This is a genomic window from Methanohalobium sp. (assembly GCF_018609725.1).
Taxonomy (GTDB): Archaea; Halobacteriota; Methanosarcinia; order Methanosarcinales; family Methanosarcinaceae; genus Methanohalobium.
On the sequence record NZ_JAHENT010000161.1, the window covers coordinates 57672 to 101193 of the forward strand.

Annotated in this window: 52 protein-coding genes and 2 tRNA genes (1 of these 54 running past the window's edge); 27 read left to right on the forward strand and 27 right to left on the reverse strand. The window is 37.6% G+C overall.

The window, feature by feature from the left end; all coding sequences use genetic code 11:
- The 4 genes from QZ276_RS11180 to QZ276_RS11195 all read left to right on the forward strand — a co-directional run.
- Positions 1 to 600: the 3' portion of a ribonuclease H-like domain-containing protein gene (locus QZ276_RS11180; protein ID WP_292488006.1), read on the forward strand. 165 nt of this gene lie to the left of the window's left edge; the window shows 600 of its 765 coding nt (coding positions 166–765); its start codon lies off the left edge, out of view; it ends in the stop codon at positions 598 to 600.
- A gap of 24 nt (positions 601 to 624) precedes the next feature.
- Positions 625 to 2439 carry an excinuclease ABC subunit UvrC gene (gene uvrC / locus QZ276_RS11185; protein WP_292488008.1) on the forward strand — a complete coding sequence of 605 codons (1815 nt, stop codon included), beginning with the start codon at positions 625 to 627 and terminating at the stop codon, positions 2437 to 2439.
- 193 nt (positions 2440 to 2632) lie between these two features.
- Positions 2633 to 3364, forward strand: coding sequence for a glucose-6-phosphate isomerase family protein (locus QZ276_RS11190; RefSeq protein WP_292488010.1), 732 nt, complete (start codon positions 2633 to 2635; stop codon positions 3362 to 3364).
- Positions 3365 to 3433: 69 nt separating this feature from the next.
- Positions 3434 to 4207, forward strand: coding sequence for a DUF128 domain-containing protein (locus tag QZ276_RS11195; RefSeq protein ID WP_292488013.1), 774 nt, complete (start codon positions 3434 to 3436; stop codon positions 4205 to 4207).
- Between the two features lie 18 nt (positions 4208 to 4225).
- Here QZ276_RS11195 and QZ276_RS11200 read toward each other — a convergent pair whose 3' ends face one another.
- Entirely contained in the window at positions 4226 to 5407 is a 1182-nt protein-coding gene (locus tag QZ276_RS11200) for a cysteine desulfurase (RefSeq protein WP_292488015.1), read from the reverse strand.
- A 44-nt stretch (positions 5408 to 5451) separates the two neighbouring features.
- Complete coding sequence (locus QZ276_RS11205; RefSeq protein WP_292488017.1) at positions 5452 to 5610, reverse strand: hypothetical protein; 159 nt, start codon at positions 5608 to 5610, stop codon at positions 5452 to 5454.
- Between the two features lie 182 nt (positions 5611 to 5792).
- Between QZ276_RS11205 and QZ276_RS11210 the strand changes: the two genes are divergently transcribed.
- Both QZ276_RS11210 and QZ276_RS11215 read left to right on the forward strand, forming a co-directional pair.
- A complete protein-coding gene (locus QZ276_RS11210; RefSeq protein ID WP_292488019.1) occupies positions 5793 to 7055 on the forward strand; it encodes a YcaO-related McrA-glycine thioamidation protein in 1263 nt (420 codons plus the stop codon).
- Entirely contained in the window at positions 7052 to 7744 is a 693-nt protein-coding gene (locus QZ276_RS11215) for a TfuA-related McrA-glycine thioamidation protein (RefSeq protein WP_292488021.1), read from the forward strand. The genes QZ276_RS11210 and QZ276_RS11215 overlap by 4 nt, the downstream gene beginning before the upstream one ends.
- Before the next feature lie 22 nt (positions 7745 to 7766).
- On the opposite strand, the gene QZ276_RS11220 is transcribed toward QZ276_RS11215, so the two are convergent.
- Entirely contained in the window at positions 7767 to 8966 is a 1200-nt protein-coding gene (locus QZ276_RS11220) for a cytochrome c3 family protein (protein ID WP_292488023.1), read from the reverse strand.
- A 163-nt stretch (positions 8967 to 9129) separates the two neighbouring features.
- On the opposite strand from QZ276_RS11220, the gene QZ276_RS11225 reads away from it, so the two are divergent.
- Positions 9130 to 9816, forward strand: coding sequence for a DUF169 domain-containing protein (locus QZ276_RS11225; protein WP_292488025.1), 687 nt, complete (start codon positions 9130 to 9132; stop codon positions 9814 to 9816).
- 45 nt (positions 9817 to 9861) lie between these two features.
- Here QZ276_RS11225 and QZ276_RS11230 read toward each other — a convergent pair whose 3' ends face one another.
- The 6 genes from QZ276_RS11230 to QZ276_RS11255 form a co-directional block, all read right to left on the reverse strand.
- On the reverse strand, positions 9862 to 10146 hold the full coding sequence (locus tag QZ276_RS11230) for a GYD domain-containing protein (protein ID WP_292488026.1): 285 nt from the start codon (positions 10144 to 10146) through the stop codon (positions 9862 to 9864).
- 417 nt (positions 10147 to 10563) lie between these two features.
- Positions 10564 to 11217 carry an N-glycosylase/DNA lyase gene (locus QZ276_RS11235; RefSeq protein ID WP_292488028.1) on the reverse strand — a complete coding sequence of 218 codons (654 nt, stop codon included), beginning with the start codon at positions 11215 to 11217 and terminating at the stop codon, positions 10564 to 10566.
- Between the two features lie 21 nt (positions 11218 to 11238).
- A complete protein-coding gene (locus QZ276_RS11240; RefSeq protein ID WP_292488030.1) occupies positions 11239 to 12060 on the reverse strand; it encodes a metal ABC transporter permease in 822 nt (273 codons plus the stop codon).
- A 12-nt stretch (positions 12061 to 12072) separates the two neighbouring features.
- A complete protein-coding gene (locus QZ276_RS11245) occupies positions 12073 to 12834 on the reverse strand; it encodes a metal ABC transporter ATP-binding protein (RefSeq protein WP_292488032.1) in 762 nt (253 codons plus the stop codon).
- Between the two features lie 17 nt (positions 12835 to 12851).
- On the reverse strand, positions 12852 to 13709 hold the full coding sequence (locus tag QZ276_RS11250; RefSeq protein WP_292488034.1) for a metal ABC transporter solute-binding protein, Zn/Mn family: 858 nt from the start codon (positions 13707 to 13709) through the stop codon (positions 12852 to 12854).
- Positions 13710 to 13776: 67 nt separating this feature from the next.
- Positions 13777 to 14202, reverse strand: a complete 426-nt coding sequence (locus tag QZ276_RS11255; RefSeq protein ID WP_292488036.1) for a metal-dependent transcriptional regulator — start codon at positions 14200 to 14202, stop codon at positions 13777 to 13779.
- A gap of 167 nt (positions 14203 to 14369) precedes the next feature.
- On the opposite strand from QZ276_RS11255, the gene QZ276_RS11260 reads away from it, so the two are divergent.
- The 6 genes from QZ276_RS11260 (at position 14370) to QZ276_RS11285 (ending at position 17509) form a co-directional block, all read left to right on the forward strand.
- Positions 14370 to 14663, forward strand: a complete 294-nt coding sequence (locus QZ276_RS11260; protein WP_292488038.1) for an Hsp20/alpha crystallin family protein — start codon at positions 14370 to 14372, stop codon at positions 14661 to 14663.
- 64 nt (positions 14664 to 14727) lie between these two features.
- Positions 14728 to 15030, forward strand: coding sequence for an Hsp20/alpha crystallin family protein (locus tag QZ276_RS11265; protein WP_292488040.1), 303 nt, complete (start codon positions 14728 to 14730; stop codon positions 15028 to 15030).
- A gap of 17 nt (positions 15031 to 15047) precedes the next feature.
- Positions 15048 to 15344, forward strand: a complete 297-nt coding sequence (locus tag QZ276_RS11270; protein WP_292488042.1) for an Hsp20/alpha crystallin family protein — start codon at positions 15048 to 15050, stop codon at positions 15342 to 15344.
- A gap of 15 nt (positions 15345 to 15359) precedes the next feature.
- Positions 15360 to 15659, forward strand: a complete 300-nt coding sequence (locus tag QZ276_RS11275; RefSeq protein ID WP_292488043.1) for an Hsp20/alpha crystallin family protein — start codon at positions 15360 to 15362, stop codon at positions 15657 to 15659.
- 24 nt (positions 15660 to 15683) lie between these two features.
- A complete protein-coding gene (locus QZ276_RS11280; RefSeq protein ID WP_292488059.1) occupies positions 15684 to 15887 on the forward strand; it encodes a ferredoxin family protein in 204 nt (67 codons plus the stop codon).
- A gap of 131 nt (positions 15888 to 16018) precedes the next feature.
- Positions 16019 to 17509 carry an IS1182 family transposase gene (locus QZ276_RS11285; protein WP_292488062.1) on the forward strand — a complete coding sequence of 497 codons (1491 nt, stop codon included), beginning with the start codon at positions 16019 to 16021 and terminating at the stop codon, positions 17507 to 17509.
- 142 nt (positions 17510 to 17651) lie between these two features.
- On the opposite strand, the gene QZ276_RS11290 is transcribed toward QZ276_RS11285, so the two are convergent.
- The 8 genes from QZ276_RS11290 to QZ276_RS11320 all read right to left on the reverse strand — a co-directional run bounded on the left by QZ276_RS11290 (position 17652) and on the right by QZ276_RS11320 (position 23414).
- On the reverse strand, positions 17652 to 18014 hold the full coding sequence (locus QZ276_RS11290; RefSeq protein ID WP_292488064.1) for a transposase: 363 nt from the start codon (positions 18012 to 18014) through the stop codon (positions 17652 to 17654).
- A gap of 190 nt (positions 18015 to 18204) precedes the next feature.
- On the reverse strand, positions 18205 to 18951 hold the full coding sequence (locus QZ276_RS11295; RefSeq protein ID WP_342765726.1) for an MBL fold metallo-hydrolase: 747 nt from the start codon (positions 18949 to 18951) through the stop codon (positions 18205 to 18207).
- Positions 18952 to 19206: 255 nt separating this feature from the next.
- On the reverse strand, positions 19207 to 20523 hold the full coding sequence (gene iscB, locus QZ276_RS11300; RefSeq protein WP_292488065.1) for an RNA-guided endonuclease IscB: 1317 nt from the start codon (positions 20521 to 20523) through the stop codon (positions 19207 to 19209).
- 397 nt (positions 20524 to 20920) lie between these two features.
- A complete protein-coding gene (locus tag QZ276_RS11305; protein ID WP_292488067.1) occupies positions 20921 to 21778 on the reverse strand; it encodes an ATP-binding protein in 858 nt (285 codons plus the stop codon).
- A 15-nt stretch (positions 21779 to 21793) separates the two neighbouring features.
- Positions 21794 to 22210, reverse strand: coding sequence for a P-loop NTPase (locus QZ276_RS11500; RefSeq protein WP_342765727.1), 417 nt, complete (start codon positions 22208 to 22210; stop codon positions 21794 to 21796).
- 45 nt (positions 22211 to 22255) lie between these two features.
- Positions 22256 to 22636, reverse strand: a complete 381-nt coding sequence (locus QZ276_RS11505) for a 4Fe-4S binding protein (RefSeq protein WP_342765728.1) — start codon at positions 22634 to 22636, stop codon at positions 22256 to 22258.
- 36 nt (positions 22637 to 22672) lie between these two features.
- Positions 22673 to 23062: a NifB/NifX family molybdenum-iron cluster-binding protein gene (locus tag QZ276_RS11315; RefSeq protein WP_292488069.1), complete on the reverse strand. Its 390-nt coding sequence runs from the start codon at positions 23060 to 23062 to the stop codon at positions 22673 to 22675.
- The gene (locus tag QZ276_RS11320; protein WP_292488071.1) at positions 23037 to 23414 is read right to left on the reverse strand and encodes a NifB/NifX family molybdenum-iron cluster-binding protein; all 378 of its coding nucleotides are present in this window, start codon (positions 23412 to 23414) and stop codon (positions 23037 to 23039) included. Before QZ276_RS11320 ends, QZ276_RS11315 begins: the two co-directional genes overlap by 26 nt.
- A gap of 123 nt (positions 23415 to 23537) precedes the next feature.
- On the opposite strand from QZ276_RS11320, the gene QZ276_RS11325 reads away from it, so the two are divergent.
- The 3 genes from QZ276_RS11325 to QZ276_RS11335 are packed head-to-tail and all read left to right on the forward strand — an operon-like array spanning position 23538 to position 25488.
- A complete protein-coding gene (locus QZ276_RS11325; protein WP_292488120.1) occupies positions 23538 to 23846 on the forward strand; it encodes a DUF134 domain-containing protein in 309 nt (102 codons plus the stop codon).
- A gap of 30 nt (positions 23847 to 23876) precedes the next feature.
- Positions 23877 to 24764, forward strand: a complete 888-nt coding sequence (locus QZ276_RS11330) for an Mrp/NBP35 family ATP-binding protein (protein ID WP_292488073.1) — start codon at positions 23877 to 23879, stop codon at positions 24762 to 24764.
- Between the two features lie 22 nt (positions 24765 to 24786).
- Positions 24787 to 25488 (forward strand): DUF169 domain-containing protein, encoded by a 702-nt coding sequence (locus QZ276_RS11335; protein WP_292488075.1) that lies wholly within the window; start codon positions 24787 to 24789, stop codon positions 25486 to 25488.
- 28 nt (positions 25489 to 25516) lie between these two features.
- Here the strand turns inward: QZ276_RS11335 and map are convergent, their stop codons facing one another.
- Positions 25517 to 26428 carry a type II methionyl aminopeptidase gene (map, locus tag QZ276_RS11340; RefSeq protein ID WP_292488077.1) on the reverse strand — a complete coding sequence of 304 codons (912 nt, stop codon included), beginning with the start codon at positions 26426 to 26428 and terminating at the stop codon, positions 25517 to 25519.
- Between the two features lie 12 nt (positions 26429 to 26440).
- Positions 26441 to 27601, reverse strand: coding sequence for a Xaa-Pro peptidase family protein (locus QZ276_RS11345; RefSeq protein WP_292488078.1), 1161 nt, complete (start codon positions 27599 to 27601; stop codon positions 26441 to 26443).
- 176 nt (positions 27602 to 27777) lie between these two features.
- Here QZ276_RS11345 and QZ276_RS11350 point away from each other — a divergent pair, with 176 nt between their 5' ends.
- From QZ276_RS11350 to QZ276_RS11370, 5 genes are read left to right on the forward strand one after another with little or no spacing between them, the layout of a single operon-like run.
- On the forward strand, positions 27778 to 28737 hold the full coding sequence (locus tag QZ276_RS11350) for a DUF4198 domain-containing protein (RefSeq protein WP_292488080.1): 960 nt from the start codon (positions 27778 to 27780) through the stop codon (positions 28735 to 28737).
- 48 nt (positions 28738 to 28785) lie between these two features.
- The gene (cbiM, locus tag QZ276_RS11355; protein WP_292484183.1) at positions 28786 to 29430 is read left to right on the forward strand and encodes a cobalt transporter CbiM; all 645 of its coding nucleotides are present in this window, start codon (positions 28786 to 28788) and stop codon (positions 29428 to 29430) included.
- Positions 29423 to 29893, forward strand: coding sequence for a hypothetical protein (locus tag QZ276_RS11360; protein ID WP_292484181.1), 471 nt, complete (start codon positions 29423 to 29425; stop codon positions 29891 to 29893). The genes cbiM and QZ276_RS11360 overlap by 8 nt, the downstream gene beginning before the upstream one ends.
- The gene (gene cbiQ, locus QZ276_RS11365) at positions 29893 to 30660 is read left to right on the forward strand and encodes a cobalt ECF transporter T component CbiQ (RefSeq protein WP_292488082.1); all 768 of its coding nucleotides are present in this window, start codon (positions 29893 to 29895) and stop codon (positions 30658 to 30660) included. The genes QZ276_RS11360 and cbiQ overlap by 1 nt, the downstream gene beginning before the upstream one ends.
- A complete protein-coding gene (locus tag QZ276_RS11370) occupies positions 30657 to 31571 on the forward strand; it encodes an energy-coupling factor ABC transporter ATP-binding protein (protein ID WP_292488085.1) in 915 nt (304 codons plus the stop codon). The genes cbiQ and QZ276_RS11370 overlap by 4 nt, the downstream gene beginning before the upstream one ends.
- A 23-nt stretch (positions 31572 to 31594) precedes the next feature.
- Here QZ276_RS11370 and QZ276_RS11375 read toward each other — a convergent pair.
- Positions 31595 to 31667: transfer RNA gene (locus QZ276_RS11375), tRNA-Asp, on the reverse strand.
- A gap of 78 nt (positions 31668 to 31745) precedes the next feature.
- Positions 31746 to 31856 (reverse strand) — tRNA-Tyr (locus tag QZ276_RS11380).
- A 126-nt stretch (positions 31857 to 31982) separates the two neighbouring features.
- Between QZ276_RS11380 and QZ276_RS11385 the strand changes: the two genes are divergently transcribed.
- The 4 genes from QZ276_RS11385 (at position 31983) to hisB (ending at position 34706) form a co-directional block, all read left to right on the forward strand.
- Positions 31983 to 32366: a response regulator gene (locus QZ276_RS11385; RefSeq protein ID WP_292488087.1), complete on the forward strand. Its 384-nt coding sequence runs from the start codon at positions 31983 to 31985 to the stop codon at positions 32364 to 32366.
- Positions 32367 to 32497: 131 nt separating this feature from the next.
- On the forward strand, positions 32498 to 33352 hold the full coding sequence (hisG, locus tag QZ276_RS11390) for an ATP phosphoribosyltransferase (RefSeq protein WP_292488089.1): 855 nt from the start codon (positions 32498 to 32500) through the stop codon (positions 33350 to 33352).
- Positions 33353 to 33361: 9 nt separating this feature from the next.
- A complete protein-coding gene (gene hisA / locus QZ276_RS11395; RefSeq protein ID WP_292488091.1) occupies positions 33362 to 34108 on the forward strand; it encodes a 1-(5-phosphoribosyl)-5-[(5-phosphoribosylamino)methylideneamino]imidazole-4-carboxamide isomerase in 747 nt (248 codons plus the stop codon).
- 22 nt (positions 34109 to 34130) lie between these two features.
- Entirely contained in the window at positions 34131 to 34706 is a 576-nt protein-coding gene (hisB, locus tag QZ276_RS11400) for an imidazoleglycerol-phosphate dehydratase HisB (protein ID WP_292488093.1), read from the forward strand.
- Positions 34707 to 34709: 3 nt separating this feature from the next.
- Here the strand turns inward: hisB and QZ276_RS11405 are convergent, their stop codons facing one another.
- The 3 genes from QZ276_RS11405 to QZ276_RS11415 all read right to left on the reverse strand — a co-directional run bounded on the left by QZ276_RS11405 (position 34710) and on the right by QZ276_RS11415 (position 38243).
- Positions 34710 to 36800, reverse strand: a complete 2091-nt coding sequence (locus QZ276_RS11405) for a helix-hairpin-helix domain-containing protein (protein ID WP_292488094.1) — start codon at positions 36798 to 36800, stop codon at positions 34710 to 34712.
- A gap of 71 nt (positions 36801 to 36871) precedes the next feature.
- Positions 36872 to 37390, reverse strand: coding sequence for an ArsR family transcriptional regulator (locus tag QZ276_RS11410; RefSeq protein WP_292488097.1), 519 nt, complete (start codon positions 37388 to 37390; stop codon positions 36872 to 36874).
- A gap of 37 nt (positions 37391 to 37427) precedes the next feature.
- On the reverse strand, positions 37428 to 38243 hold the full coding sequence (locus QZ276_RS11415) for a sugar phosphate isomerase/epimerase (protein ID WP_292488099.1): 816 nt from the start codon (positions 38241 to 38243) through the stop codon (positions 37428 to 37430).
- On the opposite strand from QZ276_RS11415, the gene QZ276_RS11420 reads away from it, so the two are divergent.
- Positions 38230 to 38841: an adenosylcobinamide amidohydrolase gene (locus QZ276_RS11420; protein ID WP_292488100.1), complete on the forward strand. Its 612-nt coding sequence runs from the start codon at positions 38230 to 38232 to the stop codon at positions 38839 to 38841. The two genes, QZ276_RS11415 and QZ276_RS11420, sit on opposite strands and share 14 nt — an antisense overlap.
- On the opposite strand, the gene pyrH is transcribed toward QZ276_RS11420, so the two are convergent.
- The 3 genes from pyrH to QZ276_RS11435 form a co-directional block, all read right to left on the reverse strand.
- Positions 38842 to 39549, reverse strand: a complete 708-nt coding sequence (gene pyrH / locus QZ276_RS11425; RefSeq protein WP_292488103.1) for a UMP kinase — start codon at positions 39547 to 39549, stop codon at positions 38842 to 38844. It lies immediately after the preceding gene.
- 103 nt (positions 39550 to 39652) lie between these two features.
- A complete protein-coding gene (gene asd, locus QZ276_RS11430) occupies positions 39653 to 40684 on the reverse strand; it encodes an aspartate-semialdehyde dehydrogenase (RefSeq protein WP_292488105.1) in 1032 nt (343 codons plus the stop codon).
- 53 nt (positions 40685 to 40737) lie between these two features.
- The gene (locus tag QZ276_RS11435; protein ID WP_013195601.1) at positions 40738 to 40914 is read right to left on the reverse strand and encodes a 4Fe-4S binding protein; all 177 of its coding nucleotides are present in this window, start codon (positions 40912 to 40914) and stop codon (positions 40738 to 40740) included.
- 182 nt (positions 40915 to 41096) lie between these two features.
- Between QZ276_RS11435 and QZ276_RS11440 the strand changes: the two genes are divergently transcribed.
- A complete protein-coding gene (locus QZ276_RS11440) occupies positions 41097 to 43277 on the forward strand; it encodes an ATP-dependent DNA helicase (protein ID WP_292488108.1) in 2181 nt (726 codons plus the stop codon).
- Positions 43278 to 43522: the final 245 nt, after the last annotated feature.

Below are 43522 nucleotides of genomic sequence, written 5' to 3' on the forward strand. Positions count from 1 at the left end.
ATGGAACGGCTGGATAAAAGAGACACCGAATTTTTTGCAAACTATCTGCCAAATTCAGAGCATTGGAGAGGTTTTCGATACTTTTCGGATTCTGTTGCCTATGTAGATATCGAAACCACTGGACTGTCAAAGATACATGATTATATAACAGTAATAGGTGTTTATAACGGCAGCCAAACTAAAACTTTCGTACATGGAATTAATCTTGATGACGTTGTGGACGAATTGAACAAATACGAATTTATTGTAACATACAACGGAGCATGTTTCGACCTTCCATTTATTAGAAAAGAATATCCCGAACTTGAGTTTAACCGGCTCCATGTCGACCTGATATATCCCCTAAAAAAACTCGGATACAAAGGGGGTCTTAAGCAGGCTGAAGAAAAGCTTGGAATATCGAGAAGTGATAACACTACACAAATGTCGGGACTTGATGCAGTGAGGTTGTGGAACAGATATCAAAAAGGCGATAATGATGCAATTGACCTGTTGCTTGAATACAATCGCGAAGATATAGTAAACCTTGAGACAATATTAAACACTATATATTCAAGATTAATTGACAAAACGTTTTCTGACGCTAAAAAAGAATTCTAAAAACATTAAAGTTATCCAGCAAATATGTCTTCTGATTTTGATATATCAAAGTTTCCAGACCTTCCCGGTGTATATTTGATGAAAGATAAATCAGATACAGTGATATATATCGGGAAAGCACGTTCACTTAAAAAGAGAGTCAGTCAATATTTCCAGTCCCAGAAATATCATTCTCCAAAAACGAGAACACTTGTAAAACATATAGCAGACATTGAATACATAGTTACCCAATCCGAAGTAGAAGCACTGATTACCGAAGCAAGCCTTATAAAAAAGCACAAACCCAGATACAATGTCCGTCTAAAAGATGATAAACGCTACCCCTACATTAAAATAACCAATTCAAAATATCCGCGAATTTATCTTACACGGCGACGTTTGATGGATAACGCCCTCTATTTTGGACCCTATACAAACGCTGGTGCAGTACGCAAGACCCTTGATATAATATCAAGAATTTTTAAAATACGGAAGTGTAAGACAAAAATTGATGGTGATAAAACTCATTCAAGACCCTGCCTTAATTATCATATCAAACGTTGCCTCGGTCCCTGTACAGGTGCAGTCAGCGAAACTGAGTATCAAAAAGAACTAAATTCTACTATCAAATTCCTGAAAGGCGAAAGTGATGAACTTATAAAAGAGCTTGAAGACAGGATGTACCAATTATCTCTAAACCAAGAATATGAAGCTGCAAGCGTGGTCCGCGACCAGATTGAGGCTCTTAAAAATCTAACACATCAACAGGTGGCAATATCAGGAACAGATGAAAGAGATGTAATAGCTACAGCTGTTGATGAAAATGCAGTATATATCCAGCTTTTCTATATAAGAAACGGGAACCTTGTAGGTAGATCACAATTCACAATGGACAGAGGTGATGATGAAGTATCCGTTCCTGAAGTTTTATCAGGTTTTATCAAGCAATATTACCAGGATTCACCTGTACCACCCGAAATACTGGTTCAGTATGACATCCATGAAAAAGATTTGATAAAAAAATGGCTTTATGAAAAATCAGGTTTGCATGTTAATATTCATGTACCCTTAAAAGGCGAAAAAAAACGAATCCTTGACCTTGCCACCAAAAACGCTGAAATGTCCATGAAACAGGAAAGGTTAAAAAAAGACCACCAACAGCCCAACGAAGTGCTTGAAAGCCTAAAAACTGACCTATCGCTTGAAACACTTCCCTATCACATAGAAGGATTTGATATTTCTAATATATCAGGTACAGATGCAGTAGGTTCAGTGGTGGTATTTGAAAATGGTGTTCCTGCAAACAGCAAATACCGACAATTCAACATCAAAAATGTTGAAGGCATAGATGATTTTGCAATGATGGCTGAAGTGGTGCATCGAAGATTCAGCCGGATTTTAGATGAAAATAAAACCCTTCCAGACCTTATACTCATCGATGGTGGTCCCGGTCAGGTCAGTGCTGCGAAGGATTCTCTTGACAACTTAAACCTTGACAATATACCTTTGATAGGTCTTGCTAAACAGTATGAACATATAATAACCCCAGATAATGAAGTAATAATTCTTTCCCAAAAATCAGATTCAATGAAACTTCTTATGAGGATACGTGACGAAGCCCATCGGTTTGCAGTTTCGTCCCACCGAAGAAAACGTACTGCAAAACTTACTCATTCAGCTCTTGATGGTATCCCGGGAATAGGTGAATCAAAAAAACGCGCCTTGTTGGAACATTTTGGATCAGTTGATAATATTATAAACGCAACAATTAAAGACCTGAAACAAGTTGAAGGTATCAATAAGAACCTGGCACAAAAAATTGTGGATTATTTTGAAAACGAAGATAGTAAAAAATGGTGATTTCTAGAATATATATTTTAAAAAATGTATTTTTTTATGAAATTGATTTTGAACAAGTTTTTAACAAATGAATCTATTAAATAGCAAAACTTAAAACATAACGCATCCAAATTAAATTTATTACAGTTTCCAAGTAAATAGTGCTGTTTATAAAGATTGATTAATAAAGGCCAAGTTTAAGGGAGTGTAATTAATGGTCAAAGAAATTAAATTCGGCAGAATCTCCAGAACTGCTAATGTCAGAATGTTAAATGATATGCATGATGTTCTTTACGATAAAAAACAGATGAGTATTAAAAAAAACCCTGAATTGTATTACATGTATCGCGACCTTTATAAAGATGATTACGATTTTGAAACTATTAAAAAACATAACCTAAGATATGACATTACTGTCATCCCTCCAAAAATGGTAGGTAGAGAATATGTAAAAACAGCAGGCCACTGCCATCCAAAAGTTCCAGATACAGATGTATCTTATCCTGAAGTATATCAGGTTCTGGAAGGATATGCCACCTACCTTTTACAAAAAATGGAGGGAGGCAAAGTAGAAGATGTAGTGGTTATCAATGCACAGGCAGGTGATTATGTTGTTATACCTCCTGATTACTGCCATATAACAATCAATACATCAGATGAGACTCTTAAAATGGCCAACTGGGTATGCCGTGAATTTTCCTCCCTCTATGACTCCATAAAACAGCGTAGTGGCGGAGCCTATTATCTCATTGATACAGGTTTTATCAAAAACCCGGAATATTATGAAGTACCACAGATACGATACCTGTCTCCACTAGAATACCCGAAATTTGGTCTGAATAAAGGTCAGGATATGTATAACCTGATAACAGGCATAGGAAAATTAAAATTCCTAACATCACCCCAAGAATATATGGATGACTTTGATTATATAATCGGAAAATGATACACAACAGCAGTTCTGGTCAATTGACCATAAAAAAATGAGAGTTGTAGGATATAACAGAGGAATAAGATGCAAAAACAGGGAAATAAAAAGGATTACCGAGTACAGTTTACCTTATCCAAAATTGTAAACCTGATGTCCAGTACGACCTATGACCCAAAAATAGGCAAAGGTGATGTGATTGCCAATGTTTCAATTATAAACAAGCATGACCTAAACAGAGTACTTGAAATATTTAAAACCGCCATGATGAGTGGTTTGACTGTTAGCCCTTTTATAAAAATTCTACATGAGGGAGAAAGCATTGGAGATTTGACTATCGAGGAAGGTAAAATCGGTCTTGCAACAATGTGCAGTATAACAATTGATGGCATATTGTTAAAAAGAGGCATCCTTGTCAACCCAAAATTTGGGGGGCTGGTTCAGATTGAAGAAGGGTCACCTGTACGTTTTACCGATGTTTTAACCTATGCAAGTACCTCTATAGACCCACTGGAAGCCCTGATGTCACAGGAGATTACCTCAGTAACACAGATGATAAGTACAGGGTCTGGCAAGATTCTGGCAAACCTTAGAGAAGTACCTATAGCTGCACGATATGATATAGACCATGTACTTTCTGATATAATGGATGCAGGACTTAGCGGAATACTGGAAGTTGGAGAACCGAATCGAAAGATACTGGATGTTCCAATTGAAAGAGACCATCTTGGTATTGTTGTTATAGGCGGTACTAATCCCATGGCTATTGTGAGAGAACACGGCATTCCCATCGAAACAAATGCAATGTCCACTGTTATTGATATTACAGAAATGAGTGATATTAAAGATATTAACCTATAACTTAAATATATTCATCGATTAACCAACAAGTGATGTTATCTGGGATACAGCATCAATAAATGTATCAATTTCTTCCTGTGTATTATACAAACCTACTGATGCTCTTACCGCCCCATCAACATTAAGAGCCTGAAGGGTTGGCATAGCACAATGGTGACCGCTTCGTACACATATACCTTTTGTTTCATCCAGTATCATGGCTACATCATGAGAATTTAGCCCGGCTATGTTAAAAGGAACTACTCCACTGCGATTCTCAGGTCCATATACTTCTACATATGGCATTTTTGAAAGTTTGGAAGCCATATCCTTAACAAGAGATTTTTCATGTTTTTCAATATTATTTATCCCTAAATCATGGACATATTCAACACCCTTTCCAAGACCTATAACACCTGGTATATTGGGTGTTCCGGATTCAAATTTTGTGGGACACGGTTCTATGTCAAAACCAGAAGTAGTTACCGAATGCACCATTCCCCCTCCAAAATAGGATGGGTCTAAATTTTCGGGTTCTTTAACATATAAAATACCTGTGCCCTGCGGACCCAGCAAACCTTTATGACCGGATGCTGCAAAAAAGTCACAGCCAATAGAACCCACATCAACAGGGAAATGGCCGACAGATTGAGCCCCATCTATCAAAACCATTGCTCCGTTTTTATGCGAAATCCGGGTTATCTCATTAATATCCTGCACTGAACCGAAAACATTTGATACATGGGTTACTGCGACAAGTCTTGTTCTGTCAGTTATAGAATCATATATGTCATCAGGGTTGACAATACCTGTATCATCAGGAGATACAACAGTAATATCAACCCCACAATCTTTTAGATTCATCCAGGGTAGAAGGTTGGAATGGTGTTCCAGGGATGTGGTCACAATGTGGTCATCGGAATTCCAGTCCATTCCAAGTGCTACCATATTCATGCTTTCAGTAGCATTTTTTGTCATTATGGTTTTTGAAGAATCAACATTCAAAAAACCGGCTACTTTTTCACGTGAATCTTCATAATGATTGGTTGATTCCCGAGCTAAGCGGTGTGCTCCTCTACCATAATTTCCAGAGTATTTATAGAAATAATCGTTTATGGCTGAAACTACCTGTACAGGTGTCTGCGTTGTAGCTGCACTGTCCAGATATATAACATTATCCAGAACAGGAAAATTTTTCCGAATTTCAAAAATGTCGTACATAGCTTTATATTATTCAACAGGATGAAAAATAAAGTTTTTGCAGGTTATTTTGCCTGTAAACCACCAACCATAAAATCATAAAGTTCTCTATCTTCTTTATCTAGTTTCTTTTTTGTACGCCCACAAACGACCATATGACAGATTTGTTTTGGATTGCGTTTTTTATCTAACTGATTATCATTTGTTACCACTAACTTCTTCATTGATAATACCTCCTGTCTTCATGAATTATTCAAATGTACCCCGCTGAAAATCTTCACACAAAAATATTTGCCAAGTAATTACAAGCGTTAAACACTATACTACTCAATTATCACATATAAAACTAACGGTTAAAACCAGTCATCGTAAGGTATAAACAAATGCAACATCGTTTTAGTAAAACATGTCAATAATAAATGTTAATCAATCTCTTAAATATCATGAAGGATCACAGCGAGTTTATGATGAAGGTACCACTCTTGAAAAAACAAAATCTCAGCTTAAAAAAATCGGAGTTACGCGTATAGCAGATATAACTCATCTTGACAGAGTGGGTATTCCTGTCTATTCTGCAATCAGACCAAGTGCTGCTAAAGGTGCTATATCTGTATATTCCGGAAAAGGTGTTACTTCCACACAAGCCAGGATTTCTGCAATGATGGAAGGATTTGAAAGGTGTCTGGCAGAGAAAAAAGAAATGAACAATAACATACAGGAAGATATTATTGCCGATGAATTTGTTGATTCCTTTGATAATATAAAAGAAACATACAATATATTAAACCCTTCAAAACTTCTCATATCAGAAGATGTAAGAACAGATGACATAATAGAATGGACCAGTGGATGGGACCTGATAAATGATAATGAAATCTATGTTCCATCAAATTCAGTCTACCACCCCTACGATGCCACAAACCAGTGTGTTAAACTGTTCAGAAGCAACACAAATGGTCTTGCAGCAGGTAACGTGATAGAAGAAGCAGTGCTTCACGGATTACTGGAAGTTACTGAAAGAGATGCCTTAAGTATTGCAGAAATGAACAGAAACCCCGGTAAAAGGTTAATGCTTGATAAAGATGACGGCATATGTTATGAACTAATGCAAAAGTTCAATGATGCAGGTATTAATATCAGACTCTGGGTTCCCTTTCATGATACTGAAATTACAACCGTGGTTGCGTCGCTTGATGATGCTCAATTAAAAGACCCCGCAATGCTTGTGATGGGAGCTGGATCTCACCTAAATCCGGAAATTGCCACCATGAGAGCCCTTACCGAAGTCGCACAATCAAGGGTTGTACAGATTCATGGTGCAAGAGAGGATACTGAAAGGGACAAATTCGTCCGTAATATCGGATATGAACGCATGAAAAGAATGAATGGCTTCTGGTATAAAGATGAAGATGTAGAAACCGTCACATTAAAAGATTTAAACGATTTGTCCGGAAATTCGCCAGCAGAAAATATCAATACAGTAATTGACCAGCTCAAAAATTTAGTTGATAACGTGGTTGTGGTCAATCTATCAAGGGAAAGCATAAGTATTCCAGTAGTAAGAGTTATTATTCCAACCTTTGAAATGTATACACTTGACAGAGAAAGAGTTGGCAAAAGGAAAAACATCGCACTGAAAAAAAGCAAAAGAAAAGGCAAAAAAACATGAAACCACAAACGAATTTGAATATAAAAAAACCAAAAAATCCCAGAATTGCTGTTTTTGCAGGCACAAGCATAACCCATGAGGATGCTAATGAAATACTCAATGCTAACTATAAACCGCCTGTTTACAGGTGTAACATCGATAAGGCGATGAAAGAAGGATACAACATTATAGGAATTATCGATGGAGTATTCTTTGATAAGGCGGCTGTTTCCCATAAAGAGATAATAAAAGCACTCAAAAACAATGTCATCATTGTGGGTGGATGTAGTATGGGTGCTTTACGTGCATCAGAACTTGATGATTATGGGATGATAGGCGCAGGAAAAATATATGAACAGTACAGGGATGGTATTATAGAGGCTGACGATGAGGTGGCTGTTGCTACAAACCCTGATACCTTTGAACCTGTATCCAAACCTCTGATAAATATCAGGCAAACTCTGAAAGCGGCATATAAAGATGATATTATTGATGATAAAACCTACAACAACTTGATAGAAATTGCAAAACAGACCTATTATCCATACAGAAGCTACACTGGTATTGTTAAACAGGCTGTAAAAAATAATATCCTTACAGAGGAGGATAGCAACAATATTTTGCGGTATTGCAGAGAAAATGAGATAGACATTAAACGTAAAGATGCAGTTGCAGTTCTTAAAACCATAAAAGAAATTGTTGATAGCTAAAAAAGAAAAAATGGTTTGCTGTTTACTTAGAGTATTTTCTTCTTACAAGGTAAAACACTAAAAGCAAACCAGCAATTGAATAAATCGCCTCGAAACCTGGCTCTTCTTCTGGTGGTTGAGCATTTATAACTTCATCAAACCTTTCTTCTGAATTATTCAGATAACTAAGAGCCATTTCCATGTTATGGACACCAAGACTTCCATCTTCCTCAACCGCAGTCATGTAATACAGCGCATTATTAAATACAGCCTGTTGTTCCTGGTATATTTGTGTTCCATTCAATTCTTCCAGTGCTTCTTCAGCATTATCCCGTTTTGTTTCAAGGTCTTGCAGTCTGCTGGATATCCTTGACTGCTGGTTTTCTATAGCACCTGAAAGTTCAGCCCCGTGACATCTGGAACAATTATTTGTGGACTCTGAATCCACAACCAATGAAACATTCATATCGAATCTATGTCCGGTCACTGCCGATTCATTTGTAGTTTCATTGAATGGTTTGGCACCCATATGACAGTCCACACACCCTATTTCTACAGGGTGCCCACCGTTTACATAACTGGAATTGTTGTACATATCCCACTGAGTGTATCTGGCTATTGTTGTCTCCCCATCTGGTTCTGCACCACGGGAATTATGGCAATTAGAACATAGTTTTACTTCATCTTCTATATGAAATCCGGTTGAATGCGGCTCATGACAGGCTACGCATGTAAGTCTCCATTCTTCCACATCTGAAGAATTTGGCAGTTTTTCCTCATTAAAATCATGAACATCTGTACCTTCAAGGTTCACAACTGCTCCTTCAGTACTTTTACAAGCCACACAATCATCAGAATCTTGGACAAATGGTTCGGTAACATCTGACGGTTCAGAATGGCTTGTCATGTTTTCTGTATCAAAATCATCCTTAGAATACTCGTCCCACTCATCAAATATTGGTTTATGTGGTTCATTATGGCATTTTCCACATAACTCAGCCGAATAATTCATACCAGGGTCTATTTCAGTGGGATTATCAATATGTGCTTCATAACCTTCTTCCGGTGGGCTATGACAGACATCACAGGCTACATCTGATTCATTTAAAACGGAATGATTTGACATGTTCCATGTTTCATAAACATCTGGATGACACTGGCTACAGTCCTTTGGATTCAATGCCATGGATGTTGTTGTCATCAATATTAATATAGTCACCACAATAAAAAGATATTTTTTCATACATCCTCCCCCTCTGTATTGTGCTTTATGGATAAGTTTATCAAAACTGATATAAAAATTTACTCTGATTGATTAACGGTTATATTATATTAAAGATGAGAAAAAATATATAACATGAAGTTGTGTATAATGAACACAAAACCATAAACGGAGATTGTTAAATATGGATATTGATAACATAAGAAAAATTGGTACTGAACTTAAAGAGACATACAAACTCAAAACATCACCTGTTGCAGTAAAACTTGTTTCCAGCACACAGGAAATTCCAGAAGGTATTGAAAGAATACAGGAACCTACCAGGCACTGCCAGATGATAGATAATGTCAGGCAAACAGGCACAAGTTTTTATACACTTGTAGAAGACCAGAAATGCAAAGGCGGTGCTTCGGTCATGGGCCTTCGGGAGATGGATGAAAAACTTGCAAAAGGAGAAGTCTATTATAAACTCGGTGCTTTTGAAACTTCCAATGCAGCACGACGTACAATGCAAAAAGTGCCTAGAGTTCCTGCTAATTCTGTAAAAGCTGTAATCTACGAACCCCTTGAAAAAGCGGAATTCATACCTGATGTTGTAGTTTTAATCGGGACTCCAAAACAAATGATGCAAATATCCCAATCCCTTTTGTACAAACAGGGAGGCAGGATCAATGCAGATTTTGCAGGTAAACAGAGCCTCTGTGCAGATGGTGTAGCAGAGCCATATATGAGTGGTCAGGCATGTGTTACTGTTGGATGTGGAGGAAGTAGAAAACATACACAAATAAATGAAGATGAAATGGCAATGGGTATCCCACTGGAACAATTTGAAGATTTAGCCGATTCTGCAGAAAAAATGTTTGGAAAATAAACGTTAAGTGGTTTTATAAACCACCAAATTTTTGCTTATTGCTATTTATTCAAAGGCACTGGTAAACTCGTGCATGGGTATTGCGGTATAGGTTTTGGTCTTTATACTACCCCTTGATGCGAGTTCAACAGCAGCTTTTGATACTGAGCTTTCGTCTTCTGCTTCTACAATATTCAAAAAATCAAAATCCCCCAGTACAAAGAACTGTTCAAGCACTTTTACACCCATTTGTTCAAGTTCATCATTTACTTCTTTTACCCTTTTAGGGTTATTTTTTAAAGTTTTTGCACCTTCATCTGTTAATTGAGATATCATCACATATTTAGGCATAACAAACCTCCTAAATCCCCAGAATAAATAATCTGTATTTTAACATAAATAACTTATTCTGTGTCCCGTTAATTTTACACCGTTAATATTTTGTTCATTTTCACCCAAAATATATTAAGAAACATAGAAAGGGCACAATATAACACCATTAACCACAGCCACGAAAAAGTTAAATAACGAATAGAACATATGTTATATAACTGCGGGACATCTATACCCCCACTCACCAACCCTCTCTACGTCGTTCTCAGGGATTGAGCTATTTTTTGTCCCGCAGCCTTGAATGTGTATATTGAGTATACACGTATTTAAAATTACTGATAATATATTATTATAGAACAAATGAATTAACAACATCCAGATGTAGTAATATTTCCTGATTTCTAATATTATAATATTTTTTTAATGATCACCTGATTATTTCAACACTTCACCTGTTTGTGTATACCAAAGATAAAGGTCAAGTTCTGCGGGTGTTAAATCCGCCTCTTCTGCAATTGAATTAAACACCTGTTCAATGTTGTAATACTTTTTCCTTGTAAGCGTTTTTGGAACTTCTATCAGACCACTATTGCTCAAAATACGCAGTATATGCTTATCAAGAATAGCCAGATGTTTGTAACCAACATTTCTAAGAAAGTGGCTGGATTCCTTGTATCCGATTCCCTTGATATTTTTGACAATCCATTCACGTGCAGTAAATTCATTTTCCATAGAAGTGATTCTATCCCTGATATCTGCTGCATTATTTCTGGCAAGTATTATGAATTCAGCTCTTTTTTCATAAAAACGGTGACCCATTTGCTTCAATACTGTGGATAGTTCTTTTTGATCATAAGTCAGGAAACCATCATTTTTTTTCATATAATTCTGGATATCAATTCCCAGCCTTGCACTTGAATTGGCTGTTAGAAGACAGAAACAGAGTTCATTGAACCACTCTTTATTGCCTTTTTTATAAAGGGATTCAAATTCAAGGATTCGTTTGTCCACTGTTTCTGATATATCGTCTGCTTTCAAATCTTCAACAATTCTTATTAGGTCTTTTCTGGATTCAATATTCAATTTCAAATTTACACCTGTAGTTATACTTTAACTCAAAAGATTGCTTATTTTTCCTTTCACAAGAGAATATGCAAAATAAAACACGGACATAACCAGAATAATGGTCGCACCGGATGGTATATCATATAAATAAGATATTCCAAGTCCTCCTGTACTAAATATAGCTCCAAATAATACTGACAAAATCATCATCCTCTTAAAATCGGAAGTCATCTGACGGCTCAATGCTGCAGGTATTGTTAAAAGTGCTATTATAAGAATGATACCCACAACTCTTACCAGAACCATCACTGTAAGTGCTATCATACACAAAAGCAGATAATAAAGCTTCTCTGCCGGGACTCCCATCACAGTTGTCATTTCCTCATCAAAACTAATTGCCAGGAACTCCTTATAGAATATATAGACAACTGAAACAATGACCACATCCAGTATCAACATCAATATTACATCAAAAACAGGTACTGTAAGTATGTTACCAAAAAGATAGGTCATGAGGTTGGGCGCATAACCGGGTGTCAGATTCAAAAAAACAATACCTATTGCCATCCCACTTGCCCAGAGTATGCCGATTGCTGAATCCTCTGGCAAACTGGAACGTTTTGTAATCCATCCTATACCAAGTGCAGATGCAATTCCAAAAGGTAAAATTCCAAGAACAGGATTAAATCCGAGATAATATCCCATACCTATACCCCCAAAAGATGCATGAGCTATCCCTCCCCCTATAAACACTATACGTTTTACAACAACATAAGCTCCGATGATTCCACAGGCTATACTGGCAAGTATTGCCGCAAACAGAGCATTTCTCATGAATTCATACTGGAGGAGTATATCTACCACCATTTTAAATCTCCATCAATGATCTTTGAGCACCCTGTGTGGAACACCGTGAGCTATCATTTCTACTGGACAGTGATAGGCAGCTTCCAGGTCTTCATGGGATATTTCTTTCGAGCCGTGATAGAACAATTTACGATTAAGACATGCTACCTTATCTACATGTAATGATACAGCAGTTAAATCGTGGGTCACCATGATTATTGCCATATCTTTTTTCAGTTTTGATAATAATTCATATAACTCACTCTGCATATGTGTATCAAGACCTGCACTTGGTTCATCAAGCAGCAATACTTCTGGTTCCGCTCCCAGTGCCCTTGCTATAAACACCCGCTGTCTCTGTCCACCTGATAGTTTACCTATCTGATGGTTGGCATAATCTTCCATATTTACTGTTTTCAATGCTTTATTAGCCTTGAACTTGTCTTCACTGCTATAACGTTTCAAAATACCTGCATGTCCCATGCGACCCATGAGAACAACATCCCATACACTTATAGGGAAATCATAATCAAAAGAACTATGTTGCGGAACATAACCCACATATTTACGATTTTTTGCAGGACTTTCACCAAACAGTTTCACCTTTCCATTACTCGGTTTTATTAACCCAAGTATTACTTTTAATAAAGTAGTCTTACCTCCTCCGTTTGGTCCAATTATAGCCAGTAGGTCTCTGGGTTGTTCTACTGTCAGGTTAATATCTTCAAGCACAGGTATATTACCATAGTGCACCCAGACATTGCTGAGTTCAACTGCATTATCATATGTTACCATTTAATCCCTCTTCATGGTTACTGATTAAAATTTTCTGCAAGCACTTCAGAAACATTTCTAAGATTGGATACATAATCCTTTGAAAGCGGGTCTAACGTTACAACTTTTCCGTTGACTTCATTTGCAATTGATTCAGCACTGGATGTACTAAACTGCTCCTGTACATATATTACAGAAATGTTTTTCTCCTTTGCTATATCTATAAATTGCTGTAATTCCTTTGCACTTGGTTCCTTGCCTTCTGATTCAACAGGTATCATATCTAAACCATATTCTTGTGCAAAATAACCCCATGTAGGATGATAAACAATAAAACTTTGATTTTCGTATTCTGATAATGTATTATTTATGTAGGAATCCAGTTCATCCAGTTCCTGCATGTATCTATCTTTATTCTGTGAATAATAATCCTTATTTTCAGGGTCGACCTGGATAAGACCTTTATAGATATTCTCAACCATTATTTTGGCATTTTCAGGAGATGTCCAAACATGGGGGTCATTGTTTCTAATAGTTATACCATTTGATGAATTTACAATCAACATTTCATCATTAACTGACCTGATTTTATCCATCCAGGAATTTTCAAATGGTAGTCCTGAACCCAGTTTTGCATACATCAAAGCGTTACTTAAATCTCTTAGTTGTCCCGAAGTTGGTTCATGTGTTGCCGGATTTGCTCCAGGAGGTATCATTACTATTGTATTAACTTTCTCTCCACCTATCTGCTCCACAAATTCAGCCTGTGGAAGTATGCTGACTGCAACCGTTATATTTCCATCATCTTTTTGTGTTTGAGCCTGTTCTGAACAGCCAGTTACAAGCAATACAGCGATTACCAATAAAACAGACAGCAGTTTATAATAGTGATTCATATCAATTCCTTTTAATTATTGGTATTTATGAAACTTAGTTGGCATCTACGAAAATTTGATGACGACTTTAATCAACGAGTTCACAGCTGTCATGTTTAATCTCCCCGCAGTTGCTTAATTGAGGATGACCCATTGACTTACAAATTCTATCTACTGCATATTTTGAAACATATCCTTCAAATCGTGATACTTCCCCACATGCATCATTTGTGGACAAACCGTAATGGCTGAGTAAAAGACTAAGGATTCTGTGTCTCCTCAACAGGAATTCTGCATATTCTCGACCGTATTCAGTAAGACAAACCCCCCTATAAGGTATATGATTTACGTAACCACTTTTTGTAAGTTCATTGATTACTTTGGTGGTTGTAGATGGGTCCACGCTTAATTGTGAAGATATATCTGTTGTTCTTACTGTTTCATTCTTTTCAAGCAAAAATTTAAGATACTGTATTTTCCGAGGTGTTAGCTCAAGCCCTGTGAATTCTCCCATAATTAACAAATGATCAAATAAAGCATTTATATTTTGTGTATAAGAACAAAAATAATCACTATTTTTGGTGTTACTCCAAAAATTATGGTAATTATTAATGATTTTTTATAATAAATACCAAAAGCAATAAATAACTAAATTGACTACTTAACGTTTAGGGGAATTATATGGTTACAACACAAATTCCCTGGACATTTGCGTGTGCAGATGAAAAGGGAGAGAATTTAAACGTTGAAATCGACTTGCCTGGCATAAAGAAGGAAAATATTGAATTTAAGATGCATGATAACAGTTATACTGTAAGAGCTGTAAATGACGATATTAAATATGCAGGAACCTTTCCCACTTGCTGCCCGGTAACACCGGAAAAAGCAGTCGCCAAATACACAAACGAGAAACTTATTATTACTGTCCCATTCCAGGAACCTCATATGAAATCAATAGATTTAGAGATAGAGTAATAAGGATTACTAAGCCACTTAAGTAGATAAACCAGATTATTGTCAAAAGGGGGAGTATAAAATAATGGCTGAAGCCCAATTAATACAGACACCATGCGTGTTTGCATGTCCTGATGAGTCAGGTGAATATTTGAACATCGAAATCGACCTTCCGGGTGTGAAAAAGGAAAATTTAGACTTTAAAATGAGTGAAAGTACTTTTTCCATCAAAGCTACAAATGATGATGTGAAGTATTCAGGTACATTTTCAACATGCTGTCCAGTGGCTCCGGATAAAGCTAATGCCAAATTCACCAAAGAAATGCTTGTTGTTACGGTACCATTTCAGAAACCCCATAGTAGAGCAGTTGATGTCAACATAGAATAATTTCTGACGGAGATAAAATGGCAGGTACGATACAAACGCCATGTATGTATGAACGTATAGACATCAGCGGCAAAGAGTTAATAATTGAAGTAAATTTGCTGGGTGTAAAAGCAGAAAATATTGATTTTAAACTTGCTGAGGATTCATTCGCTGTAAGAGCCACCAATGAGAACATAAAGTATTCGGGCAGTTCGTTTACATGTTGCCCAGTTATACCTGATAAAGCAGAAGCCAAATATCTCAATGGCACACTTACTGTAAGAGTTCCACTTCAAAAACCATTCCCAAAACCAGTGAATATAAAAATTGATTGATGGAGGTAATAAAATATGGCAGAAACTAATATACAAACACCATGTGTTTATGCATGTGCAGATGAAACAGGAGAAAACCTAAACATTGAAATCGACCTTCCGGGTGTGAAAAAAGATAATATTGAATTCAAGATAACAGAAGATAGTTTTGCCGTCAGAGCAAACAACACCGAAATTAAATATGTCGGCAGTTTTGCTGTATGCTGTCCGGTTATGCCGGATAAAGCTGTTGCAAAATATTCCAATGATAAACTCATTGTCACAGTACCGTTTAAAGAAGTACATGAAACTCCTGTAGAAGTTAAAGTACAGTAATAAATCAAATAAAGAGGGAGAAAAATGTATCCAGTAATAGATTACAGTGTATGTGAAGGGGACCTTGCTTGTTATGAAGTATGTCCTGTAGACCTGTTTGACGTTGGCAACAACGAAGAAAAAGAAATGGAGGTTGCTGTTGTTGCACGACCCGAAGATTGTATTGAATGTGAACAATGTGTAGAAGTATGCCCGGTGGATGCTGTAAGACTGGTTGAAGATGAATGATAATGTTATATACAAAATACTGACTGCTCTTCCACGACTGAACAGACTGTCCGACAATTCTGGACTACTGTCAATCTATTTTTATCTATAAGGCAAATAAATATAAATGATAGATTAATTAATTTATTAACATGGCTTTCATCCAATCATCTAAAGACCAGACATGGCTGCTGCCACCTGATATAAGAGACATGATAAGTTCAGACCATATCTGTTACCTAGTAGATTCCTTCGTAGAAGAACTCGACTTCAGCGAGTTTGAAGATAGATATGCAGGTGCAGGACACCCTGCATATCATCCAAGGATACTCTGCAAAGTGCTGATACAGGCAATGATCGATGGTATCAGATCATCACGTACCATCGCAAGATGTGTACGTGAGAATGTAGTATACATGTACCTCGCTGAGAAACTGACTCCGGATTTCAGAACTATAAGTGATTTCAGGAAGGATAATGGTGATTTGATCAGAGAAATCTTCAAAAACACCGTTAATGCTGCCAGGGAAGTCGGGTCTGTGGGGATGGAACAGATGAGTATCGATGGGTCTGTAGTTAAAGCGTCTGCATCCAATAACAGTACTGTTACAAGAAATGAACTGGATGTTATAGAGGATTACATCGACAAGATGCTGAAAGAAAGCATTGTAACTGATGAACTCGAAGATGAACAATTACAAGACTGCAGGGGCTACGATCAGCTTGATGAAAACGGCAAAAACCGAGTTAAGTCTGTCTGTAAGAAGTATGCTGATAAGCTTAATAATACAAATCAGGATAAAAACTCGAGATATCTAAACAATGTAAAGGTGGCTAAACAAGAATCCGATAAGGATACCACCAAAGGATTTAGTTTAACTGATCCTGAATCAAGGTTTATCAAGAACAAGAAGGGTAGAATCGAACTGGGATACAACACTCAAATCACTGTTGACCATAAGGAAGGAATCATAATCGCAAACGATGTTTGTCAGGATAGAAACGATGCTCATCAGCTTAAACCACAACTTGAACTTGTTGAAAAGTACTGTGGGAGATTAGGTAAAAATACGAAAATATGTGCTGACAGTGGTTACATTCATGAAAAGAATATACAATTCTTGAAACAGAAAGAACTGGATCCCTATATACCGGAACAAATCGATAATAGTTATAAGAAAAATCCTAAACCTGAAAATAATGCTGAACATCCTTACCATGTTTCAAGATTTATTTATGATGAACAAAGGGATGTGTATATTTGCCCTGAAAACGGGATTTTGACATTTTCATATGAATCATATGATGGAGACAGACCAGAAAAACGTCGAGTTTACAGAGGTATACATTGCAGAGATTGTAAATCCAAATATCAATGTACCAACAGAAAGGATGGGATACGTCAGTTAAAAATCACTTATGTATCAGAAGATAGGAAACATCTGAGAGATAAGATGAAAACTGAACAAGCAAAGAGAATATTTGAACAAAGGAAACATACTGTTGAACCTGCTATCGGAAATTACAAGCAGAATTTGAGATTCACAGAATTTATTACAAGAGGGTTAAATTCTGTAAAAACTGAATTTAATCTGGTTTGTGCTGCTGTTAATCTAAAGAAAATATGGATGAATTCTGGATAATACAAATAATTGATTGAAAATCAATTATTTGTATTGTAGAATAACAAAAAATTCTGCAAAATAATATGGTACGTATTATTGTTTAACTAATTATTGTCAGACAGCCTGTGAAGTCGTGGGGTTCTATTGAACCTTGAGAGCCTCAACCTTTAACGAGGTTGAGCATTTGCTGATTCATGGACGGTACTTGAGAGCTGGTTCTATGACCAGTCGTAGAGGTCCCCTCTCCACAGCCGTTGATTCCCGCGAGCCCCCCAGTATGCTTTTTTGAGTTATAATATGATGATTTTTTCAATATGTTTATCGCAGCATTAAGATCTCTGCCAATTCCTAATCCATAATTACTGCAGTAGAATGTTCTCTCTTCCAATTTCAGTTTTTCTTCTCTATTAGTTCTACAACGAGAACAGATTTGAGAGGTGTTGTTGGGATTGACTTTGTCTACGATTTTACCTCTCTTGGCTGCTTTATAGGTCACATGCTGAACCAGTTTATTCCAGCCCACTTCAGAGATTGATTTTGCTAATCTATTATTTTTTTACCTACTGATAGCGATTATACCATAAAATCTAGAGTTGATTAGACATCAGCGGAGTACGATTCATCCTTCTTTAAATCATGGATTTTAAGAGCATGAGTGAACTCATGGGCTTTCTCTACCCCTGCGCCCCGTTCATAGTAAAGGTGTTTTTTTTTCAAATATGAATGCTAACTCCTGACCCAATTTCCATAAATGAGTCTGGATACAACTTTGCTATTTTATTTTTATTAGATGTACAGTGACCTGCAGCAATTAATTTTAAATTTTTGAGTAAATTATATTCCTCGCTTCCGTGAAGCCCACCTATAATTCCTGCTATATCACCATAAACAGATGCATTTTCTATTATATTTGTTAATCCGGGATGTGCACAACCTGTTATCACATACACTCCAGCGCTTGTTTCCAATAAAAGGGATTGTTCCTTGATTTTTTTACCGAGTTTACCGGTCGTATATATAGATGGATGTATCTCGGTGGGCTGTGATATTTCTATTAATTTGGCTCGCGAAGATATTTCGTCTTTAAGATATTTGGAAAATGATGCAGGAACATAGACCTCAAGGTCTGTATTGGCATTAAGGATGGATGTAAGCCCACCCATATGATCCCAGTGGTGATGAGACAGCACAACTTTTCCAATTTCTAATGGTGATACACCCAACATCTTTAAATTGTGGAGGAGCACGTAGCCATCCCAACCCGTATCAAATAGAATTTTGGATTGACCTGTATCTATCAGGCAGGAAAAACCCCACCCACTAAGGAATCCATTAATTGCATTATTATCATATACTACTGTTAATTTCATCCAATTGGTCGCAGGAGACTCCCTGCGTAAGCTGGGAGTCTCCTGCGACCTATCTTTTAAATCTGTACCATCTGAGTTAGAGTTGTGCATCTTGCTGATATCCTCCTGCAGTTTTTCTTAACGTTAGGGTTTTTCTTGAATGTATTTCCGAATATATCCATGATGCTGAAATTTCCTGATGTTCTCTTACCTTTAACGAAACCTGAGCTGACTGGTGTTTTGATGAAATCGAATTTTCTCAATCCGTGGAGTTTTCCTGTTGGTATATTCTTCTCGGATCTTACACCTTTAGTTTGTTAATAATCTCCACTGCTCACAAAAAATGTCGCAAGGAAGCCCACTGCTTCAGCAGAGGGAGGAATTGCGACCATCGGTTTTTATATCCGGATTTAAGTTAAGTCTGTCTAGTTGATAGGTATATCCATCGAATCTCTGTACTAGTTCGAGATATTTATGGTTTATACCCTGTGCAATCCTTTTAGCACCGTTTTTGATGTCGAAACTACCGCTACTCCTGCATGCGACTGCACCTTTCCAGATACCTTTGTATTTTCCTTTTGGAACGACTGCTTTTATGATGTCTCCTGATTGGAAACTGAATATGTATTTGATTCTTGGTGCAGGTTTCCTCGGGAAACCATATTTATCCAGCTTACATCTTTTATAACTGCCTCTTCCTTTAGCATGGATATGTAGGACACTATTAGTTTTAAACTTCAGTTCATCCAGTGTGGATTTGCCTACACAGCACGCATCGAAGTGATGGTCTTTCGGCAAGTTTAATTTTATCCTGTTCATCTTGGTTAGTGCACCTGTACCGCATTCTACAGGTAGTTTTGTATCTTTCAGCACTTCAAAGACCCTCCACCTTGTAGAGTTAACTATCGTTGTATCTTTCAGAGGTTTCTTGGCTTTTTCATGCACTCGAGGGTAACCGTATTCATCAGCTGTCATGTTACCTTTGTTCTGGTTGCAATCATGACAGGCTATGGTCAGATTGCTGACTCTGTTAGAACCACCTCTGCTTCTCGGTACGATGTGTTCCACCTCTAACTGAACATCCTGTCTGCCGCAATATACACAGGTTCTCTGGAATTTCTCAAGCAGATACTCTCTTACTTCGTAACCCTGCAGAGTTCCCTGCTGGTACTCGACACCTTCAATTTCAGGGGTTTCCATCAGCTGTGTGTCGAATTTGATATTTTCGTAAGTTATTGAGCTTATAGGAATCAATTTCATCAATTTTCTAATCCATGATTGTATGTTGTCCACTCTGCTCTGCAGAGATGGGGGCAGCCATCCTTTCGTTTTTTTTCTGTTATCGAATCTGGGTTTTCTGTATCTCAGGTTCTGTGATCTTCTCCTGCGTCTGAAATTCCTTCTATCATCCAGTTTCTTTTTAATATCAGCTCTGTGGTTAATCTGGGCTAACCAGACTACATCTCTGTTGTTCTTCAATATAGTTAATCCAGTGTATCTTGAACCGTAGTCGATTTTGGGTGTGAAATCATATTTTACGTCGTCTGATTTCAGTTCTTTGAGCCTGATTGTAAATGGATATTTCTTATGTATAGTAGCCTTTCCGGCTTTCAGCAGTATTCTTGCTTTAGCCGGATGACACGGTGTTAAAGGTTTCTTGTTCCTGTTGAGTACGAATACCATGGATATTACTCCTTTCTCTGCTTGATGCAGGTTACGCGGCTTATCAGCCGTCTCCCTTCGACAAAGTTATCCCAGTTTGTCATGCACGCACACTGTCCCTACCTCTCAGGACTGTTTAATGCAGTACGATAGAGCAGCGGACTAGGGAAGCATCCGAGGGTATCATGGCCGGGATAACGTAGTTCCTTTAAGGAACTGAGTCTGGTCAATCAGGGCTTTCCGCAGGGACAAGCCCACCTCCTTTAGAGGTGGGTTATTGACATGTTTTTTGTAGTACACTACGTCTGATAACTGTAATGTTGTCAGCAATGTTTGTGCAATCTTTACCCTGAGTACATTGCTTATCTATACATAAAGCACACCACATATTAACTGTTCCTCTATTTTCAAATTGTTTTTAAAGCCTTTGTGTTACACGTTCCCAGATATCCCTGATTGTCCTTGATAATTCACTATCAGAATACTCAATAATTGTTTTTTCCTGTATCATGGCTTCAACTGGTATAGTGTCGTAAGGTATCTTACCCACAACTTCCACCCCTTTTTCCCTGCAGTAATCTTCTATAACTCGAGTATTTTCCACATTTATATCATATTTATTTATGCAGACAAGAGTTGGTATATCAAAATAATTCGTCACTTCCAAGATTCTTTTAAAATCATGAATTCCTGATATACTAGGTTCTGTAACGACAAGAGTCATATTAACTCCTGTAATAGAAGAAATAACAGAACAACCTGTTCCTGGTGGCCCATCTATAAGGATTAGATCACTATTATATTTTTCAACGAGTTCACTGGATGTGTTCCTAACAACAGTGACAAGTTTTCCACTTGCTTCTTCACCTGCTTTCAGGTTTGCATGACTCATTGGTCCATATCTTGTTCTGGATTTATAATATTTGCCTGATATCCTGTCATTAAGAGATATCGCATTTTCTGGACATATATATTCACATACACCGCAACCTTCACAAATAAAAGTATTTACATTAAAATCCTCTGTGATAGCATCAAACCTGCAATAAGATTTACACAATCCACATTCTGTACAAAGATTATTGTTAACATAAGCCACCTTTGAACCTATGAAATCGAAAGTCTCCATTATTTCAGGGTTCAATATCAGATAAATATCTGCAGCATCCACATCACAATCAGATATAACAGCATTCTCTGCAAGTGAAGCAAAAGCTGACGTGAGAGTGGTCTTCCCGGTTCCTCCTTTTCCGCTTATTACAGTAATTTGTTTCATACTATTACCTTAACATTAGTATTTATCAATTGGTTGTATACTCTCAAACATCTGTGCAAATTGTTTTTTCCATTTAGGCATTTTTTGTACAAACGGGGTTCCATTTGAATACAACTGTGCTATATTCTTATCATAAGGTATTTTCATCAAAACCGGAATATTTTCAGAATAGCAAAATTCCTCTACCTTACTATCACCAACATCACAACGATTGATAATTATGCCAAAAGGAATGCCTAACTCTCGTACAACATCAACAGTGAGTAAGAGATCGTGGTACCCAAAAGGTGTAGGCTCTGTAACAAGGATACAGTAGTCAGTATCTTCAAGGGTAGCTATTGCAGGACAAGCTGTTCCAGGAGGAGCATCAATTATTGTATTTTTATTTTTATTAATGTTTTTTTTAAGGTCTTTTATCACAGGTGATGCCATTGCCTCCCCTATATTTTGTTGACCCTGGAAAAACTCTAAATTTCTCTATTCAGTTTCTGATTTTTCAATTGTTCCAATGCTTCGTTTTTCTTCGCCAATTGCGTCCATTGGGCAGACAATTCCACATCCACCGCATCCGTGGCAAAGAGTGTTGAAAAGCATTATATCCCCGGGCAATACTGCAATAGCATTAAACTGACAAAAATCCGCACATTTTCCACAAAAATTACATTTATTTTTGTCAATTACTGGTGTAAAAATATTAACATCATGTTTCTTTACAAGATTGTATCCAAGAAAAATATTACAATTGGGTTCTTCTACATCACAGTCAAGCAATTGGGCACCACCCAAAGAAAGTGCCAAATTAACTGAAATCGTTGTTTTACCAGTACCCCCTTTCCCACTTGCTATTGCAATGTTCATGATATCTCCTTTTCTAAAATTTGAAAAATCTGGTTATTAATGCTGATGCGATTTACATGCATTTTCTTTTGTTGCCTCTTCCAGATTTCCAGTATTCCATGATTTAAGGGCGTCTTTTACTGTACCCTTTGCACCCACATATACATCTATACAATAATTTTCAAACATGTTTATAGCTCTTGGACCAATTCCTGAGCATAACATTACTTCTACTCCTGATTCGGATAAAATTTCAGGAGGCTTCCTTGTACCTCCCATATGTTCCCCTATGTTTGGAAGTACTTCTACCGTGTCGGTCTCAGTATCTACAAGAGTATAATATGAGGCCCGTCCAAAATGTTCACATATTGAAGCCTCAAAACCTCCATTTTCGTTGGAAGGTATACATACTTTCATGAAATCACCTATATGATCTATTAATTCCATTATGAGCTTTTACTGTTGGAACATCTGACTCGTCAAGCAATCCTGCTTTAAAATCATCGATTGCCTTTCTGATTGTACCTGCAGCTCCAGTATATACATTTATATTGGCTTTGGAAAGTACTGAAAACGCATTAGGTCCCACATTACCAGTTATTAAAGCATCTATGTCCTTATCTACAATAGCCTGTGCAGCTTTTATACCCGCTCCTCCTAGTGTTGAATTACCGGAATTTTCGAATACTTCAAATTCCATTGATTCAGAATCTGCAAGAACAATATACTGGGACCTTCCAAATCTTGGGTCCAGTGGTTCATCCAGATTTTTACCTTTAGCTGTAATACCTATTATCATATTTATACCTCAATTCCAATATAGAAGATTATTTTTCATATTTCACACATAAGTGATTAATTATATAAATATAATTGATAATATTTATATATTTTCTCACATAAGAGATATTAAGGTGATAATATTCCAGGCAGACCCAAGTACCCCAGACGTGTTGAATATAAACCAAAAATTAACTATTTTAAACCCAGAGGAGTGCCCCTTTCAGAACTTGAGGTTGTATCTTTAGCAGTTGAAGAGGTTGAAGCTTTACGTCTGGTTGATTTAGAAGAAATGCAACAGGAAGAAGCAGCCCAAAAAATGGGCATATCAAGACGTGCTTTCTGGGAAGACATCCAGAATGTAAGGAAAAAAATAGCGTTTGCATTGACCAATGGTAAAGCAATAGAAATTAAAGGTGGGACTCATACTAACATAAATGATGATGAATAATCATAAATTCCTATAAAGGGGAGAGGTTGTATGCCTAAAGAATTTATACCAACTGAAGATATTAAAAAAAGCAGCCCAGAAGAAGCAAAAAGTAAAGAGCAACAATCACAGTCACAACCCCAAACTCTGAGTCTGGAAGGGGTTAAACATAAAATAATGATAATGAGCGGTAAAGGTGGTGTAGGGAAAAGTACAATCGCCGCATTCCTTGCATCAAGTCTTTCTAAACGCGGATACAGGGTTGGTTTACTGGACTCCGACATCCATGGACCCAGTATCCCAAAGATGTTTGGACTGGAAAATAAAAAACCAGAAATTGATGAAAAAGGTATTGTACCTATTCCTGTATCAAAGAATTTAAAAATTATGTCTATAGCATTTTTGCTTGAAGGCGAAGATTTTCCTGTTATCTGGCGAGGTCCCGCCAAAATGAGTGCTATAAAACAATTTTTACAGGAAGTTTCTTGGGGTGTACTGGATTTTCTTATAATTGACCTGCCACCAGGCACAGGTGATGAACCATTAAGTATTGCACAGCTGATTCCAGAATTTGATGGTGCTATAGTTATTACAACACCACAGGATGTAGCTCTTACAAGTGTAAGAAAGTCAATAAACTTCTTGGACCTTGTTAATGTTCCTGTTCTTGGGCTGGTTGAAAATATGAGTGGAGTTATTTGTCCCAGCTGTGGTGATGAGATAGAAGTATTTGGTGGAGGTGGCGTTGAAAAAGCTGCATCAGATTTTGGAATATCGGTACTTGCAGAATTACCCATTGAACCCCAAGTATCCCAAAAAGCCGACACAGGTGCTACCTATACCTATGAAGGAAATGAATCCGAGTGGGATAAGAGGTTCAGCAATGTTGTAGATACTATTGAAAAACTGGAAAATAATACTAAAAACGATGGAAACTAAATATTAAAAGGGGGTCATGATTATGAATTATGCCAAAGCAAGTCAAAAACTTGTTGACTTACTTAATCTAAGGGGTAAGCCCGTTGCAGTCTCATTGTTAAAACAAGAAGAAGACATTCCACACGGTTTGGAGGAAGTTTCAAACCCTGAAAGATACTGTCAGATGTTGCAGAAAGCCCGGTTAAATGAAATCACAAGTTTTGCAACTATAGATAAACATGCATGCAAAGGTGGTGCTGCAGCAGTAGGTTTGCAGGATTATCCTGACAAACTCAAAAGCGGGAAATTGTATGTAGACAAACTTGGAAAAGAGGTTTCATACAGCGTTGCCAAGCGTGTGGTTGAAAATATGCCAAGACCAGAGCCAGGATCCACAATTGCCACAGTTATTTCTCCATTGGATAATACAGCCACAAGGCCAGATGTTATAATTGTTATAGGCAACACTCTGGTAGCCAGAAGGATTGCTCAAACTATTATTTATAAACATGGTGGAAGAATGACTGCAGATTTTGCAGGTATTCAGTCAACCTGCGCAGATGCTACCGGATCACCGTACATAACCGGTGAAGTAAATATATCTATCGGTTGTGATGGAGCAGCCAAAAACGCAGGTCTCAAAGATGATGAAATGGTTGTAGGTATTCCAGAAGAAATTTTGGGTGATGTTGTTAACGTACTGGACATGAAAGCATATGAATGGGATAAATGGATGAAATCCTGATTTTTGTATTCAGGATATCTCCCTAAAATTATTTGGTTGTTATTTCACAACCGTTTTCGGTTACTATAACTGTATGTTCAGCCTGGGACACCAATCCCTCCTCGATTTCTTTAAGTACAGGATAAGACCTTATTGCTCCTGCCTTTTCAAGCTGTAAAAGTGCAAAATCAAGGCTTTTGGTACTGGATTGAAGCCACCGCTTTGCAAACGGTAACGTCCTGTATTTTTCAACTTCCTTCATAAGCTTTCTTGCTGCCGGCAGACGTACTGATTTTTTGGCTATAAGACTGTATATTTCAGCCCACGGACCATTACCTATTTTACCTGCACCATCAGTTGCAAAAGGTTCTATTGCAATTATATCCCCTTCATTGAGTACAATACCCTGATCGACATGTCTGTTGGGTATAGAAGGAGATGCATGAGCAATATACCGCTCAAGCCCATGTCCTGTCAGATTAACAACCGGTTTGAGGCCGTAACCTGTTATTGCATCTTCTATAACTCTTCCAATTTCTGCAGTGTTAACTCCGCTTTTAATAACATCAATTGCCGAGTTAAGGGCATCCTCTGAAGCTTTTACAAGGTCGTTGTTACCCGAAAGATCAACTGTTACCGCTGAATCCGCAATATATCCATCCAGATGAACTCCCATATCCAGTTTCACCATATCGTCACCAAACACCGAATCATCGTCTATTGATGGTGTAGCATGAGCAGCTTCATCATTTCTTGATATATTACATGGAAATGCAGGATGACCACCTAAATCAATAATTGTTTGTTCTACTGCACCGGCAACTTCCAGAAGTTTTTCACCCTTTTTAACCCGGTTTTTACCTTCTTCTCTTGCTTTTGACAGTATATCTCCTGCATCCATATATTTCTGGATTATTTCTTCTTCTGAGTACTGTTTTAAGTTATTATCATCCGATTTCATATTATCTCATCCTTAGACAACAAATTTCTTTTCAAATTCAGTCAGATTCCTGCATCCTTTTTCAGTAACAACCACTATATCTTCAATACGCACTCCTCCAATTTCAGGATAATATAAACCCGGTTCTACTGTTATCACATTACCGGATTCAAGTTTGTTTCCATTATCTCCCAGGCTTGGAAGTTCATGCACTTCCAGACCTACACCATGACCCGTTGAATGCAGGAAACCGGATTTTAGTTTTGGATTATTACGGACAGTATCATATCCTTTTTCTTCAAAAACATCACATACTGCATTATGGATTTCATTGCATAAAACCCCTGGTTTTACAAGTTCAAGTGCCTTGTTCTGGGCTTCGATTACTGCATCATACATATCTTTTAGCTGTCTGGAAGGGGTACCTTTAACCACTGTACGGCTCATATCTGAAAAATATCGGTTGGTTTTACTCCGAGGGAATATATCAATAATAATCGGTTCGTTTGCTTTTAAAGTGCCTTCACCTATCCAATGAGGGGTAGACGACTGTTTTCCGCATGCTACAATTGTAGCTTCAGCTTCACAGCCAAAATCAAGAAGCCTATGTTCGATGGCATTGCGCACGTATTCAGATGTAAGTTCAACACCTTCATTATAAAGTACACCATCAGATTCTGATGCATTTGAAATCAGATTTACTGCTGTATCCATTGCTTTTTCACAGGCATTCTGGACTGTTTCGATATTTGCTATTTCTGATTCACTTTTTTTTGTCCTCATATCTTTGAAAGGGCTTTTTATGGGCATGAACCAGAACCCCTGCTCTTTAAGGGTTTGCGCAATGAAAAATGGGAAGTTGTGCGGCACACCAATTTTTCTGATTCCTTCTTTACCAAGAAGCTCACCGAGTGTGTCACTGAAAGCAATAGATGGGTCAGACCTGGATTTTATTTTGGACCGATAATCATAATCCTGCGTTGTTCTTATATTTGTTATCCGTGATTCGTTCTCAGCTCGTCCACGCTCCATTTCTGATACCAGTAATATTTCATCCCCACTGTTTGTCTGCAAATATGTGAACTTATCAGATGCAAAAAAACCGGTTGTATAATACATATCAGCATTATGAGATTCGCCGATCATTATATAGGCATCGAGTCCTTTTTTTGAAAGTGTGTTCGAGATATCCATATTATTTTTTTCCTGAATTTGCTTCATGTAATCTGATTTATTGATACTAATACAAATTTGTTGTTAAAATTGATTTACTGTTAATTATAAAATCGAAAATGTTATATGTTAATACTTTTGTAGGTTTTAGTAATACTGAATTGAATAAAAGTATATTTATCAAAGGAGGTAAGAAATTGAAAAAAAGCGTAATGTTAATACTTTGTACAATAGGTTTTGTGCTGTGCTTTACAGGTGTTGCAAGTGCTCATTTCACAATGGTATTTCCCGGTGGAGATACGGATGTAACACCAAAAGATTACATAGCTGAAAAGGGTGAAACAAAAGAGATTGTGCTGGTATGGGGACATCCCTATGAGCATATAATGTTTGATTTTCCGGGTGATGAACCTGTAGTTAATGTCACAAAACCTGATGGTAGTGTTGTTGAACTATCACCAGAAAAAACTACTGTAAAGGAAAAAAAAGCCTATCAAGTATCATATACCGTTGACCAGAGAGGAGACCATATTCTATCCGTCAAACTGGAAACTGAAGAACACGGCCTGGTAGATTATACAAAAGCAGTTATCCATTCAGGAACTGAAGCCTGGAAAGGATGGGATACAGAAACTGGACAGAAAACCGAAATTATGCCATATATGAGACCTTATGGAATGGAAGAAGGGTTTGTGTTCTCAGGAAAAGTTTTGTATAACAAAGAACCATTACCCAACGCCACTGTAGAGGTTGAAGAATATCACAAAGAATCCACTGCAAAAGAAATAGTAAAATCTGCAGAGGATAAATATTCTAATGACCCACCCATGGTTTTTACAAGAGTTGCAAAAACCAATGAAAATGGAGATTTCATGTACACACTTGACGAAACGGGTATCTGGTTTGTAGGTGCTACAAAAGAAATCGAAGACGGACTGGATAAAAGAGGAGTATTTATTTTACCTGTAATTGAAGAGTTCCCCGCAGAAAACACATCCACACCATCTGATTCTGCAACTGAACAGTCAACGACTGATAAGGATTCATCTTCAAATGAACAGGAGACAACCAGCCTTCCAGGGTTTGGATTCCTAATTGCTGCAGCAGGGATCATTGGTGCAGTGGCAATTGGAACCGGCAGGATTAAGAAAAACTAAATAATATCTATGGGCACTTAAGCCCATTATTTTTTGGAGAGATTAGCAATGGTTCATATATCAGACGGTGTTCTGTCATTCCCTGTAGTTGCATTCGGATGGGTTCTAAGCTTTATAATAATAGGCGTGACTCTTTGGTGGAGTGAAAAACACGGTGATATAGCCGAGCAAATCCCTAAACTATCTGTTATCACTGCAGCCTTTTTTGTAGCATCATTAATACATATTCCACTGGGCTTCACAAGTGTTCACCTTATGCTCAACGGTATTGTTGGTGTTATTCTTGGAATTCTTTCATTCCCTGCAATATTTACCGGAGTTTCACTACAAGCATTTTTGTTCCAACATGGTGGTGTTACAACCATAGGCATAAATACCGTTATACTCGGGATTCCCGCACTAATCTCATACGGTATTTTTAAAACAGGTGTTAAACGATTACCATTTAGAAATAAAATAGAATCTTTGTTTGGAGGTATCAGTGGAGGATTTGCGGTTATAATTTCAGTTGTATTCCTTGTATTCAGTTTTATGCTAACAGGAGAAGAATTAACAACTCCTGCAAGTCTTATAGCGATAGGACATATACCTATTATGATAATAGAAGGTCTGGTTGCAGTATCTATAGTTGCATTTTTGCTTAAAGTAAAACCCGAATTATTACCTGTTAAAGGTGGTGGGAAAAATGAATAAATTAAATTGGTTGAGCATATTAATATTACTACTGATTCTGGCTATGTCTCTTACACATACCGTATCTGCCCATAGGGTACATGTAGAGAGCCAGATTAATGAGATACAGATAAAATCATGGTATGGAGGAGGAGAATCCATAGAAAAAGCTGATGTTAAAGTATATACAATTGAAAACGGTAAAGAAGAGATATATATTGAAGGGACAACCGATGAAGATGGTGCATACAATTTTTCACCAAAAATGGGTGTATCAGAATACAGGGTAGTAGTGAAATCCGATGGTCACAGAGGAGATAAAACCATAAACCTATCAGATACAGGATTGCCTGAACAAAATAATGAGGATCCCATATACACAAAAATTATTTCTGGATTTGGGTATCTTGCAGGCCTTGCAGGCGCAGGAATGCTATATATGAACTGGAAACGATATAATAAAGGAGAGGAGAAAAATAATTAATGGAATATCCTGAAATTGATAAATATTCTTCACTTGAATCCCCAATCCACAATTTTGACCCCAGAACAAAGATAATTACATTCACATTACTTATATTCTCATCTGTTTTTGTAGAAGACATCAGGTTTGCTGCTCTGGCATTAATTGCAGCTTTCATACTGCTTATTATTTCAAAACTGCCTTTTAAATTTATATTCAACCATGTTAAATGGGTATCCCTGTTCATCCTCCCTTTTCTAATAATAATGCCCTTTACCGTCGATGGTGATGTTTTGGTAAATATTAGCTATATAACAGTGACCCATGAAGGCATTACCTATGGATTTCTTATTACTGTTAGAGCTTTTACAGCAATTCTACTGGTATTTACAATGCTTGGAACAATGAGATTTGATACCACAATCAAAGCGTTACATATGCTAAAAATCCCAAATCCGCTGGTACAGATGCTTATGTTTACCTATCGTTACATATTTGTTTTCCTTGATGAATTCCAGAGGATGTGGACTGCAATGACATCCAAGGGATTTAAACCCGGTTTAAACATTTCTTCGATATCAAAAATCGGTAAATCCGTAGGAATGCTTGTTGTCAAAAGTTATGAAAGGGCTCAAAGAGTATATCAGGCTATGCTTTCCAAAGGGTATACAGGAAACCCCAATACAATAGTAAAATTCAATATAAAAACCAGAGATTACCTGATAACATTTTTGATTATAAGTTTTGCAGTCGTTTTACATATATCCCCCGTGGTGTTGTTACAATGATAAATGCCATCGACGTCACTAACTTAAACTACTCATATCCCGACGGAACAAAAGCTCTTGACGGTATCGATATTAAAATTGAAGAAGGCGAGAAAACCGTCATCGTAGGTCCCAATGGGGCGGGAAAAACCACTCTTTTTCTGCATCTTAACGGTACTCTAAAGAGTCAGGGTAAGAACGTTTCAATTTTTGGAAGAAACATTTCAGAAATGGCAATTGAAGAGAGAATAAGAGAAATCGGCATCATTTTCCAAGACCCTGATGACCAGCTTTTCATGCCCACTGTATATGATGATATTGCATTTGGTCCACTGAACATGGGGCTTGAAAATAAAGAAGTGGATGAAAAAGTAAAAAAAGCACTATCCATTGTAGGGCTTGAAGGTTTTGAGGACAAAGTTCCGCACCACCTAAGTTATGGTCAAAAGAAAAAGGTAGCAATGGCTTCTGTACTGTCAATGGAACCTAAAATACTGGTAATCGATGAACCAACAGCCAATCTTGACCCAAGAAGCAGGAAAGAGTTAATAAAGCTTATTAATAAGCTAAACAAAAATCAGGGTATTACCATAATAATGGCTACACATGATGTTAACGCTCTACCCCAGCTTTCAGACAGGGTCTATGTTCTCAACCACAAAATTATAGCTCAGGGTTCCCCAAGAGAAATATTTTCAGATTCTACTGTTTTAAAAGAAAACAATCTGGAAGCCCCTGATGTATTCAAATTATTCAAAGTATTGGGATTTTTTGGATACGACTACGACACTCTGCCGTTATCCATTGATGAGGCTATCGAAGAACTTACAAAAACAATAGAAACCAACAACGGACACATCCATCTTCATATACATGAACATACTCATCAAAACATCAGGGATTTTATCAACAACAATGACCATCATCACTGAATTATAAAAGGCAGAAAAAGTTACGTTCGGATCGGGATTTGAACCCGAGTCGAGGCCTCGACAGGGCCCCATGATAGGCCACTACACTATCCGAACACTTTGTTATCTGAAAGCACACCTAATTGTGTTTTCTAATATATAACTGTTTTTGTAAACCTGTTAATAATGGTTGAGTCCCGCCTCCCAGATTCGAACTGGGGACATCGCGGTTCCTGCGCGGTATGTGTGACAGATGTCACATGGTCCTAACTACAGCCGCGCACTCTTCCACTGAGTTAAGGCGGGTCAGGTTTGGCGTGCAACCTACTCTCATAAACATAATATTACTTATCCTTTTCGCCTACACAATTTTTATTATATTTCTAACAAAACAAAAACAAACTTGTATGATAAAAAAACAAGTACATATAGATGTCAAATTCAGATGTTAATGTTCTTGTGGTTGAGGATAACGTATTTAATATGGAATTAACAGTTGACCTGCTAAAATCCTACGGATACAATATCACAAAAGCAGAAGATGGGTATATTGCCCTTGAAAAATTAAAAAACACAAAAATCGATTTGATACTGCTTGATATGCAGCTTCCGAAAATGGATGGTCTCGAACTGCTTTCAAAGTTGAAAAATGACCCCGAAACCATGAACATACCGGTCATTGCCCTGACTGCCCATGCGATGTTAGGCGATAAAAAACGTTTTATTGATGCTGGTTGTGACGGATATATATCAAAACCAATGGACATACATAAATTTAAGAGCCAGATTGATCAGCATTTAAACAACGACCGTTAATTTTCCTACACAAGTGTTGTTTTGTATTTAAATTATCAGCAAATTTTGATAGGCAGAAATCGTGAAACCTATATGCTATAAATGTAATTTTAAAAAATAGTTAATTTGTCATTATTCCAGAGGATTCCCTTATGATACGTATCGCTATACCAAACAAAGGACGCCTAAATGAACCAACTGTGAAACTGCTTAAAGAAGCCGGACTCCCTGTATCTGACGGAGGGGAGAGAAAGCTTTTTGGAACAACTACCGATCCGGAAATCTCTTTTTTATTTGCAAGAGCCGCAGATATACCTGAATATGTACAGGATGGAGCTGCAGACATCGGTATTACCGGTATAGACCTTGTCTCAGAAACCGATGCTGATGTTGATCTTATGCTTGATTTGAATTACGGAAAATCAAACCTTATGCTTGCTGTTCCTGAAGACTCATCAATAGAATCTGTAGAAGAACTTGAAGGCATGAAAATTGGTACCGAGTTTCCAAATATAACAAAGAAATTTTTTGACAGCAAGAACATAAACATAGAGGTCATCAAAGTAAGTGGTGCCTGTGAAATGACACCCTATATAGGAGTCGCTGACGCCATTGTAGATATATCAAGCTCAGGCACTACTTTTGTACTGAACAATCTAAAACCCGTGGAAAAGGTTTTCTCGTCTTCTGTATATATGATTGCAAACCACCAGAGTGCAGAAGAAAAGAATAAAATACATCATATAAAAACTGCATTTGAAAGTGTACTCAACGCCGAAGGAAAACGGTATTTGATGATGAACGTACCAAAAGATTCACTGGACGAGGTAAAAGAGGTTCTTCCTGGTCTCTCCGGACCTACTGTGATGAAAGTTGAATCAGAATCCTCTACACTTGCAATACACGCAGTAGTAGACTCTGATATGATTTTTACAACAGTTAACAAACTAAAAGAGGTAGGTGCAAGAGACATCCTTGTTGTACCAATTGAACGTCTGATGCCGTGAGGACATATTATGTGTTTTGAAATCATACCTGCAATCGATATTAGAGAAGGAAAATGTGTCCAGCTTGTACAGGGTGTTCCCGGTAGTGAAATTGTATGCCTCGATGACCCTATCGAAGTCGCAGTGGACTGGTACAACAAAGGAGCCAGAATTTTCCACCTTATAGACCTTGATGGTGCTATCGAGGGTGAGCGTAAAAATGCCCCTATTATCCAGAATATCGTAGATAAATTCAAAACCGAGGATGTGGTGATACAGGTCGGTGGAGGTATCCGTTCCGAGGAGGATGCCGCACAGCTTTTGAATATCGGTGTTGACAGGATCATATTGAGTACTGCTGCTCTTGAAAATCCCGAACTGATAAAAGGTTTGGCGAAAAGATTTGGAAGCAAATGTGTAATGGTTGCACTGGATTCTAAAAAAGGTAAGATATCGGTAGAAGGATGGACAAAGGAATCCGAATTTACCGCTGTTGACATGGGTATCAAATTCGAAAACCTTGGTGCAGGTAGTATCCTATTTACAAATATTGATACAGAAGGATTGCTGCAGGGCACAGAAACAAAACCCATTGAAGAACTTGTTGAATCAGTAACAATTCCTGTTATTGCTTCTGGAGGAGTTACCAGTATAGACGACCTCCTTACAATCAAAAATGTTGGTGCATCGGGTGTTGTTGTCGGAAGTGCACTCTATAAAAACAAATTTAAACTTGCAGATGCAATTGATGCAGTTAAAGGTAAAAATTGTAAATAAAGTGAAGTTATAAAGGTATTTTATGAGGACTGCTAACATATCAAGAGAAACCGGTGAAACAAATATTGAAATAGAACTCAACCTTGACGGCTGTGGAGAAGCAGAGGTTGATACAGGAATAGGGTTTTTTGACCACATGCTATCGTCTTTTGCAAAACATTCCGGTTTTGATTTAAGTATTAGTGCAAACGGAGACCTTGAAGTGGATGAACATCATCTTATAGAGGATACCGGTATTGTCATGGGGCAGGCAATAGACAACGCACTGGGAGATAAAAAAGGAATAGCAAGGTACGGTGAAGCCCGTACACCGATGGATGAATCTCTTGCTGATGTGGTACTTGACCTTGGCGGTCGCAGTTATCTGGTAATGAACGCAGAATTTGAATCCCATTGTGTGGGATATTTTAGCACCCAGTTGGTCAGACACTTTTTTGAATCAATTGTCCAGAACGCAAACATGAACCTCCATGCATCTGTCTACGGAGACAACGACCACCATAAAATAGAGGCACTTTTCAAGGCTTTTGCCCATGCAATGAAACGTGCGGTTGTTGTAGAAGGAGAAAGTATCAAAAGTACAAAAGGAATGCTGTAATTATCAATCGAATTTATTTTTCAACCTATTATAAAACGCCTGTTCATCTCCACTTGTTTTCCTTGCAAGCCTTTCTACAATAAGTTCAGGGGTACTTTTTGCAATGTAATTCTGTCTCGGTGTTCTGTCCACTATCAGGTTAAGTTCAGAATCAAGACCTTCTGCCTCTATTCCATCAACCCTGACATCACACTGGGTATTTTCCATAATCAGTTCTGAAAGATGGGATACAAATACAGACATACTTTTTTCGTTTTTGGACAATGTTTCAAGTATTCCAGCTATGATTTTGGCGGATGCTCCCGGTTCTGTGATGGATTCCAGTTCATCCACAAGAACCACTTTACTCGAGTTGTCTGTAACTACTGAAAAATCTGTAAGGGTACTTTCAAACGCCCCTGCATCAAGCGTACCCTTGGATTTGGCAAAATAATATAGTCCATCTGTAAGCCCTATTTCAGGAACATTTGCAGGAACAGGAAATCCCATGTGGGCAAGTATAACACATTGTGCAAGCAGTTCCAGCATAGATGTTTTTCCGCCTGAATTAACCCCACTTAACAATACATGTCGGTTATTATCGCTATTGTGAGATGTTTTTCCCAGTGAATAATCAATCGGGGTAACATCACCGTATTTGGATTGTAGAAACAGGTTACGCCCCTTAACAAACCCTATTCCTGCACCATCTATCAACTGTGGCATTTCAAGATTATACTCACTTGCAAATCTACCGATAGCAAAGCCTACATCAAAATCCAGTACAGAATAGACCAGTTCCCTGATTATATCATGATATTCATGCAGAGTCTTTGAAATTTGCCTTTTGTGTTCTACCTTTTTCTTCTGGATTCTGCGGACAATATCCTGTTTCAATGCATTAACCTGGCTATCATCAATTTCTATTGGATAGGATATTTCGTCCGGGAACAATGAATCAACGAAAAGTTTTTCCTGTTTCTCAAGTTTTAATTCATCTGTGATACTGTCTTTTGCTTCCTCAAGGATTGATTGGTAAGACTGATAGATTTCTTTTCTCATAAGGTCCTGGATTTCCATACTGCCGTTCATGACTCTGAGCATGTCCTGACCGCTGAGTGTCATTTTACTCTCTTCCAGGCACTTATCCAGCTTTGCATTGGCATCCTCTACCGTTTTTGATACTGTCTCATCTATACGTTCATGGATTTTGCCCAATCTATCGATTTCAGGGTCTGTTCCTGTTGCAACATCCCCGTTTTCATCTATCAATTCAAGAGTCTCTCTAAGAATATCAAGGTCTTTATTATTCATCTGCTCAAAGAAGTTGAAATCATTTGAACGTAGACATTGGATTACATCAAGAGAATTTTCAACCGCTGGAAGGTTTTTGGCATAGAATGCAATCTCTTTTTCAGGAATTATCTGCCAGTCCTGCAATTTCTCAAGGTCGGTTACATATTCCAGTTCCATATCTTCAGAATAGTCAACATCCAGATAATCATCAGTTATTGCATGTGAATACCCGCGAGCTATATCAAGCATTTCAGAGGAATCGGTAACAATCTGGATATCTACAAAAGATCCATACTTTTTCTTTAGATTCGCATAAACATTTTCATCAGTTGTTAAAATAGTTCGGTCTCTGATTTTTCCTGAAGGATAATTTGACTTCAGGGGTTTAATATAAGACAACATTTTCAGGAATTTATCATCTTTTCCAAACACATCTGCCGTTTTTCTGTAATAGTTAACTGTATCCTGAATTTGTTTTATCAGATTCATTTTACTGGATGGATACGGGATGTAAATATGGAGTTTATCTCTGGCGTACCCGGTATTTGCAAACTGCTTTATTACATCAAGTAAACGTTCATAAATATTAATTGCTTCATTTGTTTTCAAAAAATCAGTCAATGTTACTCCATCGATAATACCGCGTGTTTCATGTACCAGTGATATTGCAAATTTTTGACCGATTCCCTCAATTTCTGATATACTGGCAATATCACCGTTTAAAATAGCATTAAGTGCGGCTTCCTCACTTCCAAAATGACCTATAAAACGCTGAGCTGTTTTATCCCCTATACGGGGTACATCTTGCAGGCTTTCCATTGCTAAAAATTCACCTGTGATTTTATTGGATATGATATTTATTAAAACAACTGGTTTAAAAATAGAGGTTTTCATTCCTTTTTTATGTTTATATTCAGTTTCATTTTGGTGATTGGTTCAAGTTTTTTCCATTTAACTGTAGCATCCTTCTCAAAAGTGCATTCATTTACTGTTTTGTCAGAAAAGGAGCCATCCACTTCATAAATATAGAATCCTTGATCACCATCTGTAGCAACGACAGCATCCCTATCTCCAATTTGTTTGACCTCTACTGCCGAAACCTTTTTTAAAGCATCGAGCAGTGTTGTTCCCTTGTCAACATCCACACTTTTTATTGGTGCAAATCTGTCAAGTATCGTGTATATATTACTGGTGTTTATTTTTAAAATATCAGTTTTACCAAATCTTGTGCGGTTAACAAGTTCTGCTTCTTCAAGTATTTTTACGTGTTTTGCTGCAACAGGAACTGAAATGCCCAGTTTTTTAGCCATCCCTGTTATATGTGTTTCTGAATCACTCAGAATTTCAAGCATTTGCAAACGGGTGGAGCAACCAAGTGCTTTGAATACTTTATTATCCAGATGGCTCATAATTATAAGTTGAAAAGGATATTATAAATAAATTGTCTTACTTTATACCCAGATCTTTTATAGCTTTCAAACTTTTTTCCACATAATCCCTGCTTCGGTGTTCAAGAACCTTCATACCACTGTTTTTTTTCAAAACGTCCTGCATCCCTTTAAAATCAATATTTCCTGCACCCACCCATAGATGCTCATCACTTTCACCTGTGTTGTCATGGATATGGAAATGGGATATATTATATTCTAAAAATTCGTCTAATGTCTGTGTTGTATTGGCATGTCCCACATCCAGTGCAAATCCATTGTTTCCAAGGTCAAGGTCTGGATACTGGAAAAGGAAACAATTCCAGTCACTTGGCATATTTTCAACACAGATTTTTATATCAGTTCCATCGGTTATTTTTTTAAGTTCTAAAAGTGATTTTTTCAAAGATACCTTTGCATCAGGAATATCGCACGAATATGTAAAATATCCGGGATGGACAACCAGAACTCTGGCATCTATTTGACTGCATATATCGACCATTTCCTGTATCAATTCCATCCCTGCTTTACGCATGGGCTCTCTGATACTTCCAATATTAAGGTCTGTAGTGGGAGCATGGACAGTATATTCAAGATTGTAGGAATAAGGTGTTTCAGAGTCCCTGAGAAGGTCATGGAACCCTTCGGAAAATATCTCCGCACCTCTGGAAAGTTTTTTAATGTTTTCCAGTGCTTCTGATAGAGGAAGATCATGGAATGCATAAGAAGATATACCTATCATGGATATAGTATTTGACAGATAATTAATTATAATTTCTGTTTGTTTTTGTATCATCATCGACCATAAAACCAGTGATATTTTGAAATACTGCACCAGAAACTCCACACTGATAATTTCAGGAGAATTTGAAGGGCTTAGTACAGGAATTAATGGTGGTCGTGGGTATGTAGAATCCATATTCAATCATGAAGTTAATAAAGGATTTGATTTCAAAAATCCAGTAAAATATCTGGATAATGTTGCAGAATACAATGAAGTTTACAAACCATATTTTGGACTTTTGACCGCAGTTGAGATGGAAAACCTGTGCATAAAAACCGATGATTATCTTACAACATTTGTCACAGCAGGTATAACTCATCCCTCTGTATACAGATTGGATGGCTACTATCCCGGTACAATAAATATTATTCTTGTTGTTGATGTTGAATTATCAGAAGGTGCAATGGCGGGTGCGATAATCACAGCAACAGAAGCAAAAGGTCTTGCACTAATGAAGATGGGTTACGATTTTCTGGGTACTACAACAGATGCTGTTGTGGTTGCTTATCAGAAACAGAAAAAAAATTCCAGCCCATATATAGAATACGCAGGGTCTTACACCGATTTTGGTAAAAAAATTACTGATACAGTTGTTGAAGGTGTAAAAGAGGGAATAAAAAAGACGCATCCAGAATCGGTATCATACTGATTAATCACAGATGATTCGTGTTCCAGGATGCTTCCCTGTTACAGGTTCGGTTTTTAAGTTTTCCTGCATAATAAGGTCTGTTACCTGACCCGGATCAGTGCCGTCCATTATAGTAGTGGGCATCTTGCATCTTTCTATTATTTTGGCAGCCAATGGGTCAACTGGTGATTTAGAACCTGCTTTAATCTCCGTTGAGATGACTACATCAACCAATTCTTTGGCACTTAATTTCTCATACCTCTTTGCGTTGGGATCCTGTACCGGGTCTTTGGAATATACTCCGTCAACCGAAGTTGCAATCACCAGAAAGTCGGCATTTAAATACTCTGCAAGAATTGCTGAAACCGCATCAGTGGTTTGGCCGGGGACAACCCCACCCATAACTACCACCTTGTCGGATGCAAGAGCAAGTTTTGCTTCCTTATAGGTACGTGGAGGTTCTGGATATGCATCTTCACCAAAAGCTGATATCAGAAGTTGTGCGTTTAAGCGGGTTACCTCTATCCCTATAAAATCGCACACAGCTTCATTTGAACCCACACTGCGTGCTACATTAATATAATCTCTTGCTGCCTTACCACCACCCGTTACGATTACCAACTGATGGTCTGGCAATAGTTTACTAAGAGCGTTTTTATAAAAAACAAAACGTTCCGGGTCGAGGTCATTTGCAATTATAGATCCACCGATTGACAAAACAACTAACATGATTATCTAAAACTATTATTGCATTTTACTTTTAAAAAGTATCGGAAAAAATCAATATTAAATATCATATAAAAATTAGAAAACGATGCGTTTTAAAGCATCGTTATAATTTTCCTTTTTTGTGAAGAAGTTCAGCATTGAGTACACTTGCTCCCGCTGCTCCGCGGATGGTATTGTGACCCAGTGCAATATAACGGATGCCCTCACGGATACGTCCGACATTTACCGCCATTCCGCTGCCTATGTTTTTATCCAGACGCGGCTGGGGTCTATCAGGTTCATCCCAGACAACCAGTGAATTTTCAGGTTTTGACGGGAGGTCTTCAAGTCCAGGGTCAAAATCAAGGAAAGCCTTTCTGACGTCCTCTGGTGTTGGATTATCATCCATTCCCGCCCATATCGCTTCTGTATGTCCATCAAGTACCGGTACTCTGTGACATGATGTACTTACGTGTATATCTGGGTTTAAAATCTCAGAACCATTAAATTCTCCCAGAAGTTTCAGAGTTTCGTTTTCCATCTTCTCTTCCTCTGTTTTGATATAGGGAAGAATATTGTCGATTATTGACATGGACGACACACCATCAAATCCCGCACCTGATACTGCCTGCATAGTCGCTACATTGACATTATTGAGACCAAACTGCATCAGAGGTTTGAGAGATACTATCATGATAATAGTCGAACAATTGGGATTTGTTATAATATATCCGTCCCAGTTGTGGTTATCTTGCTGCTGTTCTATCATACCCAGATGGTCGGGATTGACTTCGGGAACAACAAGTGGTACATCGTCTTCCATTCTATAAGACGATGCATTGCTTGCAACCGCAAACCCTGCTTCTGCAAATTCTGGTTCTACAGTTTTTGCACTGGATGAAGGGAGTGCTGAAAACACTACATCCGCATCTACTTTGGAAGGGTCAACAGGTACTACTTCCTTACCCTTTACTTCATCCGGTAACTGAGAATCCAGCCTCCAGTTTGCAGCATTTTCATAGGTTTTGCCAGCACTTCGTTCTGATGCTGCAAGTGATGTGATTTCAAACCAAGGATGGTCTGTAAGCGCTTCGATAAAACGCTGTCCGACTGCTCCTGTAGCACCCAGTACTCCAGCTTTTATTCGCTCTGCCATTGCCACCACCTAAAAAATTGACCAAATTATTTGATTGAATAAATTAAAACGGATTACTCAATTTCAATTGCTTCTGTAGGACATACATCTACACATTCACCACAATCTGAACATTCACCTTCATCTACAACTGCAATGTTTTCGCCATCCAGTGAAATTGCTTCGACCGGACATTCATCAACACATGTCGCACAGCCCACACAATTTTCAGAAATAATAACTGCTACCATTTGTACTATATCTCCTTTTATTGTATTAATAAGGTTTATTAAAACTTACAACTTTAGATAAAGCAGTTTGAATAAAAAACTGTCGATATTAGATTTCAATTTCTACAACCGTAATGGTTAAAATTTTAGATAAAATTTAAAGAACAAAACCTATTAAAACGGGCTAATATTTAGGTGTTGCAATGAAAGATTCCAAAGGGTATTTTAAATATTTTACAAAAGGTTCCTGCTATCCCAATCAGGAAGATGCAATGGAGAATATCCATTCAGCTCTTCTTAAAAAACAGATAGTTCTTTTTGAAGGTGCATGTGGTACAGGAAAAACCCTGAGTGCCCTTGCACCAGCACTACAGGTAGGTAAACAACTGGACAAGACTGTTATAATCGCTACCAACGTCCACCAGCAAATGGTGCAGTTCATACAGGAAGCCCGTGATATTAAAAAAACTAAGGACATAAAAGCCGCAGTTATAAAGGGTAAAACCAACATGTGCCCTCATGGAATCGACTATGACGAATGCACTGTTAAAAGAGAAAACACTTTTGACCTCATCGAACTGGAAAAAGATATCCAGTTAAAGCGACAGGAACTCAAATCAGCAAATAAAAATTATAAACAATCAAAAGACCCAGAACTGATACGTTTAAGAGATGAACTTTCAAAAGAACTCGAAAACTCTGAAGAAAAAGCACGCAATCTTCGTGGACGTACCTGCAATGAATTATATGAAGTCCTGAATTATGACAGTGAAAAATTCAGGGACTGGCTGTTTAAGGATGTCCGTACTCCAGAGGAGGTCAATGATTTTGCCTACCAGAACGCTATGTGCGGATACGAGTTGTTAAAACGTGAAGTCAAATATGCAGACCTTGTAATTGCAAACTTCCATCATGTTTTAAATCAGGATATTTTTTCCACTCTTCTAAGCTGGATTGATAGAGAACCACAAGATGTTATCGTTATATTCGATGAAGCTCACAACATTGAATCCGCTGCACGTTCTCATTCTTCCATAACCATCACTGAACACTCTATTGAAAAATCAGTGTCAGAGGTTAATGAATACATAGGTCAGGTACCTGATGAAAGATTGGGGAACCTTTTCAGCACACTGCTTGATGTGGTGCAAAATACATACAATTCAAGGTTCAAATTTGGGGAAAAGGAAAAAATTGGAAAATACTGGTACGACATTCGCATCAGTGACCCCTATGACAGAAACGATATGATTGCCGGGAAATTTTTACGACAGGCAAAAGAAGAGGGTTTTGGAGACAAAAAACAGATTCGCGAACTACTTGAAGAAGCAAACGATTTTGGTTCCAAACTGGAAGAGTTCTATCATGAGCAATACAAAAAAGGGCTGTCCAAAGTTTTAAAGCATTCCGATATTAAATACGCTGCAGACTTTCTGTTATCATATCTGGAATTGTCCAACAACCCCCACTATTATCCCATACTCAATGTCAGAAGAGACCAAAATGATGAAATCTACGGACGTATTGAACTATTTACCTGTATTCCGAAAAATGTCACAGAACCGCTTTTTGAATCGGTCTATTCATCCATTCTGATGTCCGCAACACTGCGACCTTTCGACATGGTCAAAAACACCCTTGGAATAAGTAGAGAAACGTGTGAGCTCGCCTACGGTTCATCTTTCCCTGAAGATAAACGCCTGACAATTGCAGCATCAGTACCTCCGTTATTTGCAAAAAACAGAGATGACCCCCAGAATATAGAGACCATTGAACAGATACTACTTGATTCAATCGAACAATCCACTGGTAATGTAATAATATTCTTCCAGAATTCACATGAAGCAAAACGTTATCATGGAAAACTTGAATCACAGCTCAATATTCCTGTATTTCTGGACGAGGTGGGCGTTTCTGCACAACAGGTCAGGCAGGAATTTTTTGATATAGGAGAAGATGGTGGAAAAGCCGTGATGTTGTCCTATATCTGGGGCACTCTAAGTGAAGGGCTCGATTATAGAGAAGGACGTGGACGCACTGTCATCATTGTTGGTGTAGGTTATCCTGCTCTCAATGACAGGATGAATGCTGTTGAGTCCGCCTATGACAGTGTTTTTGGATACGGTGCGGGATGGGATTATGCAGTTCAGATACCCACGATACGTAAAATCCGACAGGCTATGGGAAGAGTTGTTCGTTCACCAACCGATTACGGAGCAAGGATTCTCATAGATGGGAGGTTTTTGACAGAATCACCTCAGAAGTTTGGAAAATTTGCAGTTTATCCGGTGTTTCCAGAAGATGAGAGAAAGGAATTTATTGATGTTGAGCCTGAAAAAATTAAATATTCACTTATGAACTTTTTCATGGACAATTCTAAATAATTCTTATTATTTTTTCAGGATAGTTATTTTTACTGCTATAAAATGGCTGATGTTATCATACAAACCTGGTTTTAAACAGGAGGCAGGGAAAAAGTAAAAAAGCAGAAATCCCATCATTTAGCAAAATGAAAGAAAGGTTTTAAAAATAATCTGGAACATATTAAGAAAAAACAATACCTCACACTAATATGATAAGAATAACATCCCCCTCCAGACTCCATCTGTCATTGATAGATCTTAACGCA

Excerpts from the sequence above, each read along its gene's own strand:
- uvrC (WP_292488008.1), top strand. The coding sequence starts at position 625 with ATGTCTTCTGATTTTGATATATCAAAGTTTCCAGACCTTCCCGGTGTA.
- QZ276_RS11190 (WP_292488010.1), top strand. The coding sequence starts at position 2,633 with ATGGTCAAAGAAATTAAATTCGGCAGAATCTCCAGAACTGCTAATGTC.
- QZ276_RS11195 (WP_292488013.1), top strand. The coding sequence starts at position 3,434 with ATGCAAAAACAGGGAAATAAAAAGGATTACCGAGTACAGTTTACCTTA.
- QZ276_RS11200 (WP_292488015.1), bottom strand. The coding sequence starts at position 5,407 with ATGTACGACATTTTTGAAATTCGGAAAAATTTTCCTGTTCTGGATAAT.
- QZ276_RS11205 (WP_292488017.1), bottom strand. The coding sequence starts at position 5,610 with ATGAAGAAGTTAGTGGTAACAAATGATAATCAGTTAGATAAAAAACGC.
- QZ276_RS11210 (WP_292488019.1), top strand. The coding sequence starts at position 5,793 with ATGTCAATAATAAATGTTAATCAATCTCTTAAATATCATGAAGGATCA.
- QZ276_RS11215 (WP_292488021.1), top strand. The coding sequence starts at position 7,052 with ATGAAACCACAAACGAATTTGAATATAAAAAAACCAAAAAATCCCAGA.
- QZ276_RS11220 (WP_292488023.1), bottom strand. The coding sequence starts at position 8,966 with ATGAAAAAATATCTTTTTATTGTGGTGACTATATTAATATTGATGACA.
- QZ276_RS11225 (WP_292488025.1), top strand. The coding sequence starts at position 9,130 with ATGGATATTGATAACATAAGAAAAATTGGTACTGAACTTAAAGAGACA.
- QZ276_RS11230 (WP_292488026.1), bottom strand. The coding sequence starts at position 10,146 with ATGCCTAAATATGTGATGATATCTCAATTAACAGATGAAGGTGCAAAA.
- QZ276_RS11240 (WP_292488030.1), bottom strand. The coding sequence starts at position 12,060 with ATGGTGGTAGATATACTCCTCCAGTATGAATTCATGAGAAATGCTCTG.
- QZ276_RS11245 (WP_292488032.1), bottom strand. The coding sequence starts at position 12,834 with ATGGTAACATATGATAATGCAGTTGAACTCAGCAATGTCTGGGTGCAC.
- QZ276_RS11250 (WP_292488034.1), bottom strand. The coding sequence starts at position 13,709 with ATGAATCACTATTATAAACTGCTGTCTGTTTTATTGGTAATCGCTGTA.
- QZ276_RS11255 (WP_292488036.1), bottom strand. The coding sequence starts at position 14,202 with ATGGGAGAATTCACAGGGCTTGAGCTAACACCTCGGAAAATACAGTAT.
- QZ276_RS11260 (WP_292488038.1), top strand. The coding sequence starts at position 14,370 with ATGGTTACAACACAAATTCCCTGGACATTTGCGTGTGCAGATGAAAAG.
- QZ276_RS11265 (WP_292488040.1), top strand. The coding sequence starts at position 14,728 with ATGGCTGAAGCCCAATTAATACAGACACCATGCGTGTTTGCATGTCCT.
- QZ276_RS11270 (WP_292488042.1), top strand. The coding sequence starts at position 15,048 with ATGGCAGGTACGATACAAACGCCATGTATGTATGAACGTATAGACATC.
- QZ276_RS11275 (WP_292488043.1), top strand. The coding sequence starts at position 15,360 with ATGGCAGAAACTAATATACAAACACCATGTGTTTATGCATGTGCAGAT.
- QZ276_RS11280 (WP_292488059.1), top strand. The coding sequence starts at position 15,684 with ATGTATCCAGTAATAGATTACAGTGTATGTGAAGGGGACCTTGCTTGT.
- QZ276_RS11285 (WP_292488062.1), top strand. The coding sequence starts at position 16,019 with ATGGCTTTCATCCAATCATCTAAAGACCAGACATGGCTGCTGCCACCT.
- QZ276_RS11295 (WP_342765726.1), bottom strand. The coding sequence starts at position 18,951 with ATGCACAACTCTAACTCAGATGGTACAGATTTAAAAGATAGGTCGCAG.
- iscB (WP_292488065.1), bottom strand. The coding sequence starts at position 20,523 with ATGGTATTCGTACTCAACAGGAACAAGAAACCTTTAACACCGTGTCAT.
- QZ276_RS11305 (WP_292488067.1), bottom strand. The coding sequence starts at position 21,778 with ATGAAACAAATTACTGTAATAAGCGGAAAAGGAGGAACCGGGAAGACC.
- QZ276_RS11500 (WP_342765727.1), bottom strand. The coding sequence starts at position 22,210 with ATGGCATCACCTGTGATAAAAGACCTTAAAAAAAACATTAATAAAAAT.
- QZ276_RS11505 (WP_342765728.1), bottom strand. The coding sequence starts at position 22,636 with ATGAACATTGCAATAGCAAGTGGGAAAGGGGGTACTGGTAAAACAACG.
- QZ276_RS11315 (WP_292488069.1), bottom strand. The coding sequence starts at position 23,062 with ATGGAATTAATAGATCATATAGGTGATTTCATGAAAGTATGTATACCT.
- QZ276_RS11320 (WP_292488071.1), bottom strand. The coding sequence starts at position 23,414 with ATGATAATAGGTATTACAGCTAAAGGTAAAAATCTGGATGAACCACTG.
- QZ276_RS11330 (WP_292488073.1), top strand. The coding sequence starts at position 23,877 with ATGCCTAAAGAATTTATACCAACTGAAGATATTAAAAAAAGCAGCCCA.
- QZ276_RS11335 (WP_292488075.1), top strand. The coding sequence starts at position 24,787 with ATGAATTATGCCAAAGCAAGTCAAAAACTTGTTGACTTACTTAATCTA.
- map (WP_292488077.1), bottom strand. The coding sequence starts at position 26,428 with ATGAAATCGGATGATAATAACTTAAAACAGTACTCAGAAGAAGAAATA.
- QZ276_RS11345 (WP_292488078.1), bottom strand. The coding sequence starts at position 27,601 with ATGGATATCTCGAACACACTTTCAAAAAAAGGACTCGATGCCTATATA.
- cbiM (WP_292484183.1), top strand. The coding sequence starts at position 28,786 with ATGGTTCATATATCAGACGGTGTTCTGTCATTCCCTGTAGTTGCATTC.
- QZ276_RS11360 (WP_292484181.1), top strand. The coding sequence starts at position 29,423 with ATGAATAAATTAAATTGGTTGAGCATATTAATATTACTACTGATTCTG.
- cbiQ (WP_292488082.1), top strand. The coding sequence starts at position 29,893 with ATGGAATATCCTGAAATTGATAAATATTCTTCACTTGAATCCCCAATC.
- QZ276_RS11370 (WP_292488085.1), top strand. The coding sequence starts at position 30,657 with ATGATAAATGCCATCGACGTCACTAACTTAAACTACTCATATCCCGAC.
- QZ276_RS11385 (WP_292488087.1), top strand. The coding sequence starts at position 31,983 with ATGTCAAATTCAGATGTTAATGTTCTTGTGGTTGAGGATAACGTATTT.
- hisG (WP_292488089.1), top strand. The coding sequence starts at position 32,498 with ATGATACGTATCGCTATACCAAACAAAGGACGCCTAAATGAACCAACT.
- hisA (WP_292488091.1), top strand. The coding sequence starts at position 33,362 with ATGTGTTTTGAAATCATACCTGCAATCGATATTAGAGAAGGAAAATGT.
- hisB (WP_292488093.1), top strand. The coding sequence starts at position 34,131 with ATGAGGACTGCTAACATATCAAGAGAAACCGGTGAAACAAATATTGAA.
- QZ276_RS11405 (WP_292488094.1), bottom strand. The coding sequence starts at position 36,800 with ATGGAAAGCCTGCAAGATGTACCCCGTATAGGGGATAAAACAGCTCAG.
- QZ276_RS11410 (WP_292488097.1), bottom strand. The coding sequence starts at position 37,390 with ATGAGCCATCTGGATAATAAAGTATTCAAAGCACTTGGTTGCTCCACC.
- pyrH (WP_292488103.1), bottom strand. The coding sequence starts at position 39,549 with ATGTTAGTTGTTTTGTCAATCGGTGGATCTATAATTGCAAATGACCTC.
- asd (WP_292488105.1), bottom strand. The coding sequence starts at position 40,684 with ATGGCAGAGCGAATAAAAGCTGGAGTACTGGGTGCTACAGGAGCAGTC.
- QZ276_RS11435 (WP_013195601.1), bottom strand. The coding sequence starts at position 40,914 with ATGGTAGCAGTTATTATTTCTGAAAATTGTGTGGGCTGTGCGACATGT.
- QZ276_RS11440 (WP_292488108.1), top strand. The coding sequence starts at position 41,097 with ATGAAAGATTCCAAAGGGTATTTTAAATATTTTACAAAAGGTTCCTGC.